5 protein-coding genes (1 of these 5 cut by a window edge) are annotated in these 49,425 nt (G+C 65.2%); 4 read left to right on the top strand and 1 reads right to left on the bottom strand.

What is annotated here, in order from left to right; genetic code table 11:
• The 4 genes from ACIGGF_RS19045 to ACIGGF_RS19060 form a co-directional block, all read left to right on the top strand.
• Nucleotides 1-20,084, top strand: partial view of a non-ribosomal peptide synthase/polyketide synthase gene (locus ACIGGF_RS19045; RefSeq protein ID WP_397522721.1) — the 3' portion only. It extends 1,681 nt beyond the left edge of the window; 20,084 of the gene's 21,765 nt are visible here — the last part of the coding sequence; the start codon falls outside the window, past its left edge; its stop codon occupies nucleotides 20,082-20,084.
• Nucleotides 20,085-20,316: 232 nt separating this feature from the next.
• A complete protein-coding gene (locus ACIGGF_RS19050; protein ID WP_397522722.1) occupies nucleotides 20,317-32,481 on the top strand; it encodes an amino acid adenylation domain-containing protein in 12,165 nt (4,054 codons plus the stop codon).
• A gap of 149 nt (nucleotides 32,482-32,630) precedes the next feature.
• Nucleotides 32,631-34,289, top strand: a complete 1,659-nt coding sequence (locus ACIGGF_RS19055; RefSeq protein ID WP_397522723.1) for an amidase — start codon at nucleotides 32,631-32,633, stop codon at nucleotides 34,287-34,289.
• Nucleotides 34,290-34,550: 261 nt separating this feature from the next.
• Complete coding sequence (locus ACIGGF_RS19060; protein WP_397522724.1) at nucleotides 34,551-48,245, top strand: amino acid adenylation domain-containing protein; 13,695 nt, start codon at nucleotides 34,551-34,553, stop codon at nucleotides 48,243-48,245.
• A 122-nt stretch (nucleotides 48,246-48,367) separates the two neighbouring features.
• Here ACIGGF_RS19060 and ACIGGF_RS19065 read toward each other — a convergent pair whose 3' ends face one another.
• Nucleotides 48,368-49,291 (bottom strand): esterase/lipase family protein, encoded by a 924-nt coding sequence (locus ACIGGF_RS19065; protein ID WP_397522725.1) that lies wholly within the window; start codon nucleotides 49,289-49,291, stop codon nucleotides 48,368-48,370.
• Nucleotides 49,292-49,425 lie beyond the last annotated feature (134 nt).

The following is a 49,425-nucleotide window of genomic DNA, read 5'->3' on the forward strand; positions in this document are numbered from 1 at the left end:
TGGGAGAGCATCTGGTCGGTTACGTCGTCTCGTCCGACCCCGAGATCGACCACAGTGATCTCGCAGCTGCGGTACGGCGTCGCACACCGGACTACATGGTGCCGTCGTTGTTCGTCGTGCTCGACGAATTCCCGCTAAATTCGAGTGGCAAGCTCGACCGAAAGGCGTTGCCGGCCCCTGACTTCGGATCACTCGTCCGTGAATACCGAGCTCCTGACACCGAGACCGAGTCCGTGCTCGCCGAGATCTTCCAGAACGTCCTCGGTATGGACCGCATCGGTATCGACGACGACTTCTTCGCGGTCGGGGGAAACTCTCTCAACGCCACCCGAGTCGTCGCGCGCGTCAACGCCGAACGCGGTGTGTCCGTGGACGTTCGCGCATTCTTCGATGCTCCCACCGTCGCCGAGCTCGCCGCTGTCATCGATTCGGCCGAGACCTCCGGCGCCGCACCTCGTGCGGCACTGACCGCGCAGCCGCGGCCGGAGCGTGTTCCGTTGTCGTTGGCTCAGCAACGGATGTGGTTCCTCAACCGTTTCGAGCCCGAATCGGCCGTCAACAACATCCCGGTCGCCATCTCGTTGTCCGGCGATCTCGATCTCGATGCGCTGCGTGCGGCAGTCGCGGACGTACTGGGCAGGCACGAGTCACTGCGGACGATCTATCCGGATCACGCCGGTGTGGGGTACCAGCAGGTGCTCGAACCCGGTTCCGCCGCAGTGGACGTGGAATTCTCGAGCGTCGAGGAAGCCCAGCTGCCCGAGACGTTGCTTGAGTTCGCTCTCCGGCCGTTCGACGTCTCGACCGGCTTGCCCGTGCGCGCCGCCGTACTGGCGCTGTCTCCGACCGAACACATTCTGGCACTCGTGGTCCACCACATCGCGGCCGACGGTTTCTCGATGGCACCGTTGACGCGAGATGTGGTGTCCGCGTACGTGGCCCGCAGTTCCGGACAGGAGCCGGCCTGGACGCCGTTGCCCGTCCAGTACGCCGACTACACGCTCTGGCAGCGGTCGGTACTCGGAGACGAGAACGATCCGACCTCGCTGATCGCCGCACAGAAGGCCTACTGGCGCTCGCAGTTGGCCGGCTCGCCCGAACAGCTCGACCTGCCGACGGATCGACCGAGGCCGGCGGTGGCGACCACCCACGGCGGTACACATCAGTTCCAGATCGATGCGGACCTCGTCGCGGCGGTCGAACAACTCGGGCGTACCCACGGGGCCACGACCTTCATGGTGGTCCACTCGGCACTGGCCGTTCTGCTGGCGACGTTGTCTGCTACCGACGACGTCACGATCGGAACACCGGTCGCCGGGCGCGGCGACGCCGTCCTCGACGACGTCGTCGGCATGTTCGTCAACACGCTCGTGCTGCGCACCACGATCGATCCCGCAGCCGGTTTCGAGGACCTGCTGGGCCGCGTACGCGAGACCGATCTGGCCGCGTTCTCGCACGCCGAGGTTCCGTTCGAGCGACTGGTCGAGGTTCTCGCACCCACTCGCTCGACGGCTCGTCATCCGCTGTTCCAGGTCATGCTGACCTTCCAGAACCTGGACGCCACGTCCGTGGAAATCCCCGGTCTTCGGGTGAGCGCGCTCGATTACGAGGCCGATCTCGCAAAGTTCGATCTGCAAGTGACCCTGTGGAATTCGGTGGCCGAGGGCACGGATCCGGCCGGTTTGACGGTAGCGTTGACGTACTCGGCCGATCTGTTCGACGCGTCGACGATGGTCGCCTTCGGCGAGCGGTTCCTGCGGGTCCTCGAATCGGTGACCCGTGCGCCTGCCGCACCCATCGCCGAGATCGATGTGCTCGATGCCGAGGAACGGTTCCAGGTGCTTCGAGCATGGAACGCGACCGGTCACGAGGTGTCGTCGGACCGAACACTGGTCGAGATGTTCCGAGCCCAGGTCGAGGCCACACCCGATGCGCAGGCTCTGGTGTTCGAGGGAGAACGGTTGACCTATGCCGAGTTCGCCGCCCGGGTCAATCGTTTTGCACGAGAACTCGTCTCGCGTGGTGTCGGTCCGGACACGTTGGTCGCTCTCGCGATGGACCGCAGCATCGAGCTGTTCGTGGGCATGTACGCGGTCGTCACGGCGGGTGGGGCCTACGTGCCCGTCGATCCGAGCCAGCCGCGCGAGCGCAACGACTACATCGCCGCAACGGCGAATCCGGTTCTGGTGTTGTCCTCTACCCGTGATCACCTCGAACTCGACGGATTCGACACTGTCGACATCGACGCGCTGGACGTCTCGACACATTCGGCCGAACCCCTCGACGACGCCGATCGCCGGGGACCGTTGCGCCCGCACAACCTCGCGTACGTCATCTTCACGTCCGGATCCACCGGCCGCCCCAAGGGCGTCGGCGTCTCGCACGAATCGATCGTCAACCGATTGTCGTGGATGCAGCACGAGTATCGGTTGACCGCCTCCGACGTGGTGCTGCAGAAGACGCCCGCGACGTTCGACGTCTCGGTCTGGGAGTTCTTCTGGGCTCTGCAGAACGGTGCCTCGGTGGCAGTCGCTGTACCGGACGGCCATCGTGACCCTGCGTATCTTCTCGATATCATTGAAAGGGAACAAGTCTCGGTAGTTCACTTCGTTCCCTCGATGATGTCGGTGTTCGTTCCCGAGGTCGCTGCGCGCGCCGAGTCCGCAGCAACCCTGCGGCTGGTGTTCGCCTCCGGTGAGGCGTTGGCACCGACGACTGCGCAGGCGCTGCGCCGGGCGCTGACGGCCATCGAGATCCACAACCTCTACGGCCCGACAGAAGCCGCGGTGGATGTGACATACCACCGAGTCACCGACGACGACACTGCCGTCGTACCGATCGGTGCGCCGGTCTGGAACACAGCCGTCTACGTACTGGACTCCGCTCTGCGACCGGTGCCGGTCGGAGTGCACGGAGAGCTCTACCTCGCCGGAACACAGCTTGCGCGGGGCTACGTCGGGCGACCGGACCTGACGGCGGATCGCTTCCTGCCCAACCCGTTCGCCGAAGACGGAGCCCGGATGTATCGCACGGGCGACGTGGTGCGTTGGCTGCCGGGCGGTGAACTCGACTACGTCGGACGTTCGGACTTCCAGGTCAAGCTTCGCGGTCTACGGATCGAACTGGGCGAAATCGAAGCGGCCCTGCTCGAGCAGCCGTCGGTGAGCCAGGCAGTCACCGTGGTCCGGGCCGATCGGTTGGTGGCCTACGTGGTGGGCACCGGGAGCGTGGACACGCAGTCTCTGCGTGATGCGTTGAGCGAGCGCCTCGCCTCGTACATGGTGCCCGGCGCGATCGTCGTTCTCGATGCTCTGCCCCTCGGCGCGAGCGGCAAGCTGGACCGCAAGGCCCTGCCGGATCCCGAGATCGAGGAAGTCGAGTATCGCGCACCGTCGAATCCCGTCGAGGAGATCGTCGCTCGGGTGTTCGCGGACGTTCTCGGAGTCGACCGCATCGGCGTCGACGACGACTTCTTCGCACTGGGTGGTAACTCTCTCGTCGCTACCCAGGTGGTCTCGCGGTTGGGTAGCGAACTGGATGCGACGGTCCCGGTTCGTATGCTGTTCGAGGCCAGTACGGTTGCGGCACTGGCAGTTCGGGTGGAGAGTCATCTGGGTGGTGGGGCCGCGGCACCGTTGGTTCCGCAGATTCGACCGGAGACCGTTCCGCTGTCGATGGCGCAGCAACGGATGTGGTTCCTGAACCGATTCGATCCCGAGTCGGCCGTGAACAACATTCCGGTAGCCATCCGGCTGCGTGGTTCGTTGGACGTCGCCGCACTGCGTGCAGCCGTGTCGGACGTCCTCGAGCGCCACGAATCCCTGCGCACGGTGTACCCGAGTGTGGACGGCTCGGGACACCAACTCGTGCTTCCCACTCGGACCGTCGTCCCGAATCTCGAGCCGGTAGCGGCAACGTCCGACTCGATCGTGGCCGACGTGACCGCCTTCGTGGCCGCAGGCTTCGATGTCACGGCTGCAGTTCCGTTGCGCGTGAGGCTGTTCGAGGTCTCGGAGCATGAACATGTCCTGGTGTTCGTGGTGCATCACATCAGCGCCGACGGTTGGTCCATGGGTCCGCTGACCCGCGACGTGATGACCGCGTACCTCGCACGAGTGGCGGGCGAGTCGCCGTCCTGGCAGCCACTGGCGGTGCAGTACATCGACTTCACGCTGTGGCAGCGCTCGGTACTCGGTAGCGAGGCGGATTCGGCGAGCTTGATTTCTCGGCAGGCAACTTTCTGGCGCGAGACGCTGGCGGAGATGCCGGCGGAGCTCGCTCTTCCGCACGATCGGCCGCGTCCGGCCGAGTCCTCGGGGGCCGGTGGCCGGGTCGAATTCGAGATCGCCCCCGATGTCCATGCCGGTCTCACTGCGTTGGCCAGGGAGAGCGGCACCACGACGTTCATGGTGCTGCATACCGCCCTCGCGGTATTCCTTGCGCGCATGTCGAATTCGACGGACATCGCCGTCGGCACGGCCATCGCCGGACGCGGAGATGCCGCACTCGACGACGTGATCGGCATGTTCGTCAACACTCTGGTCCTGCGGACCGCGGTGCACCCGAACAAGGGATTCGACGGCATGCTCGCCGACGTCCGCGAGGTCGATCTGTCGGCCTTTGCACACGCCGATATCCCGTTCGAGCGTCTGGTCGATCTTCTCGACCCCGAACGTTCCGCTTCGCGACACCCTCTGTTCCAAGTGGCCATCGCCTTCGAGAACCTTCCGCCGAGTACCTTCGCTCTGCCCGGGTTGGAGGTCTCGGCCGTCGATCTCGACGTCGAGACGGCCAAGTTCGATCTGTCGTTGACGTTGCGTGAGTCCGACGGAGGCGGTATGTCCGCGGCCTGGCTCTACTCGCGCGATCTGTTCGACGAGGCGACCATCGCGGGCTTCGCCGACCGGTTCCGTCGTCTTCTCGACGGTGTGGTGACGAATCCAAGTACTCCGGTCGGCGACCTGGGGATTCTCTACGACGACGAGTACGACCGCTTGACCCACGTGCATGGCGACGAGGTGTTGGCGGGTGGCACTCTCGCCGAGATCTTCGCTGCCGGAGCCGCTCTCGATCCGCAGGCGATCGCCATCCGCTACCGCGATCGCTCCATCACGTACGCCGAACTCGACAGCACGTCGTCTCAGCTTGCCCGTCTGCTCATCTCCAGGGGCGTGGGGCCGGAGACCGTCGTCGCGCTCGGGTTCCAGCGCTCCTACGAGATGGTGCTCGGGGTCTGGGCAGTGGCCAAGGCCGGCGGTGCCCATCTCCCGGTCGACCCGACATACCCGAGCGACCGCATTGCCCACATGGTCGGTGATTCCGGGGCGGTACTCGGCCTGACCGCCGCGGCACACCTGGCTTCGGTGCAGGGATCCGGCGGCGGGCCGGAATGGATCCGTCTCGACGACGACGACGTGGTGGCGGCGGTGCGCGCTCACGCCGCCGATCCGATCACCGATGCGGATCGGTTGCGGCCGTCGGTGTTCCAGAATCCGGCGTACGTCATCTACACCTCGGGCTCGACCGGTAAGCCCAAGGGCGTCGTGGTGACGCACGCCGGGCTCGGGGGCGTGCTCGACGCCGCCGGCGATCTGTACCACCTGACACCGTCTGCGCGATTCCTGCATGTCTGCTCGCCGAACTTCGATCCGTCCGTCCTCGAATGGATGGCGGCGTTCTCGGTAGGTGCAACTCTGGTGATCGTGCCCGCCGAGATCCTGGGCGGTACCGAGTTGTCGGAGCTGATGAAGGCCGAGCGGGTCAGCCATTCGATCATCACGCCCGCGGTGCTCGGCACGATGGATCCGGCAGGTCTCGACGCGCTCGAAGTGCTCTCGGTCGGCGGCGACGTCACCACACCGGAACTGCTGGCGCGATGGGCCCCAGGCCGGAAGTACTTCAACGGCTACGGACCGACCGAGACGACGATCATCTCGAGTTTCGCAAGACTGACCCCCGGCGAACCGATCACCGTCGGACGGCCGATTCACGGCATGTCGGCTCTCATCCTCGACGATCGATTGCGTCCGGTGCCGTCCGGAGTGGCGGGGGAGCTCTATTTGGCCGGCGGCGCTCTCGCGCGCGGTTATCTCGGTCGGCCCATGCTGTCCTCCGAGCGCTTCGTAGCCAACCCCTACGGTGTGGGCGGCGGCCGGATGTATCGCACTGGAGACGTGGTGCGCTGGACCGAGGATCTTCAACTCCAGTTCGTGGGGCGCACCGATTTCCAGGTGAAGGTGCGTGGGTTCCGTATCGAACTCGGCGAGATCGACTCGGCCCTGACCGCGTACCCGAGTGTCGAGTTCGCCGTGACACTCGGACACCAGTTGCCCTCGGGTGTCACCACGCTGGTCTCGTACGTACTCCCGGTCCGAGACGCATCGGTCGATGTGGACGACCTGACGGCGTTCGTTGGAAAAGCGTTGCCCATCTACATGATTCCGGCATCGATCATGGTGCTCGACGCGGTGCCGCTGACATCGGTCGGTAAGCTCGATCGGGCCGCACTTCCTGCTCCGGCGTTCGAAGCCCGCGAGTTCGTCGCGCCGGCAACCGCGGTGGAACAGAGCGTCGCGACCGTGTTCGCGGAGGTGCTGGGAGTCGATCGGGTGGGTGCCCAGGACGACTTCTTCGAGCTCGGTGGCAACTCGCTCATCGCGACGCAGGTGGTCTCGCGTCTCGGTGCGATTCTGGACACCACGGTGCCCGTACGCATGCTGTTCGAGGTGTCCACCGTCGCAGCGCTGGCGGATCGCCTCGAGTCCGGCGTCGGTTCGGGCTCGCGTGCGCCGCTCGTGGCCGGACCTCGGCCCGAGCGTCCACCACTGTCGCTGGCACAGCAGCGCTACTGGTTCCTCAACCAGTTCGACACCTCGTCGGCCGTGGACAACATTCCGTTCGCGGTCCGCCTGACCGGTGCGCTCGACACGGCGGCACTGGCTGCCGCCGTCGGCGATGTGGTGGAGCGCCACGAATCGCTGCGCTCGCTCTACCCGGACTCCGAACACGGACCGTTCCAACGGGTACTTCCGGCTGACGAGGCCACTCTGGACCTGTCGGTGCGGACAGTGGCGGCGGCCGACGTCCCGGAGACGGTGAGCCGCTTCTTCCTTCGCGGCTTCGACGTGACCCGCGAAGTTCCGGTGGACGCGATGCTGGTGCGAATCGATGGGGAGGACGCCGAGCACGTCCTTGCATTCGTCGTCCATCACGTCTCCGCCGACGGTGCATCGATGGGACCGCTGGCAACGGATGTGATGACCGCGTACACCGCGAGGGCGGCAGGCTCGGCTCCGGACTGGGAGCCGCTGCCGGTACAGTACGCGGATTACGCGCTGTGGCAGCGCGCCGTTCTCGGCTCCGACGACGACGAGAATTCTGTTGCTTCGCAACAGGTTCGGTATTGGAAGGAAGCACTGGACGGTCTGCCCGACCAGCTCGTACTGCCGACCGACCGACCCCGCCCCCCGACCCAGAGCTTCCGGGGCGAGACGGTGCGCTTCACCGTCGATGCCGCAGTTCATGCCGCGGTCGCAGACCTCGCCCGCGCACGTCAGGCCAGCGTCTTCATGGTCGTCCACTCGGCCTTCGCCGCGTTCCTGGCACGTGTGGCGGGAACCGAGGACGTCGCCATCGGGACGCCCATCGCCGGCCGCGGCGAGAGCGCGCTCGATCCCATGATCGGCATGTTCGTCAACACGTTGGTGTTCCGGTCCACGGTGCACCCGTCCATGAGCTTCGAGGAGTTGCTGGCGCAGGCGCGCGAGCGCGACCTGTCGGCATTCGCTTACGCGGACATCCCGTTCGAGCGTCTGGTCGAAGTACTCAACCCGGTGCGCTCCACCGCGCGGAACCCGCTGTTCCAGATCGGCTTGTCGTTCCAGAATCTGGCCGATCTCAGCTTCGAGTTGCCGGGGCTGACCGTCCGCGGTGTCGACGCCGAGTCGACCCTCGCCAAGACCGACCTCCAACTGACGGTGTCCGATCGCTACGCCGCCGACGGCACGCCTGCGGACATGGACGCCGAATTCACCTTCGCCACCGACCTGTTCGACAGGTCGACGGTCGAAGCCTTCGCCCGTAGATTCGTCGCGGTGCTGGCCGCGGTGGCTGCGGACCCGAGTGCAGTCGTCGGAGATCTGGACCTGCTCGACGAGACAGAGCGATCGACGATCCTGGACACCTGGAACGACACCGATCACGATGTCGATCTTTCGCAGACTCTGGTGTCGCTGTTCGACGCTCAGGTCGACGCCCGTCCCGGCGCTCCGGCGCTCAGGTACGCCGGCCGGACACTGACCTATCGTGAGTTCGACAGTCGGATCAACCGTCTGGCGCGGCGGTTGATCGCCGCGGGAGTTGCCCCGCAGGTGACGGTGGCACTCGCGCTCGGGCGTTCGGTCGAGCTGCTCGTCGCGATGTACGCGGTGAGCAAGGCCGGCGGAATCTATGTGCCACTCGATCCGGATCAGCCGGCTGCCCGTGTCGCCGACATCGTCGACGACGCATCGCCTCTGTTGATCCTGAGCTCGACCCGGGACGGGTTCTCGGCTCCCGAGGGGAACGGTCGGTCCGTGCCCGTCGTCCTGATCGACGCGGATTCGGACGAGTACGCGGACATCTCTGATGCCCCGATCGCCGACGACGAACGACGTGCGCCCCTGCGTGCCGCGAACACGGCGTACGTGATCTTCACGTCCGGCTCGACCGGTCGACCCAAGGGAGTCGCCGTCAGTCATCGCGCCATTGTCAACCAGTTGCTCTGGGCGCGTGCCGAATACGGCATCGGCGTCGACGACGCGGTGTTGCTCAAGACCGCTGCGACGTTCGATCTGTCGGTGTGGGAATTCTGGACGGCGTCGATCTCCGGCGGCTGCACCGTGGTCGCCGAGGCCGGTGGACACCGCGATCCGAGTTACCTACTGGACCTGATGACCGAGTCGAACGTGACGACGCTGCACACGGTGCCGTCCATGCTCGACGCGTTGATCGCGGCGTCCGGCGGTACGCTGCCGTCCGGGCTGCGTCGGATCCTGGCCATCGGCGAAACACTGCCGCCTGCCACCGCGCAGCGTGCGCTCCGCGCGACGCGAGCACGCCTGGACAATCTGTACGGTCCCACCGAGGCAGCGGTGTCGGTCACCGCGCACCGGGTGCACGATTCCGGGACGGGGCCGGTTCCCATCGGCGCTCCCGAATGGAACACCCGTGTCTACGTATTGGATTCACGTCTGTCTCCGGTGCCGGTCGGTGTCACGGGAGAGCTCTATCTGGCGGGCAGTCAGCTGGCCGACGGCTATGTCGGGCGGCCCGATCTCACCACGGAGCGGTTCATGGCCGATCCGTTCTCGTCGGGCGGACGGCTTTATCGCACAGGCGATCTCGCAGCATGGCGCGGCGACGGTGAACTGGAGTACGTGGGTCGTTCGGACTTCCAGGTCAAGATCCGCGGCTTCCGCATCGAGCTCGGCGACATCGACGCCGCACTTCGCTCGATCGAGTCGGTACGCGATGCGGCCGTGGTCGCCTCGAGCGACGAGCGGCTCGGGGACCGACTGGTCGCCTACGTGGTGCCCGTCGACGGCGTATCGGTCGATCCCGAGACCCTGCGCGCGTCGATGGCATCGTCGGTGCCGTCCTACATGGTGCCGTCCGCCTTCGTGATCCTCGACGTCCTGCCCCTCAACGCCAACGGCAAGCTGGACCGAAAAGCCCTGCCGGAGCCGGTGTTCGAGGCCGCAGAGTTCCGGGCACCGACCGATCTCGTCGAGGTGACGGTCGCCGGTGTGTTCGCGGATATCCTCGGTGTCGAGCGGGTGGGTCTGGACGACGACTTCTTCGCACTCGGCGGCAATTCTCTGATCGCCACCCAGGTGGTCTCGCGTCTTGGATCGGCTCTCGACACCGTTGTTCCGGTGCGGGCGATCTTCGAGTCGCCGACGGTGCTGGGACTCGCGCGCGCCATCGAATCCACCGTGGGTGCCGGTGCGCGCCGAGCACTGGTGCAGCGCAGGCGGCCCGAGCAAATTCCGCTGTCGCTGGCACAGCAGCGGATGTGGTTCCTGAGCCAGTTCGATCCCACCTCGGCGGTGAACAACATCCCGGTGGCGATCCGACTGTCCGGCGATCTGGACGTGCCTGCACTGGTGCGAGCGGTGACGGATGTGGTCTCGCGGCACGAGATTCTGCGCACCGTGTACCCCGAGGTCGACGGGCGAGGCAGTCAGGTCGTCCTCGGTCTCGCCGAGGGTGCTCCGTCCATCGACGTGATCGAGACGGCCGCCGACGATATGCCCGAGACGTTGCGGCGGTTCGTCTCCGAGGGCTTCGACGTCACCAGCTCCGTTCCGGTGCGGGTGGCGATCCTGCGCATCGACGAGCGTGAGCACGTCCTGGCTTTCGTGGCCCACCACATCGCCGCCGACGGGTTCTCCATGGGACCGTTGACCCGCGACATCATGGTCGCCTACACCGCACGTGCGGCGGGCGAGGATCCGCAGTGGGCACCGTTGCCCGTCCAGTACGCAGATTTCACCCTGTGGCAACGCGAGTTGCTCGGCACCGAGGACGATCCGGAATCGCCGATGGCTCAGCAGCTCGGCTACTGGCGTTCGGTACTGCGCGGCGCGCCCGCACAACTCGATCTGGCGACCGATCGACCGCGACCGGCGGTGGCGACGAACAGAGGCGCCGCGTACAACTTCTCGCTCGACGCCGCACTGCACGAGAGCATCGCCCGGGCGTCTCGGGAGAACAACGCGACGGTGTTCATGACCGCGCACACCGCTCTCGCGGTGCTGTTGGCTGCGCTGGCGGGAACCGACGACGTGGTGATCGGGACGCCGGTGGCCGGACGCGGAGATTCCAACCTCGACGACCTCGTGGGTATGTTCGTCAACACCCTTGCTCTGCGCACGTCCGTCGAGCCGGGCGCGACATTGCGCGACCAGCTCGCGCTGGTGCGAGAGGTGGATCTCGGGGCGTTCTCGCACTCCGACATACCGTTCGAGCGACTCGTCGACGCGATCGCGCCGGAACGGTCGCAGGCCAGGCATCCCATCTTCCAGGTGATGCTCACGTTCCAGAACCTCGGCGAACAGTCGTTCGCGCTACCCGGTCTCGACATCGACGGTGTCGACCTGTCGAGCGCGATCGCCAAGTTCGATCTGCAGGTGACTCTCTGGGAGAAGTTCGACTCTGCCGGCGCACCCGGTGGCGTCGACGTCCAATTCGATTACGCCACAGATCTGTTCGACGAGTCGTCGATGGCTGCATTCGCGCGCAGGCTCGTCCGGGTTCTGGAGCTGATGACAGCCGAGATCGACCGGCCGGTCGGGGACGTCGATCTCCTCGAGCCTGCCGAGCGCACTGCGGTCCTCGAGGAATGGAACGCAACCCACCATGAGATCGACGGTCGGCACACCCTGGTCTCCCTGTTCACCGAGCAGGTAGCGGCAGCACCGAACAACGTCGCCCTCGGCTTCGGCGACGAGCAGATGGACTACGCGGAGTTCTCCGGTCGGGTGAATTCGCTTGCCCGAGTGCTGATCGGGGAGGGGGTAGGGCCCGAGACCGTGGTCGCGATCGCGATGCGCCGTTCGCCGGACATGCTCGTCGGCATCTACGCGGTCCTCGCTGCTGGCGGTGCCTACGTGCCGGTCGGCCCGGACCAGCCGGCCGATCGGATCGAGTACATCCTCGAGACTGCAGCACCGGTCGCGGTGCTGACCACCACTCGCGACGGGGGCGTCGCCGGCTCGTCCGTTCCGCAGATCCTGCTGGACACCGTGGACACCGGTGCGTCCGCGACCCGACCGGTCGAGGATTCGGAGCGATCGGCACCGCTGAGGCCGTCGGACACCGCCTACGTCATCTTCACCTCGGGGTCGACCGGCCGACCCAAGGGGGTCGCCGTATCGCACGCCGCCATCGTCAACCGACTGCTGTGGATGCAGCACGAGTACGAGCTCACCGTCGACGATGTGGTGCTGCAGAAGACCCCTGTGACGTTCGATGTCTCGGTGTGGGAGTTGTTCTGGCCGTTGCAGATCGGTGCGCAGCTCTACATCGCCGAGCCGGACGGTCATCGCGACCCCGCGTATCTGGTCGAGACGATCGAACGCCGCGGTGTCACCACCGCACACTTCGTTCCCTCGTTGCTCGCTGTGTTCGCTGCCACCGACGGGATCGAGCGATGCAGCGCCCTGCGGATGCTGTTCGCATCGGGTGAGGCGCTACCGGTCTCGGTCGCCGCAGGCATCCGCCGGGCACTGCCCGCTGTGGAACTGCACAACCTGTACGGACCGACCGAGGCCGCCGTGGACGTGACGTTCCATCGGGTCATCGACGCAGACACCGTGTCGGTGCCGATCGGCATGCCGGTATGGAACACCCGGGTCACCGTGCTCGATGCTCGTCTGCACCCGGTGCCGATCGGCGTGCCGGGCGAGCTGTACCTGGCCGGAAACCAGCTGGCCCGAGGCTATCTGGGACGACCCGACCTGACAGCAGACCGATTCGTGGCAGATCCGCACGGACCAGTCGGGAGCCGGATGTACCGCACCGGTGACCTCGTACGCTGGAATACCGGGGGAGAGCTGGAGTACCTGGGGCGCACCGACTTCCAGGTCAAGCTCCGCGGGCTTCGCATCGAGCTCGGCGAGATCGAGTCGGCGCTCATCGCCGACCCGACCGTCGATCAGGCCGTCGTGCTCGTGCGGCAGACGCCGTCGGCGGGCGAAATCCTGGTGGGCTACGTGGTAGCCGCCTCCGGCGCGGTCGTCGATCCGGCGGCACTGACTGCGGTCGCGGCGCGGACGGTGCCGGAATACATGGTTCCGGCGTCGGTGGTGGTTCTCGAATCACTTCCGCTCGGACCGAACGGCAAGCTGGATCGCCGTGGACTACCGGATCCCGAGTTCGGTAGCGACGCCGAGTTCCGCACTGCGAGCACCGATACCGAGCGCATCATCGCCGACGTGTTCGCCGACGTCCTGGGGCTGGAGACGGTGGGCGTCGACGACTCCTTCTTCGCGCTCGGTGGCGACAGCATCGTGTCCATTCAGTTGGTCTCGCGAGCCAAGGCACGAGGAATCCAGTTCGGCCCACGAGATGTGTTCGAGCGCAAGACCGTTGCCGGGCTGGCCGAGGTGGCCGTCATCGTCGGCGAGTGTGCGGACACGGTCGTCCTCGACGAACTCGACGGCGGTGGAGTCGGCTGGCTGCCGCTGCCACCGTTCGGTGCGGCACTGCTGCAGCGCGGCGGTGGGTACCGTCGCTTCCATCAGGCGCTCACACTCGAGCTTCCGGAAGGGATCGACCGCGACGGTGTCGTGGCCACGCTCACTGCTGTCGTCGATCATCACGACATTCTTCGGTCCACCCTCGTGCACGACGATCGTGGCTGGGGCCTCGAGGTCGGCGAGCCCGGTTCGGTGGACGTCGACGAGTTGCTGACGACCTCGGCGGCGGACGGTGGAACTGCCGCGGTGGATGCGGCGGTCGGATCGCTCGATCCGCAGAACGGGCGCATGCTCGCGTTCGTGTGGGTCGACAGCGCGCCGAACACACTGACGGTCGTCGCGCATCACCTCGTCGTCGACGGCGTGTCGTGGCGAATCCTGGTGCCGGACTTCGTGTCCGCGTGGGCGCAGATCGCCGGCGGTGCCACCCCGGTGTTGCCGGATGTCGGGACGTCGATGCGGCGCTGGACACACGCACTCGTGGAGGAAGCGGCGCGCCGGACGCACGAGTTGCCGGAGTGGCGCAGCATCGCCCGGACCCCGGACCCGGTCCTGGGGGAGCGGGCCTTCGAGCCGGCTGTCGACGTGGTGGACACCCTCGAGCGAGTCGAGATGTCCCTGTCGTCGGATGCGACGCGCACCTTGATGACCACGGTTCCCGAGATCTACCACGGCGGAGTCGCGGACGGTTTGCTCGCCGCACTGGCGCTGGCAGTCACCGCGCTGCGCAAGGAACAGGGAATCGATGCCCCGGCAACACTGCTTCAGCTCGAAGGTCACGGCCGCGAGGAGGCCGTGGTCCCCGGAGCGGATCTCGGCCGGACCGTCGGCTGGTTCACCAGCCTCTTCCCGGTTCGGCTCGACCTGACCGGAATAGACGTCGACGACGCCCTCGGCGGCGGCTCTGCCCTCGGCGACGCCGTGAAGGCCGTCAAGGAGCAGATGCTGGCGTTGCCCGACCGTGGAATGGGATGGGGGCTACTGCGCTACCTCGATCGAACGAGCGAGACGGAGCTGGCACCGCTGTCCACCGGGCAGATCAGTTTCAACTATCTCGGTCGGGTCGGTACCGGGGATGTACCGGAGGACATGAAGTCTCTCGGCTGGTTGCCTGCAGAGGACGCCACCGGTCTGTCTGCAGCCGGTGACCCGGACATGGCCGCGAACAAGACGATCGACATCAACGCGATCGTGGTCGACACCGACGACGGAAGCGCCCTGAGTGCTTCGCTGGCATTCCCGCGCGGCGCGATCTCCGAGGCGACCGTGGCGCGGCTGGCACAACTGTGGTCGGGGCTGCTCGACTCGCTCGCGGCCCACGCACGTACCCCTCATGCCGGTGGCCTCACTCCGTCGGACCTTCCGTTGGCGCGCGTGAGTCAGGCCGACATTCTCGGCTTCGAGCAGCGCTATCCGGCACTGACCGATGTGTGGTCGCTGGCACCGTTGCAGCAGGGCTTGCTGTTCCATGCCCTGTTCGCGGACACCTCGCTCGACGTCTACACGATGCAGGTCGTGCTCGACCTGGCAGGCGAGGTCGATCAAGAGCGTCTGCGTGATGCTGCGCAGGCCCTGCTGGATCGGTACGAGAACCTCCGCGCCGTGTTCGCGGTGACCGCGGACGGCGACAGCGTGCAGATAGTTCAGCAGGGTGTGCGGTTGCCTTGGCGCACTGTCGATCTCAGCGGTGTGGAGGAGAACGCGCGCGCCGCCGCGGTCGCGGCTGCACTGGACGAGGATCAGCGGGAGCATTTCAACATAACCACCGCTCCGTTGTTGCGGTTCTTGCTGATTCGCCTCGGGCCCACGACGTACCGACTGGCGATGACCAACCATCACGTGCTGCTGGACGGCTGGTCGCTGCCGCTGGTGATGAAGGAGCTGCTCTACCTCTACGCCGTCCGCAGCGACACGTCGTCGATGCCGCGGCCGCGCTCGTATCGCTCGTTCCTGCAGTGGCTCGGTCAGCGCGACCCGGAGACCTCCCGGCAGGCGTGGGCCCGTTCACTCGATGGCGTCGACGAGCCGACGCTGCTGACTCCACCGACGCTGGGCCGCGAGATCTCCAGCCGATCGGCGGAGACCGAGGTACGGATCGACGCGGAGGCCACCTCAGCGTTGATCGCGCTCGGTGGACGCCTCGGCGTCACCGTGAACACGTTGGTACAGGCCGCTTACGGAATGCTGCTGGCTCAGATGACGGGCCGCGACGACGTGGTCTTCGGGGCCACGGTGTCGGGTCGGCCCGCGGACCTGCTTGGAGTCGAGTCGATGATCGGCTTGTTCATCAACACCATTCCGGTGCGAGTTCGCCTGGATGCGCACGACACCGTGGAGCAGTACCTCACGCGGCTTCAAGGTGAGCAGGCCGATCTGCTCGATCACCACCATGTGGGATTGGCGGACATCCAGCGGGATGTGGGGCTGGGCAACCTGTTCGACACCCTGACGGTGTTCGAGTCGTACCCGGTGAACGAGGCAGAGTTGGCAGAGCAAGCCGCGTCGATCGACGGCATGACCGTCGAGGGTGTCGGCTCCAACGACAACACCCACTATCCACTGACCCTGCTCGTGGTGGCGAACGAGGAAGTGACGCTGACGGCGAAGTACATCAGCGACCTCTTCGACACCCGTTCGGTCGAGTCGATCCTGGCGCGCATCGTCTCGCTTCTCTCTACGTTCGCGGCGGACCCCACACGTCGGGTACTCGACATCGACCTGCTCGATACCGCGGAGCGCACACGGATACTCGACGAGTGGAACGACACTGCCCGCGAGATCGATTCCGCGGCAACGCTCGTGTCGATGTTCGAGGATCGGGTGGCGCAGTCGCCGGACCTGCTTGCGGTCTCCTTCGGGGATGACCGAGTGACGTACGCGGAATTTGCGGGTCGAGTGAACGCGCTTGCGCGACTGCTGATTCGCGAGGGCGTCGGCCCGGAAACGATGGTCGCCATCGCCATTCGGAGATCGGTGGACATGCTCGTCGGCGTCTACGCGGTGCTGACCGCGGGCGGGGCGTACGTTCCGATCGATCCCGATCAGCCGGCCGAGCGCGTCGAGTACATCCTCGCGATGGCCGATCCCGTCGCGATTCTGACCACTGAGGCGGATTCGTCTGCCGTGGAATCGGTATCGTCCGCCGCACCGCGAATCGAGGTCGATTCCGTCGATCTCGCGGGACTCGCCGCCGATGCGGTTCGCGCCGACGAGCGTCGCACCACGCTTCACTCCGACGACGTCGCGTACGTCATCTTCACCTCGGGCTCGACGGGCAAGCCCAAGGGTGTTGCCGTGTCGCACGCCGCCATCGTCAACCGGCTCGTGTGGATGCAGGACGAGTACGGTCTGACCGTCGACGATGTGGTGCTCCAGAAGACGCCGGTGACGTTCGACGTGTCGGTGTGGGAGTTGTTCTGGCCGTTGCAGATCGGTGCCGAATTGGCGATCGCGAAGCCGGACGGGCATCGCGACCCGGCCTATCTGGTCGAGATCGTCACCGAGCGGTCGGTCACCGTCGCACACTTCGTGCCGTCGATGCTGGCCGTGTTCGCGGCAGCGGACGGAGTCTCGCGGTGTTCGAGCCTGCGCATGCTGTTCGCGTCGGGTGAGGCGCTGCCGGTATCGGTCGCCTCGGCAATCGGTACAGCACTGCCGAACACCAACCTGCACAACCTGTACGGCCCCACCGAGGCCGCGGTGGACGTGACCTACCACCGCGTCACCGCTGCCGACGTCGCCGGCGTACCGATCGGTGTGCCGGTGGCCAACACCCGAGTGACCGTGCTCGACGCGCGGCTGCGGCCCGTGCCGGTCGGCGTCGCGGGTGAGCTCTACCTCGCGGGAGTCCAGCTGGCCCGCGGCTACCTCGGGCGAGTGGATCTGACCGCAGACCGGTTCGTTGCCGATCCGTACGGTGCACCGGGTACTCGGATGTACCGGACCGGCGACCTGGTCCGGTGGAACGTCGACGGCGAGCTCGACTACATCGGCCGCACCGACTTCCAGGTGAAACTGCGCGGCCTGCGGATCGAGCTCGGTGAGATCGAGGCGGCGTTGACCGCACACCCCGACGTCGACCGATCCACCGTACTGGTGACGTCGACGGCGTCAGGCGAAATCCTGGTCGGCTACGTAGTTCCTCGTACCGGTGCGTCGGTGGACGTGAGCGAGCTGACCTCGTTCGCAGGCAGCCGACTTCCCGGCTACATGGTGCCGACCCAGATCATGGTGCTCGCCGAGTTCCCACTGAACGCCAGCGGCAAGCTCGATCGAAAAGCGTTGCCGGAGCCGGTGTTCGAGGCGCGTGAGTTCCGTGCACCGGTGACCGTGACCGAGATCGCCATCGCCGACGTGTTCGCCGACGTGCTCGGTATCGATCGGGTGGGATCGGACGACGACTTCTTCGCGCTCGGCGGAAATTCGCTCGCGGCCACCCGTGCAGCAGCGCGCATCACCGCTGCTCTGGGCAAGCAGGTGGGTGTGCGCGAGCTGTTCGAGAACTCGACAGTCGCAGCGCTCGCAGCGCGCACGGAACTCCAGGGAACGGTGCATCGCGTGCCGCTTCGACCCAGGACGGGCGACGAGCGGGTACCGCTCTCGCTCGCGCAGCAGCGTATGTGGGTACTGAATCGACTCGACCCCGGGTCGGGCGCGTACAACATGCCGCTCGCCCTGCGGCTCACCGGTGACCTGGACGTGGCTGCATTGCAAGCGGCGGCGACGTGGGCGATCGAGCGACACGAGACCTTGCGAACCCGCTATCCCGAGGATGCCGACGGCACTGCATTCCAGGAGGTCCTGGGTGCCCGGGCCACCGTTCTCGACCTCGATCCGATCGACGCCACGGGCGAAGCCGACATCGCCGACCGGGTGCGTCGACTGGTGTACGACGGCTTCGATGTCACGGCCGCGCCTCCGGTGCGTGGGGCACTCTTCCGACTGTCCGGAACGGACGACGGCGACATGCAGTACGTGTTCGTCATCGTAATGCACCACATCAGCGGCGACGGAGCGTCGATGGCACCGCTGGCTCGCGACGTGATGACCGCGTACCTTGCCGCGACAGCCGGCACGGTTCCGTCGGTGGCACCGTTGTCGATTCAGTACGCCGACTACACGCTGTGGCAGCGTGAGGTGCTGGGTTCGACGAACGATCCGGGTTCCTCAGCGAATCGGCAGGTCGAGTTCTGGCGTACCGAGCTAGGCGGTATCACGCCGGTCATCGCGCTGCCGTGGGACCGGCCGAGACCGGCAGAGCCCTCGCTGCACGGTGGAAGTGTTCGCGCACATCTCGACGCGCAGACCCACGAGGCGTTCGTCGACATCGCACGATCGAACAACGCGACTCTGTTCATGGTGCTGCACAGCGTCCTCGCGGTGGTGCTGGCGAGGACAAGTGGTGCGCGGGATTTCGCCGTCGGAACTCCGATCGCCGGTAGGGGAGACGAACAACTCGACGACATCGTCGGAATGTTCGTCAACACGCTGGCGCTTCGTACCAGCGTCGATCCGGACGCGACGTTCGAGGATCTCGTGCGCAGCATTCGAGAAAGTGACCTGCGGGCATTCGGCAACGCGGACGTACCGTTCGAGCACGTCGTCGATGTCATCGGGCAGGACCGAACCCCCGGGATCAGCCCGCTATTCCAGACCGTGCTGTCCGTCGAGCCGTTGGGGGAGGCTCGCTTCGAACTGCCTGACCTGATCGTCGAGCCCGTCGAAGGATTCGAGCCGACCGCCAAGTTCGATCTCCAGGTGACAGTGCAGACTCGGCCCGTGGTCGGTGCCGACGACGAACTGGACCTTGCGGTCGAGTTCGCCTACGCCACAGACCTGTTCGACGAGACGACCGTATCGTCGATGGTCGACCGGTTCGTCAGGATCGCCGACGCCGTCGCGGCGGCTCCGGGAATCAAGGTCGGTGCGATCGACGATCTCGCTGACGACGAGCGGGCAGCGCTGACCGCATCCCCGACTCGGAACGCTGTGGGCGCGGTGGCCGGTCGAACGTTGCCGCAGTTGCTCGCTGCGACCGTGGAGGCGGATCCGGAGGCCCCGGCGTTGTCCTCTGCAGGCGAGGAGACCACCTACCTCGAGCTCGACCGACGTTCGTCACGCCTGGCCCGTGAATTGATCGACCGCAATGTCGGGCCCGACGTGACGGTTGCCGTCGCCGTCGACGACGCAGTCGAATCCGTCGTGGCCCGGTGGGCGGTGATCAAAGCGGGCGGTGCTCTGGCCCTGGTGAACGACGTCGACGGTGCCGTTGGAGTGGGCGCGACCGTCGTCGTCATCGACACCGGTGAGGCGCAGCACTGGGATCGAGTCTCCGCGGTCGTCGATCTCGGGGACGCGGCGATGTCGAGGTCGGTAACCGACCGATCGCCTCGTCCGATCACGTACACAGACCGCATCGCCGTGCTCACGGCGGACAGCCCGGCTCTTGTGGTGGACATGTCGACCGGCGCTACGGTGAGCCACGGTGCCCTTGCTGCTGCGGCCGTTCGGGCGGTCGGGGAGTACGTGATCGACTACGAGTCGCGGCTCGGCGTGCCCACCGCGATCACCTCTCCGTCGGCCTGGTTCGCCGCTGTGTTGGCTGCCTCGGTCGGTGCTGTGTTGGTGGTCGATCGGGCCGAGTCACCCGAAGATTCGGCCGATCTGGTCGTCGCCGAGTGGATGACGCACGTGTTCGTGACTGCGGCGGAAGCTGCGGCGGTCGCGGAATTGGAGTCGGACGATCTCGAGGACCTGGTGGCTCTGGTGATCGTGGACGATGATGCGAAGGAGCCAGAACGACCGGTCGGTGTGTCCATCCACGGCGCGCCACAGTTCGGCTGATTTGTTCGGGTCGATAGACTTCGGCCCTGAACAACAACCGTCCGGAGAGACGGTGAGCGTTCTCGACACGCGGCAGAGGCGGTTGTGTTGGGGCGCCGCCGATGAGGAGTGTTCAGTGAGTTCGGAGTGGTCGGGGAGTAGTGCGTCCGGTAAGGCAAAGCGACCGAATGGACGTATCAAGCGTCCGAAACCGGGCCGTAGCCGACGCGCGCGGGTTCCTACCCTGTCGGCGTTGCTCTCGGCAGCGGTCGAGAAGAATCCGACGGGTACCGCGCTCGTTTTCGGCGAAACGTCGGTTACTTACGAAGAACTGGACGCGCAGTCGTCGAAGTTGGCTCGGCTGTTGATCTCTCACGGCGTCGGACCGGACCACCTGGTGGCGATCGCGCTCGACCGATCCATCGAGTCGGTGGCCTCGGTATGGGCGATAGCGAAGTCCGGCGGGGCCTTCTTGCCGATCGATCTACGTTATCCGCCCGGGCGGATCGAGCACATGGTGACAGACTCCGGTGTTCGATGGGGACTGACGACGTCCGACCGAGTGGCCGAGTTGCCCGACGGAGTGTTGTGGATTGCGGTGGACGGGACCGACGAGCAGAGGCAACTCGAGCAGTTGTCCGCAGAGCCAATTGCCCCGCAGGATCGTCTGGCACAGCCGGTGCCCGCGAATCTGGCGTATGTGATCTACACGTCCGGGTCGACCGGAAGGCCGAAAGGGGTCGCGGTCACGCACGCCGGACTCGCCCCACTTGCCGCCACCGTCGCCGACACGTTCGAGACGTCCGGTGACTTTCGCACAATGCATTTCGCCTCACCCAGTTTCGACGCCTCCGTGTTGGAACTGCTGATCACCATCGTGAACGGGTCGATGATGGTGATCGTTCCGTCCAGCGTCTACGGCGGCACGGAATTGGCCGAGATCATGGCGAAGCATCGGGTCACGCATGCGATCATCACGCCTGCCGCGCTGACGACCATGGATTCCGGAGACCTTCCCGAACTTCGCGCGCTCGCCGTCGGAGGGGAGACCTTCACCGCGGAGCTGATGGGACGGTGGGCCCGCGGTCGTCAGTTCCACAACGCCTACGGTCCCACCGAAACGACCGTGATCTGCAGCCTGTCTGCCCCGCTCGTCTCCGGCGGAGCGGTCGACATCGGCTCGCCCACACAGAGCATGGCCAGCCACGTGCTCGACGATCGACTCCGGCCGGTTCCAGTGGGTGTGGTGGGGGAGTTGTACATGAGTGGGGCGGGACTGGCCCGGGGCTATCTCGAGCGCACGGGGCTCACCGCGCAACGGTTCGTGGCCAATCCCTTTGCAGCAGAGGGAGATGCGGCGCACTCGCGGATGTACCGAACCGGTGACCTGGTTCGGTGGCGACAGGGCGAGAGCGGACTCGCAGTGGAGTACGTCGGACGCAACGACGCCCAGATTCAGCTTCGCGGCTTTCGAATCGAACTCGGGGAGATCGACGCAGTCCTCGCGGCCGTGGATGGCGTCGATTTCGCCGTGACCGTCGGGTACCGACGCGATTCCGGTGCAACCGAACTGGTCGGCTACGTCCTGCCGAACACGGGAGTGGATCTCGACGTCGATGAGGTTCTGGAGGCAGCCAAAAGGTACTTGCCTGCGCACATGGTGCCGACGACGCTGACGATACTCGAGTCGATTCCACTGACACCGGCGGGCAAACTCGATCGAAGTGCGCTACCGGAACCGGTGTTTGCGATGCGCGAGTTCAGCGCTCCGACAACTCCGACCGAGATCACCGTGGCCGAGATCTTCGCCGACTTGCTCGGTGTGGACGAGGTGGGGTCGAACGACGAGTTCTTCTCGCTGGGTGGCAACTCGCTTCTTGCGACGCAGGCCGCCGCGCGCATCGGCACAGCCCTCGGGCGTCGAGTACGACCGCGGGCGCTGTTCGACAACGCAACCGTCGAGTCCTTGGCCGCGGCGATCGACACCACCGAGGCCGACGCCCTGACGGTTCTGGATTCTTCGAGGCCACGCCCGCAGCACATTCCGCTCTCTCCCGCGCAGCAGCGCATGTGGTTCCTCAACCAGTTCGACACTGCGTCGGCGATGAACAATGTGCCCGTTGCCCTCGCGCTGACGGGTGCCCTCGACGTCGACGCGTTACGCGCCGCGATCGCCGACGTGATCGTTCGGCACGAGTCGCTCCGTACAGTCTATCCGGAACTCGACGGGACAGGATTCCAACAGGTCCTCGACCCGTCCGAGGTCCAGGTCACCGTGGAGTCGGCCGAGACGGCACGGGACTCTACGATCGACTCAGTTGGGGAATTCCTGACGCGGGGTTTCGACGTCACGACCGAGATCCCGTTCCGCGTGACTCTTTTCGAGATCACCGATCCGGTCGGCACGGAGCCGGAGTTCGTTCTGGCCTTCGTCGCCCACCACATCTCCGCAGACGGGTTGTCCATGGCTCCGCTCTCGCGGGACGTCATGATCGCCTATGCGGCTCGAACAGCCGGGGCCGCACCTGACTGGACTCCGTTGGCGGTGCAGTACACCGACTACACGCTGTGGCAGTACGACATGCTCGGTTCCGCGGACGACCCCGACTCCCTGATCTCCCGGCAGATCGGCTTCTGGAGAGAAAAGTTGGCCGGTGCTCCGGAGCAACTGCAGTTGCCATGGAATCGAGCACGTCCACGCGTGGCGTCCGGGCGGGGCGAACTGGCGCAGTTCACCGTCGATGCCCAGACCTATGCGCGTGTACTCGAACTCGCACGTGGCCATGACGCGACGCCGTTCATGGTGGTGCACGCCGCTCTTGCGGTATTGCTGGCGCGGCTGTCCGGTTCTCCCGATATCGCGGTCGGGGCCCCTGTCGGTGGTCGCGGTGAGGCCCAACTGGACGATCTCGTCGGCATGTTCGTCAACACGGTGGTGTTGCGAACCGAAGTCGAAGGCGGTCGATCCTTCGCGCAGGTACTCGAGGACGTGCGCTCGTCGGACGTGGAGGCGTTCGAGAACGCAGACGTGCCCTTCGAGCGTCTGGTCGAGGTGCTCGATCCGGTGCGATCGCAGAACCGACACCCCCTGGTGCAGGTCGCTCTGTTCTTCCAGAACTTCTCCGAGGGGACGTTCGAGCTTCCCGGGTTGACGGTCTCGCGCTTCGGGTCCGCTGCGTTCTCGGCCAAGTTCGATCTACAGGTCACGGTCACGGAGTCGTCGGGTGGACTCGACGGCGAACTGCTCTACGCGACCGACCTGTTCGATGCGGGCACCGTCGTCTCCTTCGGGGAGCGGCTCGTCGCGTTGCTCGACGCGGTCACCGAGAATCCCGAGGTTCCGATCGGCGACCACGAGATACTGCCGGAGAACGAACGATACCGAATCCTGCAGCAGTGGAACGACACCCATCACGCGCATGTACCAGGTGACGAACTGCTGCTCGACGGTTTCGACCGTCAGGTCGCCGCCACGCCGGACGCTGTGGCCCTGGTGTTCGGAGACGAGCGGCTCACGTATGCACAGTTCGCCTTTCGCATCGATGTTCTCGCGGAGCGGCTGAACGAGGACGGTGCAGGCCCGGGCGCGCTGGTCGGACTCGCAATGCGACGGTCGATCGAACTCCTCGTCGGTATGTATGCGGTACTGCGTACGGGTGCCGCCTATGTCCCTCTCGATCCGGATCAACCGTCCGAGAGAAACGACCACATCCTCGCCACTGCGGACCCGATGGCCGTACTGTCCACCAGCCGAGACGATTTCATGTCCGGCCGCGACGTGCCGGTTCTGTCGATCGATCGGATGGAACCCGCGGAGCGAGTCGGTGCCGATTTCACCCGCCCCCGCCCGGACGATCTCGCCTACGTGCTGTTCACCTCGGGCTCGACGGGCCGACCCAAGGGTGTCGCCGTCGAGCACCGGGCCATCGTCAACCAGATGCGTTGGATGGCAGATGAATACGGACTCGATGAATCGGACGTGTATCTACAGAAGACAGCCACGACCTTCGACGTGTCCCTGTGGGGGTTCTTTCTTCCGCTGCGGACCGGTGGGCAGCTGATCATCGCCCCACCGGGCGCGCAGCGCGAGGTCGACGTCATCGCCGACTCGATCTCTCGGCATCGAGTGACCGTGACCGATTTCGTACCGTCGATGTTGACCGTGTTCGCAGAATCCGTTTCTGCGAAGTCGATATCCACGCTGCGGCACGTATTCGTCATCGGTGAGGCGCTGCCTGCTCGAACGGTGGCGGCCTGTCGAGCGGTCACCGGGGCGCGAGTTCACAACCTCTACGGCCCGACCGAAGCGGCGGTATCGGTGACCTTTCGGGATGTCTCGGACGACGTCGAAGCGACTGGCGACGGCTCGGTCTCGATCGGTGTCCCGGAGTGGAACACAGTTGTGCGCGTGCTGGATTCGCGGTTGCGCCCGGTTCCTGCCGGTGTTCCCGGTGAGCTGTATCTGGCCGGCGTGCAGTTGGCTCGCGGGTACGTTTCGCGCCCGGACCTCACGTCCGAGCGGTTCGTGGCCGATCCGCTCGGGCAGGGCGGAGCTCGCATGTACCGAACGGGCGACCTGGTGCGATGGTCGATGCTGGAGGACGGCCGAATCGAGTACATCGGGCGTACCGACTTTCAGGTCAAGTTCCGTGGCCAGCGTATCGAATTGGGAGAGATCGAGACCGCGCTGATCGGTATCACCCCCATCAGTCAGGCCGTGGTCGTGGTTGCGCCGGCGGCCGCCGGCGAATTGCTTGCGGCCTACCTGGTGCCGACCCCCGGGGAGTCGATCGATACCGAGGAGGTGCGGTCAGCGCTCGGTGGTGTGCTTCCCTCGTACATGGTGCCGTCGGCGTTCGTGTTGCTCCATGCCCTCCCACTCAATCCCGCGGGCAAGCTCGATCGTAGGGCGTTGCCGGATCCGGTGTTCGAGGCGCGCGATTTTCGACCGCCGACCAACACGGTGGAGGAGTCGGTGGCGTCGGTGTTCGCGGATGTCCTCGGTGTGGAGCGGGTCGGGTTGGACGACGATTTCTTTGCTCTGGGTGGTAATTCACTGATTGCAACGCGTGTGGTGTCGAGGTTGGGTGCGGCCCTGGATTCGGTTGTGCCGCTGCGGATGTTGTTCGAGGCCTCTACGGTGGAAGGGTTGGCTGCTCGGGTGTTGTCGGGGGCAGGTGGGAATCGTGTGCCGTTGACGGTGCAGGAGCGTCCGGAGCGGGTTCCGTTGTCGTTGGCTCAGCAGCGGATGTGGTTCTTGAATCAGTTGGATCCGTCGTCCGGTGTCGACAACGTGCCGGCGGCGCTTCGGGTGGCTGGTGTGCTGGACGTCGAGGCAGTGCGTGCCGCGGTTCTCGATGTGGTGGGTCGACACGAGGTGTTGCGGACGGTGTATCCGCAGGCTGATGGCGTTGGTTATCAGCAGGTGTTGGGGGTGGGGGAGTTGGGTTCTTTGTTCTCGGTGGAGCGGGTTGCTCCTGCGGACGTGGTCGATGTCGTGGTCGAGTTCTGTTCTGCCGGTTTCGATGTGACGGTGGAGGTACCGTTCCGAGTTCGGTTGCTCGAGGTTGTCGGTGCGGCGGGTTCGGTGTCCGAATACGTGTTGACGTTGGTGGCGCATCACATTTCGGCCGATGGTGTGTCGATGGGGCCGATGTCGCGTGATGTGATGACTGCGTACCTTGCGCGTGCTGCGGGTGAGGTGCCGCAGTGGGTGCCGCTCGAGGTGCAGTATGCGGATTACACGCTGTGGCAGTCGAAGGTGTTGGGTTCGGCCGATGATCCGGATTCGCTGCTGTCGCGGCAGGAGCAGTATTGGAAGGAAACACTCGACGGCTTTGCGGGTGTGTTGGAGTTGCCGATCGATCGGCAGCGACCTGCTGCCATGTCGGGTCGTGGTGCCTCCCACCGTTTCGTGATCGGCGGAGTGTTGTACGAGCGAATCGTTGCGGTCGCCGGTGAACACAGGGCCACGGTCTTCATGGTTCTGCATGCTGCTGTGTCGGCTGTGCTTGCCCGACTGACCGGATCGTCGGATGTCGCTGTCGGAACACCGATTGCAGGGCGAGGCGATGCAGCGCTCGATGATCTGGTCGGAATGTTCGTCAACACGTTGGTGCTGCGGACCCGTGTCGATTCGGCGGTGCGGTTCGACGAGTTGTTGGCTGCTGTCCGGCAGTCCGATATCGATGCCTTCGAGAATGCGGAAATTCCGTTCGAGCGGATCGTCGAAGTCCTGAACCCGCCCCGACGTCCGGGGGTGCCGCCGTTGGTTCAGGTGATGTTCGCGTTCCAAAATCAGGAACAGGTGAGTATCGATGTGCCGGGGCTGACGGTGTCGGGAGTGGATCTCGATGCGGTGATGGCCAAGATGGACATTCAGATCACGTTCTCCGAGTTGGTTTCCGAGGATGGGGATTCGACTGGGTTGAGTGTCTCCTTGGTCTACGCGACGGATCTGTTCGACGAGATCACCATGGTGTCGGTGGGTGAACAATTGGTCAGAATGCTCGAGGCGGTGACCTCGGATGGGCGCGTGGTCGTCGGGGACGTCGAACTCGTAGGTGCCGAGGATGTTTCCGTATCTGCCGGTGCCGGTGCCGGTGCCGGTGCCGGTGACCGAGTTCGGGTGGAGGACGATCCGATTCTCGATCCGTTCTCGGCTCTGGCGGTCGCGACTCCCGGCGCAGCGGCTGTCAAGTTCGGTGACACCGTGGTGTCGTACGGTGAGCTTGCTGCTCGGGTGAATCGGTTGGCTCGGTTCCTGATCTCGGAGGGTGTCGGTCCCGAGGTGCGGGTGGGGATCGCTATGAAGCGCTCGGCCGATTCCGTTGTGGCGGTGTTGGCGGTCTTGATGTCGGGTGGGGCGTACGTTCCGGTCGATCCGGAACAGCCCGCTGACAGAGTGGGGTACACCCTCGGCAGATCCGGGGCTGTGATGGTCCTCGCCAACCGGGGTGACGGTTGTACCGATGCGCGTTTCGGTATCCCCATCGTCTGTGTCGATGAGCTCGACCTGGGCGGTTTTTCTCCGGAGCCGATTCGACCGGAGCAACGGTGCGGTGCGCTCGATCCGGACAATGCGGCGTACGTGTTGTTCACTTCTGGCTCGACCGGCCGCCCGAAAGGTGTTGTCGTGTCGTATCGCTCGATCGCGAACCAGCTTGCCTGGCTGGAGTCGGAGTTCGAGTTGACGAGCGCGGACAGGGTCTTGGCGAAGACGCCGTCGACGTTCGATGCTTCGGTGTGGGAGTTGTTGTCGATAGTGCGTGTCGGTGGGTTGCTGGTCGTCGCCGAGCCTGATGGTCATCGGGATCCTGCCTACCTGGCGTCGGTGATGCAGTCGGAATCGATCACGGTCGTTCAGTTCGTGCCGTCGGTCCTCGAGGCGATGCTGGACTGGATCGGGCCGGGTACGACCGATTCGTTGCGCTTGACCGTCGTGGGCGGTGAGGCGTTGCCGGCGTCGGTGGCGACGCGGTTTGCGCACGCCAGTGGTTCATCGGTTCGCAATGTCTACGGTCCGACCGAGACGGCGGTGCAGGTGCTCTCGCGTCAAGTTTCGGCGGGTGATCGTGGGACGGTGCCACTCGGCGATCCTGTGTGGAACACGAGATTTCATGTGTTGGATTCTCGTCTGCACCCGGTATCTGTAGGTGTGATGGGCGAGTTGTACCTGGCGGGTGTCCAGTTGGCCCGTGGCTATGTGGGGCGTCCGGATCTGTCGTCGGAGCGGTTCGTGGCCGATCCGTTCGCTGGTGACGGGTCGCGTCTGTATCGCACCGGTGACCTGGTCCGTCGTACCCGGGACGGGGAACTGTTGTTCGTCGGACGTTCCGACCTGCAGGTGAAGTTTCGTGGTCAGCGAATCGAGTTGGGGGAGATCGAGACTGCGTTGACGGCATTGAGTTCTGTTTCTCGAGCGGTCGTCGTGGTGTCGGCGTCACCGGTGGGTGAGTCGTTGGCTGCGTATGTGGTGCCGGCCCCAGGGGAGTCGGTCGATACCGAGGTGGTGCGGTCTGCGCTCGGTGGTGTGCTTCCCTCGTACATGGTGCCGTCGGCGTTCGTGGTGCTCGATGCACTGCCGCTCAACGTGAATGGCAAGTTGGACCGTAAGGCGTTGCCGGATCCGGTGTTCGAGGCGCGTGAGTTTCGACCGCCGACCAACACGGTGGAGGAGTCGGTGGCGTCGGTGTTCGCGGATGTCCTCGGTGTCGAGCGGGTCGGGTTGGACGACGATTTCTTCGCTCTGGGTGGTAATTCGTTGATAGCCGCTCGGGTGGTGTCGAGATTGGGTGCGGCCCTGGATTCGGTTGTGCCGCTGCGGATGTTGTTCGAGGCCTCCACGGTGGAGGGGCTGGCTGCTCGGGTGTTGTCGGGGTCGGGTGAGATTCGTGTGCCGTTGACGGTGCAGGAGCGTCCGGAGCGGGTTCCGTTGTCGTTGGCTCAGCAGCGGATGTGGTTCTTGAATCAGTTGGATTCGTCGTCCGGTGTCGACAACGTGCCGGTGGCGCTTCGGGTGATTGGTGTGCTGGACGTGGAGGCCCTGCGTGCCGCGGTGGCCGATGTCGTCGACAGACATGAGGTGTTGCGTACGGTCTACCCGCAGGTCGGTGGTGTCGGGTTCCAACGGATCCTCGGGTCGGTCGATGTGGCCTCGATATTCACGGTCAGCACTGTGTCGTCGTCGAGGGTTTTTGCGGAATTGGCCGAGTTCTGTTCTGCTGGTTTCGATGTCAGCGTTCAGGTTCCGTTCAAGGTTCGGTTGTTCGAAGTCACGGATTCGCCAACGGAGGAACCGCACGCGGTTCTGGCTGCAGTGGCGCACCATATCGCCGCCGACGGAGTATCGATGGGGCCGTTGTCCCGCGATGTGATGACTGCGTATGTTGCGCGCGCTGCGGGGCGTGCGCCGCAGTGGGAGCCGCTCGAGGTGCAGTACGCCGATTACACGCTGTGGCAGCTGAAGACGTTGGGTTCGGCGGATGACACCGATTCGGCGATGCGCCGCCATCTCGACTACTGGGTTTCGACGTTGTCCGGTGCTGGGGCGCAATTGACGTTGCCGTCCGACCGGCCGCGCCCGGCCGAGGCTTCCCATCGCGGCGGTTCGTTGACAGTGGAGGTCCCGGCCGATGTGGTCGGGGGAGTAGCGGAGGTGGCCCGGAAGCACGGTGCCACCACCTTCATGGCCGCTCACGCGGCGTTGGTGGTGGTGCTGGCTCGGTTGTCGGGTACGGACGACGTCACTGTGGGGACGCCGATTTCCGGTCGTGGTGATGCCGCGTTGGACGATCTGGTGGGGATGTTCGTCAACACGTTGGTGTTGAGATCCGATTACGTTCCCAGTCGGCCCTTTTCGACGCACCTCGAGTCGACCAAGGCCGTGGATCTGGACGCGTTCGAGCATGCGGATGTTCCTTTCGAGTCGATCGTCGATGCTGTCTCGCCTCCGCGGTCGGCTGCACATCATCCGCTGTTCCAAGTGTTGTTGGCATTTCAGAATCACGAGCGTGCGTCGATCGCGTTGCCCGGTCTGCACATCGAGGCCGTCGAGGCACAAACCGGCGTTGCGAAGTTCGATCTGCAGTTCACCGTCGCAGACAATGCCGCTGACGACGGTCGCTGGCTCGTGGGCGTGGACTACGCGGCCGACCTGTTCGACGAGTCGACGGTGCGTTCGTTCGCGGACATGTTCGTGCGGGTACTCGAGTCGGTGTCTCGCGATGACTCGGTGGCGGTCGGCGATATCGCGATCATGGACCCTGCGGACAGCGCTCGCCTGACCGATCGAGTACGGCCGGCTGTCCCCGATATGCAGTTCACCGACATCGTCGCGCGCTTCGAGGAGCAGGTGTCCTACGATGCTGCCGCTGTGGCGGTGACGTTCGACGGTGTCTCGATGTCGTACGGCCAGTTGTCCGCTCGCGCCAATGGGTTGGCCCGCGAGCTCATCGCTGCCGGTGCCGGTCCGGAGACGTTGGTTGCGGTCGCCCTGCCGCGATCGGCGGACCTGGTGGTGGCTCTGGTGGCGGTGCTGACGTCCGGTGCAGGTTACCTACCGATCGACTCCACTTATCCGATGGAACGCTTGGAGTTCATGTTTGCCGATGCACGGCCGGTGGCCTTGTTGACGACCACCGAGGTGCAGGATCGGGTCCCGGCATCGAGTGTGGCGGTGTTGTTCGTCGACGACTGCTCGGACTCCGAGCGTGATTCGTCGCCGATCGTCGATGCCGAGAGGCCAGCGTCGTTGCGTGCGGACAACACCGCGTACGTCATCTACACCTCCGGATCCACCGGTATGCCCAAAGGTGTTCGTGTCTCCCACCGCAACGTGGCGGAATTGCTGCACAACACCGATGGGCTGTATCGGTTCGACCGCGACGACGTGTGGACGATGTTCCATTCGTTCGCCTTCGACTTCTCGGTGTGGGAGTTGTGGGCACCGTTGTTGTCCGGTGGGCGTGTTGTCGTGGTCGATTTCTTGACCTCCCGTTCGCCCGAGGCGACACTCGAATTGGTTGCGCGGGAGAAGGTGACGGTCCTGAACCAGACCCCGTCGGCGTTCTATCAGCTGATCGAAGCGGACCGCATCGATGACGGTGCCGTAGGTGAACTGTCTTTGCGTTACATCATCTTCGGTGGCGAAGCCCTCGATCCTGGGCGTCTGCAGCCCTGGTACGACAGGCACGGACGGCAGATCGAGTTGGTGAACATGTACGGCATCACCGAGACGACGGTGCATGTCACTCATCTGCCGCTCGACGAGAATTCGGTGCGTAGGTCCGTATCGAGCAGACTCGGCGACCCGATCCCCGGATTGGGTGTCTACGTGTTGGATCCGAGGTTGAGGCCCGCTCCGGTGGGAGTGCCGGGAGAGATCTACGTTTCAGGGCGACAGCTGGCTCGGGGCTATTCGAACCGACCGGACCTCGATGCCGTTCGCTTCGTGGCCGATCCGTTCGCCGCTTCGGGAGAGCGGCTCTATCGCACCGGTGACGTCGCGCGCATCACTGCCGCGGGCGATCTGGAATACGTCGGCCGTTCCGATGGGCAGGTGCAGTTGCGGGGTTTCCGGATCGAGCTCGGCGAGATCGAGGCGGCACTCGAGCGTCACGAGTCGGTGGCGCGAGCGGTTGCCCACATCCATACGGACGGCCGACTCGGCGAGCGCTTGATCGCATACGTCGTTCCCCGTGCAGGTTTCATCCCCGATACGACAGTGCTTCTCCGGTTCGTCGGCGGATTTCTCACCGGATACATGATTCCCGATGCAGTGTCCGTGTTGGAGAAACTGCCGTTGACCGCGAACGGCAAACTGGACAGGCGGGCGTTGCCGGACCCGGTGTTCGAGGTACGTGAATTCCGTGCTCCGACCACAGCGGTGGAGGAGTCGGTGGCGGCGGTGTTCGCAGACGTTCTCGGTGTCGAGCGCGTCGGGTTGGATGATGATTTCTTCTCGCTGGGAGGCAATTCCCTCCTCGCTGTACAACTGGTGTCCGGATTGAACGCGGCGATCGACGGTGCACGGGCGCAGGTCTCCTGGATGTTCGCCGATTCTTCCGTCGGTGCGATCGCATCGCGAATTGCGGCGATATCGAGTTCATCGACGACCGGGGGAGGAACCGGCCTCGAAACTGTGATCTGCCTGCGCGCAGGCGGAGATGCCACGCCGTTGTTCTGCGTACACCCTGTTGCCGGATTGGCCTGGCCTTTCGGGGGCCTCGTTCCACATATCGACACCGAGCGGCCGATCTACGGTCTGCAGTCACCTGCGTTCTCGACGGAAACCGAAATTCCGAACTCGATACAGGCCTGGGCGTCGTTCTACGTGGGAAAGATCCGGGAGATACAACCGTACGGGCCGTATCACCTGATCGGTTGGTCGTTGGGTGGGCTCATCGCGCACGCGATGGCAGTCGAGTTGCAGAACGAGGGCGAGGAGGTTGCCACACTGGCAATGATGGATTCCTTCGTGTTGAACAAGACCGAGCACGTGACCGAGAATCCCGTTACGTTGGGCGAAATCTTGGGAGGGCTCGGCATCGATTCGCACTCGGATTCCGAGGATTTCGAGTTCTCGGTGGAGTCCGTGGTCGATCTGCTCCGTACGATGCCGGCTCCGTTCGACACAATGTCGAGATCTCGCGTCGAACGAATAGTGGAGGTGATCGGTCGATCTGTCGAGTTGGCGAACGTGTACGAGCCCCCTCTGTTCGAGGGCCGATTGGCGTACTTCGCATCGGTGGTCGACGATCCCTCCGGGAGCATCGGAGTATCGACCTGGTCCGATGCCGTGGCCGGAGAAGTCACCGTGACCGGGGTGCATTCGACCCACTGGCACATGGCGTCTGCGTCTGCCTTCGCCGAAATCGGCCCCGTTCTGAACGACTACCTGCGGGGAAAGGTCGGATGACGGGGAACGGCCGTACGGAGCTGCTCGGTCGAGCGCTGTAGCGCGCACTCACGCGGAACAGAACATCGGAGATCTACTCGGACAGCGATCCGCGTCCTGCACGCCTCCGGCCGGCAGGACTGGGCGATGCCGGCCGGTAGTGTGCGCGTATGGCAACGAGGTTCACCCGACGACGGTTTTTTGGCGGTGCTGCCGCGGGAGGTATCGGCCTCGCGATCGGTGGTAACGCCCGCGCTTCTGCGCGCGCGTTGCCCGCCCCCGAGTCGATCGACACCACCGACCTGGCGATGCTCGGAGCTGTGCAGGCTGCGAGTCTTCTGCAATCGGGCAAGCTCGATCCTCGCGAGCTACTCGACGCATGTTTCGCGCGTAGCCGGGCGATGGACGGCCCGGTGAACGCGTGGATTCGTATCTATCCCGAGGTGGCATACGCCGCCGCCGATGCCGCGGCGTCGCGTCTGTCCGCGGCAGGTCGCACACGTGAGGGCGGCAGCGTCCCCCTGGTGTGCGGTGTGCCGATCGGTCTCAAAGACCTGTACGCGGTCAGTGGATTGCCCGTAACCGCGTCGAGTCGCGTGCTGCAAGGCAACATCGCCGCCGGCGATTCCGGTGTGTGGAAGAGGCTCCGAGACGCCGGAATGGTTCTGATGGGACACACGCACACGCACGAGTTCGCCTTCGGCGTCAGCACCCCTCAGGTCGGCAACCCGTGGGATCTGTCCAAATCCGCGGGCGGCTCATCGGGTGGCAGCGCAGCCGCCCTCGCCGCGTCCTTCACACCACTCGCAACCGGGACCGATACCGGTGGTTCACTCCGAATACCGGCATCGGCCTGCGGGATCTCGTCGATCAAGCCGACATTGGGACGTTGCAGCGTAGCCGGGGTGATTCCCCTGGCCTGGACACGAGACCACACGGGGCCGATGGCCAGAAGCGTGTCGGATGCAGCCTTCTTGCTCAGCTACATGGCGGGAGTCGATGTCGAAGATCCCACCACCTCGGCCGGGCCTGCCGTGCCTCGAGACGGGTACTCGATCTCGGCAGTAGGGGGTAGCGCACCGCTGTCCGGGCGTCGTCTCGGACTGCCGGTCAACGCTGTCGGTGAGCTGCCCTCAGCGTTGGCTGCCCTTTTCGAGGAGGCGCTGAACCAGGCACGGCGGTTGGGAGCCGAAATAGTAGAGGTCGCTTTACCCCCGGTGCCGCAGAGTCTACTTCTCGGAGACAAGGTCGAAGTCGGTTCGTACCATCAGCAATTCGCCGACCGAATCGGTTTGTACGAAGCCGACACTGCGCTCCTCGTCGGTGCAGATATCCTTGCGCTCGCGAGTCCCGTCTCGGATTACCTCGGCATCGAGCGAGACCGACTTCGCTTCCAGCGGGCGTACAACCGAATGTTCTCCGACTCCGCACTCGATGCCATCGTTCTGCCGGGGGCAGTCGTCGATGGCGTGTCGCGCAACGAGATGGCAGGATTCAGCGTCTTCGACGCCCCGGTAGCGAATGTCGTCTGGGCGAACTATGCGGGCGTGCCCGTTGTGAGCATGCCCGTCGGAAGATCACGAGAGACGGGCTTGCCCTTCGGTATTCAGATCGGTGGCCTCGCGTGGCAGGAGAACACGGTCATCGACATCGCACTCGAATTGGAGGAATCGGCCCCACACTGGCGAAAAGCCCCGCAGATGCTGTCAGCGCCGCGCGCTGTCCCGGAGGTCGCCATCTCGATACCCGGTGCAGGACCCGAAGCCACGAACACCAGGTCCGATCCACCGTCGTTCTATGCGTTGCCCACGATATCCACGCGGGAATGACAACCGGTATCGACGTCCTCGATCCGGACCACACAGGGCGATCCGACCACGAATACGATGCAGCTTTGCCCGTAACGATACGGGCTGTGCCCCCGATACCATCATGGATACATACTTGTAGTCCGAAGATGCATGCCCCGCGATCGCGCCCACACCGAGCGTCGTATCGGCGGGCCGAGGTAGACGCACTCCTGCCGTCCGGTCCTGCACGTCGATCGTGCGGGTGCGTCGACCGTTCGATGTGAGGAGTTACGACCGATCATGAGTACCGAGACGTCGGAGACTTCGACAACACCGGAAGGCGAGAACGCCAGCGGGCGTGGCCGCGCACGCCGGGAACGACCGGTACGACGTGACCGCCCTGCTCGTCGGCGTCCGCGCACCCCGCTCCTACCTCAGCTGCTGGCCTCGGCGGTCGAACTCGGACCCGACTCGGATGCCCTCGTGTTCGAAGGCCGAAGCTGGACCTACGCCGAGCTCGACGCTCGATCGGCCGCGCTCGCCCGCCTGCTGATTGCGCGCGGAGTGGGCCCCGAGGACTTCGTCGCATTGTCGATTCCACGCTCTGATCTGTCCGTCATGGCGCTGTGGGCGGTGGCCAAGACCGGCGCGGCGTTCGTGCCGATCGATCCGACCTACCCGGCCGACCGGGTCCGGCACATGGTGTCCGACTCCGGCGTGCTGCTGGGGTTGTCCGTCGGCGCGGTGAACGAGGATCTGCCCGCGGAGGTCGAGTGGCTGGTCATCGACGACAGTGACATGACTCGGCGTCTCGATGAACTGTCCGGCGAGCCCGTCACCTCGGAGGATCGGGTACGGGCCCTCGAGCCGACGCACCCGGCATACATGATCTACACCTCCGGATCGACCGGTCTGCCGAAGGGCGTCGTCGTCACCCACGCCGGACTGAGCAACTTCTGCGAGGAGCAGATCGATCGCTACTCGCTCACCGGGCAGTCGCGAGTGCTGCACTTTGCGTCACCGAGCTTCGACGCGTCCGTCCTCGAACTCCTGATGAGCATCGGGCGGGGTTCGACGATGGTCGTCGCCTCGCCGAAGGTTCTCGGCGGAGACGATCTGGCTGCGCTGATCCGCGCGCAGAACGTGAGCCACGCCTTCATCACCCCAGCGGCCCTGGCGTCGGTGAATCCGGCCGACACCAATACCCTGCACACCGTCGTTGTCGGCGGCGAGGCCTGCCCGCCCGAGCTGGCAGTTCGATGGGCACCGGGCCGGCGCTTCTTCAACGGATACGGGCCCACCGAGACCACGATCATGACCAATATCGGCGGACCGATCGCCGAGAACGAGCGTGTGACCATCGGCGGGCCCATCCGCGGTGTCAGCGCGTTTGTGCTCGACGCGTCTCTCAACCCGGTTCCCGACGGGGTGGCAGGAGAGCTGTACCTGGCCGGACCTGGACTTGCCCGCGGCTATCACCAGCGACGTGGACTGACCTCGGACCGCTTCCTTGCCTGTCCGTTCGGCGAGGACGGTGTGCGGATGTACCGCACCGGAGACGTCGTGCGCTGGCGGGTGGTCGAGGGCGAGCGAGTGGTCGAATACATCGGCCGCAACGACTTTCAGGTCAAGATTCGCGGATTCCGCGTCGAACTCGGTGAGATCGACGCCGTCCTGGCGGCCGATGACAACGTCGAATTCGCCGTGACTGTCGGCCGCGAGACGCCGTCGAAGTCCACCGCCCTCGTCTCGTACGTACTGCCGAAGTCGACGTCGGAATTCGATGAGCGCGCACTGCTTGCGGTTGCCGCACAACATCTTCCGCGGCACATGGTTCCGTCCATCATCATCGCACTCGACTCGATCCCGTTGACGCCCGTCGGCAAACTGGATCGGGCCGCGTTGCCCGCTCCGGTCTTCGCCGCCGCAGAATTTCGTTCCCCGTCGACGCCCCTCGAAATCACCGTCGCGCAGATCTTCGGCGAGCTGCTCGGAATGGACCGAGTCGGTGCCGACGACGACTTCTTCGAGCTCGGTGGAAACTCACTGATCGCAACGCAACTGGCCGCGCGTCTCGGCGCTGCCACCGGAACACGAGTACCGGCACGCACCGTCTTCGAGTTTTCGACGGTGCACACCCTCGCCGCCCGATTGGAGAGTGCCTCGTCCGGCGCTGACGACGCTGCGAGCCGACCGCAGCCGGTGCTGGCCACAAGAGAGCGGCCCGAGCGGATCCCGCTCTCGTTGGCTCAACGGCGCATGTGGTTCCTCAACCGCTTCGACACCGCGTCGGGAGCGAACAATATCCCGGCCGCCATCGAACTGCGCGGAATGCTCGACGTCCCAGCGCTGTCCGCCGCGATCGGCGATGTCGTCGATCGTCACGAATCTTTGCGCACGTACTACCCCGAGGTCGACGGGACCGGGTACCAGATGGTGCGGGACGCAGTCGAGAGCGGAGTCGCGCTCGAGGTCGAATCGATCGAGGCCGATGCGGTCGCGCGTCGGGTCCAGGAGCTGGCTTTCGCGGGTTTCGATGTGACCCAGCAGGTCCCGGTCCGGTTGCGCCTGTTGCATCTGAACACCGACCATTACGTCTTCGTGCTCGTGGCTCACCACATCACCGCCGACGGCTCGTCCGTTGCGCCGATGGTGCGAGACATCATGACGGCCTACGCCGCTCGCAGCGCGGGGAATGCACCCGGCTGGGAACCACTCGCAGTGCAGTATGCCGACTACACGCTGTGGCAGCACGAGGTGCTCGGATCCGATGACGATCCCGAGTCCGTTGCGCATCAGCAGATTTCGTTCTGGAAGGACAACCTTGAGGGGTTGCCGGATCAGCTCGACCTGCCGACCGACCGCAGCCGGCCACTCGATCCGTCCGGAGTCGGTCGGGTACTCGGATTCGACATCGACGCGGCGTCGACCGCAGCGATCGGACGCCTGGCCCGCGAGCACGGGGCCACGCCCTTTATGGTCGTCCACACCGCCTTCGCGGTGCTGCTCGCCCGCCTGTCCGATTCCACTGACGTCGTCGTCGGATCGCCGATCGCCGGTCGAGGTGAGCAGGCGCTCGACGACGTGATCGGAATGTTCGTCAACACCCTCGTTCTGCGTACCGCCGTCGATCCGTCCCGTACATTCTCGGACCTGCTCGAACAGGTTCGCGAAGCCGATCTAGAGGCATTCGCGCACGCCGACCTCCCGTTCGAGCGTTTGGTGGAGGTGCTCGACCCCATTCGCTCCGGCGACCGGTACCCGCTGTTCCAGGTCGCTCTGTTCTTCCAGAACCAGGCGACAGGCACACTCGAGCTGCCGGAGCTGACGGTCTCCCCGCTGGACTTCGGTGAGGTGGTCGCGAAGTTCGACCTGCAACTGGTCCTGGAGGACCGCGCCGCCGGTACCGAGGAGCACGCTCTTGCGGGCACGTTCACCTATGCGGCAGATCTGTTCGACGAGGCGACGGTACGTGGAATCGCCGACCGCTTCGTCCTGTTGCTTGCTCGACTCGTCGATGGGCCGACACTTCCGGTCGGCGATGTGGAGCTGCTCGATGCCGCCGAGCGGGCACTGTCCACCGAACACGCTGCCGTCGAGGCAGTAGCGGTGCCGGACCGGTCGATCCTGGACGCCTACGTGCGGCAGGTATCCGCGAGTCCCGATTCGCCGGCGGTGACGTTCGAGGACGTCACGCTGACCTACGCGGAGTTCGACTACCGTGTCAATGCGCTTGCGCGACATCTGATCTCGCGCGGTGTCGGGCCCGAGGTACTTGTCGCCGTGTCCATCAGGCGCTCGATCGACCTGCTGGTGGCGATCTACGCCGTGGTTCGAGCAGGCGGTGCCTACGTGCCGATCGATCCTGATCTCCCGAGTGAACGCAGAGCCCACATCGTCGGCACGGCTGAGCCGTTGTGTCTGCTCACCAGCGCCGCCGACATCGAACCCGACGAGACCCGCCGCCGCGAAACGGTGCCGGAGTCCATCGCGATCGACACGCTCGACCCGGCGCTCGACGGTTCTCCTCTGCGCACGAACGAGTTGCGCCCGCTGCACACGGCCAGTCCCGCCTATGTCATCTTCACGTCCGGCTCGACCGGAAATCCCAAGGGCGTCGCGGTGTCCCACCGCGCGGTCGAGAACCAGCTGGCGTGGATGACGGCACAGTACGAAGTGGCGGACACCGACGTCTATTTCCAGAAGACCGCAACCACCTTCGACGTGTCGGTGTGGGGCTTCTTCCTGCCGCTGCGGACCGGGGGCCGCATCGTTCTCGCGACGCCGGACGGGCATCGCGACCCCGAGTACATCTCGGCCTCGATCGCCCGGCACGGGGTGACACTCACGGACTTCGTGCCGTCGATGCTCACCGTGTTCGCTGCGCACGCACGCACCGCCGAATGCGCCACGCTGCGCGACATCTTCGTCATCGGTGAGGCATTGCCGCCGGAGACCGTGACCGATTTCGGTCGCGTCAGCACTGCTCGCGTCCACAATCTCTACGGGCCCACAGAGGCCGCGGTATCGGTGACTCATCATCGCGCGGAGCTGGATTCGCGCGGCTCGATACCGATCGGTGTGGCCGAATGGAACGTCGGCGCACTGGTACTCGACCGACGGCTTCACCCTGTGCCGGCAGGTGTGCAGGGCGAGCTGTATCTGGTCGGCGACCAACTCGCCCGGGGCTACGTCTCGCGCCCGGATCTGACATCGGACCGATTCGTCGCCGACGTGAGCGGTTCCGGCACTCGGATGTATCGCACCGGCGACCTGGTTCGACGTCGACCCGACGGCGTTCTCGACTACATCGGGCGCAGTGACTTCCAGGTCAAGTTCCGTGGCCAGCGCATCGAACTCGGCGACATCGAATCTGCACTGCTCACGTCTGCCGATGTCAACCAGGCCGTCGTGCTGGTGGTGCCGACGGCGACCGGTGATCAGCTCGTGGCCTACGTCGTGCCGACGGTCGATGCCGCACCCGATCGTACATCGATCACCGAGTTCGCCAAGAACTTGTTGCCCGCGTACATGATTCCGAGTGCCGTCGTTGTCCTCGACGAACTGCCGTTGAACTCGAGCGGCAAGTTGGACCGTCGCGCACTACCGTCCCCGTCGATCGATACCAGGCAGTACCGCGCACCGTCGACACCCGTGGAGGAGATCGTCGCGGCATCGTTCGGCGAAGTTCTGGGTGTCGATCGCGTCGGACTGGACGACAACTTCTTCGATCTGGGCGGAAACTCTCTGATCGCAACCCGTCTTGTCGCACGAGTAGGCGTTGCCGTCGGCTGGCGTGTTCCGGTTCGAGCGCTGTTCGAGGCCTCCACCGTCGCCGCCTTCGCCGCGGCGGTCTCGGCGTTGTCCTCCGAACGCGCCGTTCCGGAGCTCGAGCCTGTCGAGCGTCCGTCGGAGATCCCGCTGTCGTACGCACAGCAGCGAATGTGGTTCCTCAACCAGTTCGACACCACCTCGGCCGCCGACAATCTGCCGTTGGCGATCTCGCTGACCGGTGATCTGGATGTGGCTGCGCTACAGGGTGCGGTATCCGACATCGTGCATCGACATGAGTCGCTTCGCACGCTGTATCCCGAAACCGATGGTCGGGCACGGCAATCGGTAGTGACCGACGGTATCGAGGTGCCCGATCTCACGCCCATTGCCATCGAGTCGAACGAACTCGTCGCGGTTCTGGCCGACGCCATGAGCATGCCGTTCGACGTGACGATCCAGGTACCGCTGAGAGCGTGGCTCTATCGGCTCGGTGAGCGTGAGCACGTACTGGCCGTGGTGGTGCACCACATCAGCGGTGACGCATTCTCGATGGGACCGCTCGCGCGTGACCTTGCGGTGGCGTATTCGGCTCGCACAGCGGGAGCCGCCCCGAGTTGGTCGGAGCTGGCCGTGCAGTACGCGGACTACACCCTGTGGCAGCGTCGGGTACTGGGCGAGGACACCGACCCGGAGTCGGTGCTCTCGAAGCAGTTGGACTTCTGGACTCGGACGCTGGCCGGAATTCCCGATCGAGTGGATCTACCCACGGACCGACCTCGTCCGCCGGTGATCAGCAACAGGGGAGCGGCGGCTCGTTTCGAGATCGACGCGTCCCTGCACGTCTCCCTCGGCCGGGTCGCACGCGACAGTGGTTCGACGCTGTTCATGGTGGTCCACGCAGCGCTCGCCGTGCTGTTGGCACGACTGGCGGCCACCGACGACGTCGTGATCGGGACGCCGATCGCAGGCCGCGGAGACGCCGCCCTCGACGATCTCGTCGGGATGTTCGTCAACACGCTCGTGCTGCGGACAGACGTCCAGCCGAGCAGCCAGTTCGCGACCGTTCTGAACACCGTGCGGCACGCGGACCTCGAGGCCTTCGCGCATGCCGATGTGCCGTTCGAACGTCTGGTAGAACAGCTGAACCCCGAACGTTCGCAGTCCCGGCACCCCCTGTTCCAGATTGCGCTCTCGTTCCGGAACCCGGCTACGAGTTCTCTGACGCTGCCCGATCTGACGATCGCCGGTGTCGACATCGAGGACACGAGCGCAAAGTTCGACATGCAGTTCACGCTGTCCGAACAAGCCCGGCCCGACGGCACCGCCGACGGCATGGCAGGCGTGATCACCTACGCCACAGACTTGTTCGATGCCGACACCATCGACGAGATCTCGGCGCGGCTCGTGCGGGTGCTGGCTGCCGTTGCGGCCGATCCCGAGACGGTGGTGGGCGATATCGAGTTGTCGGCACCCAGCGAGGTGCAGGAGCTGCTGCGCGGGCCGGTGGGAACCGTCGCCCCACGAACCCTTGCGGATCTGATGGCCGATGCCGTCGCGGCGAACCCGGACGGAACTGCCCTGGCGCAGGGCAGCGACCAGGTGACCTACCGGGAGCTCGACGAGACGTCCACCGCTATCGCGGAGATTCTGCGGGGTCGCGGTGTCGGACCGGGCACCACGGTGGCCGTCGCCACCCGCCGCAGCATCTCGTCGGTGACCGCGGTGTGGGCCGTGACGGCCTCCGGCGCGGCCTTCGTGCCCGTCGATCCCGACTACCCGGACGATCGAGTTCGCTTCATGCTCAGCGACTCCGGCGTACGAATCGGGCTCACGACGTCGGATGTCGTCGGCTCACTGCCGACCGAGGTGGACTGGATCGTCGTCGATGCACTCGCGCAGGCGAACACCCCAGTGGTGCAGCCTGATTCGATCCGCCGTGCGCAGACCGACGACGCCGCATACGTCATCTACACCTCCGGCTCCACCGGAAAGCCCAAAGGCGTGGTGGTCACGCATCGCGGGCTGGCCAACTTCGCGGCCGAGCAGAGTGAGCGCTACAGGCTGACCGAGCAATCTCGCGCGCTGCACTTCGCGTCGCCCAGTTTCGACGCGTCGGTTCTCGAACTGCTCCTCGCGGTTGCCTCCGCGTCCACCCTGGTGATCGCGCCACCGCGCACGTACGGCGGCGGCGAGCTGGAGGGGCTGATCACGCGGGAGTCGGTAACGCACACGTTCCTGACCCCGACGGTTCTGGCCTCGATCGATCCCTACGCGGTGACCAGTCTCGAGGTCGTGATCGCCGGCGGTGAGCAGTGCTCGCCGGAGCTGGTGCAGCGCTGGTCCACTCACGTTCGGTTCTTCAACGGCTACGGCCCGACCGAGGCCACCATCATGACCAACATCAGCGACGCTCTGAGCCCCGGCGACCTGTTGTCGATCGGCGGGCCCATCCGGGGAATGGCGTCGTACGTTCTGGATTCGCGCCTGCGCCCGGTTCCGCTCGGCGTCACCGGCGAGCTCTATCTCGCCGGTGTGCAGCTCTCGCGGGGATATCTCCGGCGTCACGGCCTGACAGCCGAGCGTTTCGTCGCGAATCCTTTCGGCGATGCCGGAGACCGGATGTACCGAACAGGTGACGACGTGCGCTGGCGAAAGAGCAACGGCAGCAACATGATCGAGTACGTGGGTCGCTCGGACTTCCAGGTCAAGATCCGCGGATTCCGCATCGAGCTCGGTGAGATCGACTCCGTCGTCGCCACCTACCCGGGCGTCGACTTCGTGGCCACCCTCGGGCGGACGCTTGCCTCAGGCGGCACCGCCCTCGTGTCCTACGTACGCTTGCAGCCGGGAGCTCACATCGACGCCGCCGACGTTCGTGAGCACGTCGGGAAATCGCTTCCTGCACACATGGTGCCCTCGGCCGTTGTCGTGGTGGACGAGGTGCCGCTGACCCCGGTGGGCAAGCTCGACCGAAACGCATTGCCGGAGCCGGTGTTCGAGACCGCTGCAGGTCGGGAACCGTCCACCGACACCGAGCGCGCCCTGAGCGAGGTGTTCGCGGAAGTGCTCGGTGTCGACACCGTGGGCGTGGACGACTCGTTCTTCGCCCTCGGCGGTGACAGCATCGTGTCCATCCAGCTGGTCTCGCGCGCCCGGGCCCGCGGCCTGAACTTCGGACCGCGGGACGTGTTCGAGCTCAGAACCGTTGCCGCACTGGCCGAGATCGTGGAATCCGGTGCCGCCGAGGTACTCGAGGAACTGCCCGGCGGGGGAGTGGGGACGACTCCGCTGACCCCGGCCGTCGGCTTCATGGTCGAGCGCACCGGTGGCTTCGATCGGTTCACCCAGAACCTCGCGCTCGAGCTTCCTGCCGGCATCACCGAGAACCAGATCGTCGCCACCCTCACCGCCGTGATCGATCGCCACGACATGTTGCGTGCAGTTCTGCAACGCGACGTGGAGGGTGCATGGGTGCTGCGCACGCGCGAGCAGGGCAGTGTCGATGTCGCAGCGGCCGTCACTCGCACGGCCGTCGATCCGGGCCTCGGTGACGAGGATCGTCTGAACCTCGCTGCGTCGGCACTCGAGGGTGCGCTGAGTCGTCTGGACCCAGCGGCCGGACGAGTCGTCGAGTTCGCCTGGCTCGATCCGGCATCACCGTCGGGAGAACGAACCGCCGAGACGGGCAGGCTCATCGTCGCTGCTCACCACCTTGTCGTCGACGGCGTGTCCTGGCGCATCATCGTTCCCGATCTCATCTCTGCTTGGCTGCAGGTGTCTGCGGGGTCCGTACCGACACTCGATGCGGTCGGCACGTCGTTCCGGCGATGGGCGCACGCTCTGGTCGACAACGCCGGTTCCGACCTTCGTCGAGCCGAATTGCCCTACTGGACTTCGGTTCTGGATCGGATCGAGGTGCCCGTCGGTACGCGCCCCTTCGACCCGACGGTGGACTTGGCATCGACTGTGCGCAAGGTCCACATCGAGGTGGACGAGGCCACGACCGAAGCCGTGACGACGGCGATCCCCACTGCTTTCAATGCCGGTGTCGACGATGTTCTCCTCGCCGCACTCTCGCTCGCGGTGGCCCGCTGGCGTGAAGAGCGGGGTACACAGTCTTCGTCGGTTCTGATCAGACTCGAGGGTCACGGGCGCGAGGAGTCGCTGGCGCCAGGGGCCGATCTGTCCCGTACGGTCGGCTGGTTCACCGGCATCTACCCCGTCCGACTCGAACTCGAGACCATCGACGTGGGCGACGCCTTCTACGGTGGCGTCGCTGCGGGTGCCGTCGTGAAGTCGGTCAAGGAGCAGCTGCGATCGATTCCGGACAAGGGTCTGGGCTACGGATTGCTGCGGTACATGGGCGACCCGGCGTTCGCACCGCCCTCGGCGGCGCACGCGCAGATAAGCTTCAATTACCTGGGCCGCGTGTCGGCGGCCGACATACCCGAGGGCATGGAGAAAGTCGGGTGGATTCCGGCCGGCGATCTCGGTGACCTGACCGGGACGCCCGACGTGGACGCCCCCGCCATGGCTCCGATCGACATCAACGCCGTTGTGGTCGGTGGACGCCTCACGGCAGACTTCGGCTTCCCGACGACCCTGTTGTCGGAGTCGGACGTTCACGCCTTGGCCGAGCACTGGCGAGATGCGCTGACGTCCATCGTCGAGCACGGACGGCATGACGGCGCCGGAGGTCTGACGCCGTCGGATCTCCCGCTCGTGCAGCTGACTCAGCGCGACATCGAGCGGGTAGAGGCACAGCTGCCGTCTGTGCGCGACATCTGGCCGCTGTCGCCGCTGCAGAACGGACTGCTGTTTCACGCGTCGATCTCCGAGACCACGACCGACGTGTACACCACACAGATCCAGCTGCACCTCGGCGGCGACGTCGACTCGCAGAGGCTGCACGTCGCGGCGGATCGGATTCTCGAACGGTATTCCAACCTGCGCACCGCATACCTGCGCGACGACACCGGCAATGCCGTACAGGTCGTCGTCGAGTCGGTTCGCGTGCCGTGGCGAACCATCGATCTCACTGTTGCCGAACATGATTCGACGACGGCGGACCAGCTGCTGAGTGCTGAACAAGTGCTCGGATTCGATATGACCGCGCCGCCGTTGATCAGGTTCCTGTTGATCCGCACGGCCGCCGATCGGTGGACGCTCGGCGTGACCAGCCACCACATTCTGCTCGACGGCTGGTCGATGCCCATCCTGATGAAGGATCTGCTGGTCCTGTACGCAACCCGCGGTGAGACATCCGTTCTGCCGAGGGTGCGTCCGTACCGCAATTTCCTTGCGTGGCTGTCCACGCGTGACATCGACGACTCGTTGGACGCGTGGCGACGGGCGTTCGCAGGGCTCGACGATCCGACGCTGATCTCGCAGCGTGGCTCTGCAGATGCCGACTCTCCTGAGATCGCCGAGAAGAAGTTCGTCCTCAGCGGTGCAGACGCCGCCCGGTTGTCGGACCGCGCGTCGGAACTGGGCGTCACGATGAACACTTTGGTTCAGGTGGCGTGGGGAATTCTGCTCTCGCGCTTGCTGACTCGCGACGATGTCGTGTTCGGAACCACGGTGTCCGGTCGTCCGGCGGAGCTCGACGGCATCGAATCGATGGTCGGTCTGTTCATCAACACCGTTCCGGTCCGATTCACCCAGGACGCGAACTCGCGCATCGAGGATCTGGTGCACCGCACGCAGAGGGCGCAGGCGGAACTTCTCGATCATCACTACGTGGGTCTGACCGACATTCAGCAGACGGTCGGCTCGGGAGCGGTGTTCGACACCCTGGTGGTGTTCGAGTCGTACCCGATCGACAAGTCCGGGTTGTCCGCGGCGAGCTCGATCGACGGGATGAGCGTCCTCGGTGTCGACACCAAGGACGCAACTCACTACCCGTTGACCATGGTGGTCGTAGCCGACGCCGAGATCACCTTCACCCTGAAGTACCGGGCCGATCTGGTCGACGCGGACGCCGCGGAATCGATGACGACGAGATTTGCTCGCGTACTGGACTCCCTCGCCGACGCATCGAAGGGAGCCGACACAGCCGGGTCCATCGACATTCTCGATGGTGCCGAGCGGGCGCAGGTGCTGCAGACCTGGAACGGTGTGACGGAAACCGTTGCAGCCGAACTCGATTCCGAGGCGCGGGACGAGTCGCTGATCTCACTGTTCGAGAAGCAGGTATCGGCAGCGCCCGACGCCACCGCCGTGGTCTTCGGTGACGAGCGCGTGACCTACCGCGAGCTCGACGTACGAGCCGAGAAGCTGGTCGGCACGCTTGTCTCCGCTGGTGCGGGGCGGGAAACCCTGGTTGCCATAGCGCTTCCCCGCGGTATCGAGCTGATCGTCGGCTTGCTGGCCGTACTGAAGTCCGGTGCCGGCTACCTCCCCGTCGACACGTCACTGCCGCTCGACCGGGCGCGCTTCATGATCGAGGATGCCCGTCCGACGTGTGTACTGACCGACCGTGACGGCGCGACGTCGTACGCCGAATTCGGTGTGCCCGTCATCGTGTGGGGGGGTGCGGGTGCGACCGAGCAGCCTTCGGTGACCCGACCCGATACGACGCGCAGTGGTGCGGATCTCGCGTACGTCATCTACACCTCCGGGTCCACTGGCACGCCCAAAGGCGTTGCGATACCCAACGAGAACGTCGTACGGCTGTTCCGCAACACCGATCGGACATTCGACTTCGGACCGGGTGACGTGTGGACGATGTTCCACTCGTTCGCGTTCGACTTCTCCGTGTGGGAGATCTGGGGACCGTTGTTGCACGGCGGCACTCTCGTGGTGGTGGATCATGCCACGTCCCGGTCGCCTCGGGAGTTCGTCGAGCTCGTGGCGCGCGAGGGCGTGACGATGCTCAGCCAGACGCCATCGGCGTTCTACCAGTTCGTCGATGCCGAGCGGGCCGCGTCGTCGTCTCCGACGGCGTTGCGGCACATCGTGTTCGGCGGCGAGGCTCTCGATCCGAGCAAGCTCACCGGATGGTTCGATACGCACGGGGTCGATGCCCCGCTGCTGAGCAACTTGTACGGGATCACCGAGACCACGGTGCACGTGACACATCACGAGGTCCGTGGTGTCGACGAGAACGTCCGACACCCGATCGGGACCGCGATCGACGGCCTCGGAACGTACGTCCTCGATCAGGGTCTGCGTCCAGTGCCGGTCGGAGTGGTGGGCGAGGTCTACGTCTTCGGAGTGCAGCTCGCGCGCGGCTACCTCGGACGTGCAGGACTGACGGTGGGACGATTCGTCGCGAATCCGTTCCAGGGCGTCGGCGCGCGTATGTACCGCACCGGCGATCTGGCGCAGTGGACGCCGCAGGGCACCCTCGACTACGTCGGCCGGGCGGACTCGCAGGTGCAGTTGCGAGGCTTCAGGATCGAGCTCGGCGAGGTCGAAGCAGCGCTTCGGTCCGCACCCGGTGTGGCGCAGGCTGTCGCCATCGTCCGCGAAGACGAGCACCTCGGATCCCGTCTCGTCGGATATGTGGTGCCCGACGACGGGTCCGTGGATCTCGATCACGTTCGCGGGCATGTGGCGCAGAGTCTGACCTCGTACATGGTCCCCGACGCCCTGATGGCCCTCGAGTCGTTGCCGTTGACGGTCAACGGCAAGCTCGATCGACGCTCGCTACCGGACCCACACGTGCGACGGATCGAGTTCCGGGCGCCGACAACAGATCTCGAAGCGCACGTGGCTGCCTCGGTGGCCGACGTGCTCGGACTCGACGACGTCGGACTCGACGATAGATTCTTCGAGTTGGGCGGTAATTCACTGCTCGCTGCGAAGCTTGCGGCCCGGATCCGTTCGCGATGCGGGTCGGCGGTGCCGGTGCAGTGGGTGTTGACCGAGCCCACCGTCGAGCTGCTCGCGCGTCGGATCAACGAGGAGACGGGTTCGGAAGCCGGCGGCGCTACGGCAGATCCGCTGGCGGCGATACTTCCCATTCGAGAAGGCGGCGACCGTCCGGCGTTGTTCTGTATCCACCCGATGATCGGGCTGGCCTGGAACTATGCCGCGTTGGCCGAGACGACCGCTCCGGGACGCCCCATCTACGGCGTGCAGCTTCCGCAGTTGCGCGGTGCGTCGGAATCGCCGCGCACCATGGTGGAGCAGGCCGAGCTGTACGCACGGGAGATGGTTCGCGTGCAGCCGACCGGACCTATCCATCTCCTGGGGTGGTCGTTCGGTGGCGTTCTTGCTCACGCAGTAGCTGGTGCACTGCGAGCTGCCGGCCGCGAAGTCGGCGTCGTGGCGATGCTCGACAGTCTCCCCACCGCCGACGAGGCGGTGTTCGCCGAGGAGTTCGCGGACAATCTGCGCGCGCTCGGTATCGGTGGGACAGGAGAGCTCACCGACTTGCGTAGCGAGGCCACTCGCCGGCAGGTTGTGGATCTCGTGCTGGCCGAACTGGACATGTTCGACGAGCTACAGGTGTCGAACCTGTACGAGGACGCTCTCGCGAGCGCGACGAAGATCGACGGCTACTCGCCGGTGGCACTCGACGGGGATCTGCTTTTCTTCTCTGCAGTCCGAGATCACCCGTCCGCAGGCGATGCGGCCCTGCTGTGGTCGCCGTACGTGGGCGGCACTATCGAGAACGTCGATGTCCAAAGCACGCATGCGAACATGACCTCAGCGGAGTCGCTGGGTGCGGTCGGGCGGGCACTCGACACAGCGATGGATGCCGCCGAGGGGTGAACGGTCGGTCGGGCCGAGGACAGGGTGAGCAGTCCCGGTCCAGACCACCGCCGCTCAGATTTGGCCGCCGATCGTGCGAATGCGCAACCGGCGGACTCAGGACTCCGTCTCTGGAAGCAGGATCAGCAGGGTGCGGAGTGGGCCGTCGCGTATTCGGGGTCGAGCGCCGAGAGCACCATGTAGTTCGGGGCCGGATCCGTCACGAGACCGAGATGGCCGGTGGTGGCACCGGGACACACGTCCTGCACCCAGAGGTTGTGAACCGACTCCGTGTCACCGGTACGCAGAAAGGTGAGTTCGGGGGGTGTCGAGATCTGGTCGTCGCGAGTAGCGATGACCGTGTAGTCGACGCCGGGAAGGGCGTCGCCACCGGCATTGAGGTTGACCAGAACCGGGGAGCCCACCAGTTGCTGTGCTCCAGCCATGTTCCACGTCAGAGGAGTGATGGCGTCACCGGGGAGGCCGAGTGAGGTGACCAACTTCGCCAGCTCCTGAAGACCACCGAAGGTTGTTCCGTGGTTGGTCGCACCCAACGTGACCAGGCTGTGGACCTTGTTGCGGGAGGGGTCGGCGGAGTCTGTGCCGCCGTCGAACTTCATGTACTGCCGAGCTACGATTCCGCCCTGCGAATGCCCGACGACATCCACCTGCGAGGCGCCTGTTGCAGCCAAAACCTCGTCGATGAAGCCGCCGACCTCACGCGCCGACTCCGGGATGTCACCGGAGCCCCATACAACCTTGCCGGGCTCGAACAGCAGGCCGACTGCACCATAGTTGGGTGCGAACACGCAGTAGCCCTGTTCGATGAGCTGCGGAGCCAGAATGGTCCATGTCGTGGAGTCCATCTTGGTTCCGTGGATCAGCACGACGGGTCGAGGATGCTCTGGGCTGGGAACGCAACCGAAGTCGTTGGTACCCTCCACAGTCGGGATCGGTACAGGGGGAGCGACAGGGGCGGCAGATACGACGGAGGTTCCGGAGAGGATCACGGCGGACGTTGCTGCGAGCACGCACAGAGCACGCGTAACTCGGGTGGTAATCGCCATGGCCTCTTTCCGGTTCAACTCACCGCGTCGGACGACGTCTGAGGTTCCCCCCGGATGGTGGACACCGAGATAGCGGGATCAATGGTTCCGCTGGAAGGATGTCCTCATGTCCCGCAAACGCAGGTCTTTCACGA

The sequence above is a fragment of the Rhodococcus sp. NPDC078407 genome (assembly GCF_044542515.1).
GTDB lineage: Bacteria > Actinomycetota > Actinomycetes > Mycobacteriales > Mycobacteriaceae > Rhodococcoides.

Coding starts and splice junctions, on each gene's coding strand:
- ACIGGF_RS19055 (WP_397522723.1), top strand. CDS start 32,631: ATGGCAACGAGGTTCACCCGACGACGGTTTTTTGGCGGTGCTGCCGCG.
- ACIGGF_RS19060 (WP_397522724.1), top strand. CDS start 34,551: ATGAGTACCGAGACGTCGGAGACTTCGACAACACCGGAAGGCGAGAAC.
- ACIGGF_RS19065 (WP_397522725.1), bottom strand. CDS start 49,291: ATGGCGATTACCACCCGAGTTACGCGTGCTCTGTGCGTGCTCGCAGCA.